Annotated in this window: 46 protein-coding genes and 3 pseudogenes; 40 read left to right on the top strand and 9 right to left on the bottom strand. The window is 47.6% G+C overall.

What is annotated here, in order from left to right; translation table 11 throughout:
- Window positions 1-19: 19 nt before the first annotated feature.
- Both BpJC4_RS10915 and BpJC4_RS10910 read right to left on the bottom strand, forming a co-directional pair.
- Window positions 20-472 carry a DUF2621 family protein gene (locus BpJC4_RS10915; RefSeq protein WP_151680851.1) on the bottom strand — a complete coding sequence of 151 codons (453 nt, stop codon included), beginning with the start codon at window positions 470-472 and terminating at the stop codon, window positions 20-22.
- A 126-nt stretch (window positions 473-598) separates the two neighbouring features.
- On the bottom strand, window positions 599-1,183 hold the full coding sequence (locus BpJC4_RS10910) for a lysophospholipid acyltransferase family protein (RefSeq protein ID WP_151680852.1): 585 nt from the start codon (window positions 1,181-1,183) through the stop codon (window positions 599-601).
- 216 nt (window positions 1,184-1,399) lie between these two features.
- On the opposite strand from BpJC4_RS10910, the gene dacB reads away from it, so the two are divergent.
- The 21 genes and pseudogenes from dacB to def all read left to right on the top strand — a co-directional run bounded on the left by dacB (window position 1,400) and on the right by def (window position 26,355).
- Window positions 1,400-2,875, top strand: a complete 1,476-nt coding sequence (dacB, locus tag BpJC4_RS10905) for a D-alanyl-D-alanine carboxypeptidase/D-alanyl-D-alanine endopeptidase (protein ID WP_151680853.1) — start codon at window positions 1,400-1,402, stop codon at window positions 2,873-2,875.
- 12 nt (window positions 2,876-2,887) lie between these two features.
- Window positions 2,888-3,808, top strand: a complete 921-nt coding sequence (locus BpJC4_RS10900; RefSeq protein WP_151680854.1) for a S66 peptidase family protein — start codon at window positions 2,888-2,890, stop codon at window positions 3,806-3,808.
- 171 nt (window positions 3,809-3,979) lie between these two features.
- Window positions 3,980-5,368 (top strand): branched-chain amino acid transporter BcaP, encoded by a 1,389-nt coding sequence (gene bcaP / locus BpJC4_RS10895; RefSeq protein WP_151680855.1) that lies wholly within the window; start codon window positions 3,980-3,982, stop codon window positions 5,366-5,368.
- A 105-nt stretch (window positions 5,369-5,473) separates the two neighbouring features.
- Window positions 5,474-5,683 (top strand): hypothetical protein, encoded by a 210-nt coding sequence (locus BpJC4_RS10890; protein ID WP_151680856.1) that lies wholly within the window; start codon window positions 5,474-5,476, stop codon window positions 5,681-5,683.
- A 113-nt stretch (window positions 5,684-5,796) separates the two neighbouring features.
- Window positions 5,797-6,549, top strand: coding sequence for an SDR family NAD(P)-dependent oxidoreductase (locus BpJC4_RS10885; RefSeq protein WP_151680857.1), 753 nt, complete (start codon window positions 5,797-5,799; stop codon window positions 6,547-6,549).
- Between the two features lie 152 nt (window positions 6,550-6,701).
- Entirely contained in the window at window positions 6,702-6,905 is a 204-nt protein-coding gene (locus BpJC4_RS10880; RefSeq protein ID WP_151680858.1) for a cold-shock protein, read from the top strand.
- An 879-nt stretch (window positions 6,906-7,784) separates the two neighbouring features.
- Window positions 7,785-8,825 carry an N-acetyl-gamma-glutamyl-phosphate reductase gene (gene argC, locus BpJC4_RS10875; RefSeq protein WP_151697894.1) on the top strand — a complete coding sequence of 347 codons (1,041 nt, stop codon included), beginning with the start codon at window positions 7,785-7,787 and terminating at the stop codon, window positions 8,823-8,825.
- Window positions 8,826-8,872: 47 nt separating this feature from the next.
- Window positions 8,873-10,114 carry a bifunctional glutamate N-acetyltransferase/amino-acid acetyltransferase ArgJ gene (gene argJ / locus BpJC4_RS10870; protein ID WP_151680860.1) on the top strand — a complete coding sequence of 414 codons (1,242 nt, stop codon included), beginning with the start codon at window positions 8,873-8,875 and terminating at the stop codon, window positions 10,112-10,114.
- Between the two features lie 64 nt (window positions 10,115-10,178).
- A complete protein-coding gene (argB, locus tag BpJC4_RS10865) occupies window positions 10,179-10,967 on the top strand; it encodes an acetylglutamate kinase (protein ID WP_151697893.1) in 789 nt (262 codons plus the stop codon).
- The gene (gene argD / locus BpJC4_RS10860; RefSeq protein ID WP_151680862.1) at window positions 10,960-12,141 is read left to right on the top strand and encodes an acetylornithine transaminase; all 1,182 of its coding nucleotides are present in this window, start codon (window positions 10,960-10,962) and stop codon (window positions 12,139-12,141) included. The genes argB and argD overlap by 8 nt, the downstream gene beginning before the upstream one ends.
- Before the next feature lie 48 nt (window positions 12,142-12,189).
- Window positions 12,190-13,269, top strand: a complete 1,080-nt coding sequence (locus BpJC4_RS10855) for a carbamoyl phosphate synthase small subunit (RefSeq protein ID WP_151680863.1) — start codon at window positions 12,190-12,192, stop codon at window positions 13,267-13,269.
- Window positions 13,256-16,459 carry a carbamoyl-phosphate synthase (glutamine-hydrolyzing) large subunit gene (gene carB / locus BpJC4_RS10850; RefSeq protein ID WP_151697892.1) on the top strand — a complete coding sequence of 1,068 codons (3,204 nt, stop codon included), beginning with the start codon at window positions 13,256-13,258 and terminating at the stop codon, window positions 16,457-16,459. Before BpJC4_RS10855 ends, carB begins: the two co-directional genes overlap by 14 nt.
- Before the next feature lie 19 nt (window positions 16,460-16,478).
- Window positions 16,479-17,429 (top strand): ornithine carbamoyltransferase, encoded by a 951-nt coding sequence (gene argF / locus BpJC4_RS10845; RefSeq protein ID WP_151680865.1) that lies wholly within the window; start codon window positions 16,479-16,481, stop codon window positions 17,427-17,429.
- A 74-nt stretch (window positions 17,430-17,503) separates the two neighbouring features.
- On the top strand, window positions 17,504-18,718 hold the full coding sequence (locus tag BpJC4_RS10840; RefSeq protein WP_151697891.1) for an argininosuccinate synthase: 1,215 nt from the start codon (window positions 17,504-17,506) through the stop codon (window positions 18,716-18,718).
- A 161-nt stretch (window positions 18,719-18,879) separates the two neighbouring features.
- Window positions 18,880-20,262, top strand: coding sequence for an argininosuccinate lyase (gene argH, locus BpJC4_RS10835; RefSeq protein WP_151697890.1), 1,383 nt, complete (start codon window positions 18,880-18,882; stop codon window positions 20,260-20,262).
- A 219-nt stretch (window positions 20,263-20,481) separates the two neighbouring features.
- Window positions 20,482-21,666: an LL-diaminopimelate aminotransferase gene (locus BpJC4_RS10830; RefSeq protein ID WP_151697889.1), complete on the top strand. Its 1,185-nt coding sequence runs from the start codon at window positions 20,482-20,484 to the stop codon at window positions 21,664-21,666.
- Between the two features lie 185 nt (window positions 21,667-21,851).
- A complete protein-coding gene (locus BpJC4_RS10825; RefSeq protein ID WP_172967424.1) occupies window positions 21,852-22,079 on the top strand; it encodes a FeoA family protein in 228 nt (75 codons plus the stop codon).
- Window positions 22,079-24,072: pseudogene (gene feoB / locus BpJC4_RS10820) on the top strand (ferrous iron transport protein B). Before BpJC4_RS10825 ends, feoB begins: the two are co-directional and overlap by 1 nt.
- A gap of 18 nt (window positions 24,073-24,090) precedes the next feature.
- Window positions 24,091-24,279 carry a FeoB-associated Cys-rich membrane protein gene (locus BpJC4_RS10815; RefSeq protein WP_151680871.1) on the top strand — a complete coding sequence of 63 codons (189 nt, stop codon included), beginning with the start codon at window positions 24,091-24,093 and terminating at the stop codon, window positions 24,277-24,279.
- A 129-nt stretch (window positions 24,280-24,408) separates the two neighbouring features.
- Window positions 24,409-25,617: an MFS transporter gene (locus BpJC4_RS10810; RefSeq protein WP_151680872.1), complete on the top strand. Its 1,209-nt coding sequence runs from the start codon at window positions 24,409-24,411 to the stop codon at window positions 25,615-25,617.
- 156 nt (window positions 25,618-25,773) lie between these two features.
- Window positions 25,774-26,355, top strand: coding sequence for a peptide deformylase (def, locus tag BpJC4_RS10805; protein ID WP_151697888.1), 582 nt, complete (start codon window positions 25,774-25,776; stop codon window positions 26,353-26,355).
- Window positions 26,356-26,405: 50 nt separating this feature from the next.
- Here the strand turns inward: def and BpJC4_RS10800 are convergent, their stop codons facing one another.
- Window positions 26,406-26,726: a MerR family transcriptional regulator gene (locus tag BpJC4_RS10800; RefSeq protein ID WP_151680874.1), complete on the bottom strand. Its 321-nt coding sequence runs from the start codon at window positions 26,724-26,726 to the stop codon at window positions 26,406-26,408.
- Window positions 26,727-26,967: 241 nt separating this feature from the next.
- On the opposite strand from BpJC4_RS10800, the gene BpJC4_RS10795 reads away from it, so the two are divergent.
- The 6 genes and pseudogenes from BpJC4_RS10795 to BpJC4_RS10770 all read left to right on the top strand — a co-directional run bounded on the left by BpJC4_RS10795 (window position 26,968) and on the right by BpJC4_RS10770 (window position 32,967).
- Complete coding sequence (locus BpJC4_RS10795) at window positions 26,968-27,132, top strand: Fur-regulated basic protein FbpA (RefSeq protein ID WP_151697887.1); 165 nt, start codon at window positions 26,968-26,970, stop codon at window positions 27,130-27,132.
- A gap of 133 nt (window positions 27,133-27,265) precedes the next feature.
- Window positions 27,266-28,075 (top strand): YitT family protein, encoded by an 810-nt coding sequence (locus BpJC4_RS10790; RefSeq protein ID WP_151680875.1) that lies wholly within the window; start codon window positions 27,266-27,268, stop codon window positions 28,073-28,075.
- A 79-nt stretch (window positions 28,076-28,154) separates the two neighbouring features.
- On the top strand, window positions 28,155-28,985 hold the full coding sequence (locus BpJC4_RS10785; protein ID WP_253693699.1) for a C39 family peptidase: 831 nt from the start codon (window positions 28,155-28,157) through the stop codon (window positions 28,983-28,985).
- Between the two features lie 150 nt (window positions 28,986-29,135).
- Window positions 29,136-30,832 (top strand): annotated as a pseudogene (locus tag BpJC4_RS17130) (DUF6044 family protein).
- A 107-nt stretch (window positions 30,833-30,939) separates the two neighbouring features.
- Window positions 30,940-31,629, top strand: coding sequence for a ribose-5-phosphate isomerase RpiA (gene rpiA / locus BpJC4_RS10775; protein WP_151680876.1), 690 nt, complete (start codon window positions 30,940-30,942; stop codon window positions 31,627-31,629).
- 153 nt (window positions 31,630-31,782) lie between these two features.
- Window positions 31,783-32,967, top strand: a complete 1,185-nt coding sequence (locus BpJC4_RS10770; protein WP_151680877.1) for a DHH family phosphoesterase — start codon at window positions 31,783-31,785, stop codon at window positions 32,965-32,967.
- 61 nt (window positions 32,968-33,028) lie between these two features.
- Here the strand turns inward: BpJC4_RS10770 and BpJC4_RS16605 are convergent.
- Window positions 33,029-33,694: pseudogene (locus tag BpJC4_RS16605) on the bottom strand (transposase); the annotation flags it as partial.
- 567 nt (window positions 33,695-34,261) lie between these two features.
- Here BpJC4_RS16605 and BpJC4_RS10760 point away from each other — a divergent pair.
- The 5 genes from BpJC4_RS10760 (at window position 34,262) to BpJC4_RS10740 (ending at window position 39,306) form a co-directional block, all read left to right on the top strand.
- Complete coding sequence (locus BpJC4_RS10760; protein ID WP_151680879.1) at window positions 34,262-35,455, top strand: branched-chain amino acid ABC transporter substrate-binding protein; 1,194 nt, start codon at window positions 34,262-34,264, stop codon at window positions 35,453-35,455.
- Between the two features lie 63 nt (window positions 35,456-35,518).
- Window positions 35,519-36,505: a branched-chain amino acid ABC transporter permease gene (locus BpJC4_RS10755; protein ID WP_151680880.1), complete on the top strand. Its 987-nt coding sequence runs from the start codon at window positions 35,519-35,521 to the stop codon at window positions 36,503-36,505.
- A 9-nt stretch (window positions 36,506-36,514) separates the two neighbouring features.
- Entirely contained in the window at window positions 36,515-37,795 is a 1,281-nt protein-coding gene (locus BpJC4_RS10750; protein ID WP_151680881.1) for an ABC transporter permease subunit, read from the top strand.
- A gap of 13 nt (window positions 37,796-37,808) precedes the next feature.
- The gene (locus BpJC4_RS10745) at window positions 37,809-38,585 is read left to right on the top strand and encodes an ABC transporter ATP-binding protein (protein ID WP_151680882.1); all 777 of its coding nucleotides are present in this window, start codon (window positions 37,809-37,811) and stop codon (window positions 38,583-38,585) included.
- A gap of 16 nt (window positions 38,586-38,601) precedes the next feature.
- A complete protein-coding gene (locus BpJC4_RS10740) occupies window positions 38,602-39,306 on the top strand; it encodes an ABC transporter ATP-binding protein (RefSeq protein WP_151680883.1) in 705 nt (234 codons plus the stop codon).
- Between the two features lie 134 nt (window positions 39,307-39,440).
- Here BpJC4_RS10740 and BpJC4_RS10735 read toward each other — a convergent pair whose 3' ends face one another.
- The gene (locus BpJC4_RS10735) at window positions 39,441-40,622 is read right to left on the bottom strand and encodes an NAD(P)/FAD-dependent oxidoreductase (RefSeq protein WP_151680884.1); all 1,182 of its coding nucleotides are present in this window, start codon (window positions 40,620-40,622) and stop codon (window positions 39,441-39,443) included.
- A 33-nt stretch (window positions 40,623-40,655) separates the two neighbouring features.
- Window positions 40,656-41,108: a helical membrane plugin domain-containing protein gene (locus BpJC4_RS10730; RefSeq protein WP_151680885.1), complete on the bottom strand. Its 453-nt coding sequence runs from the start codon at window positions 41,106-41,108 to the stop codon at window positions 40,656-40,658.
- A 334-nt stretch (window positions 41,109-41,442) separates the two neighbouring features.
- On the opposite strand from BpJC4_RS10730, the gene BpJC4_RS10725 reads away from it, so the two are divergent.
- The 3 genes from BpJC4_RS10725 to BpJC4_RS10715 all read left to right on the top strand — a co-directional run bounded on the left by BpJC4_RS10725 (window position 41,443) and on the right by BpJC4_RS10715 (window position 45,089).
- On the top strand, window positions 41,443-42,438 hold the full coding sequence (locus tag BpJC4_RS10725; RefSeq protein ID WP_151680886.1) for a helix-turn-helix transcriptional regulator: 996 nt from the start codon (window positions 41,443-41,445) through the stop codon (window positions 42,436-42,438).
- Between the two features lie 308 nt (window positions 42,439-42,746).
- Window positions 42,747-43,841 (top strand): glutamate 5-kinase, encoded by a 1,095-nt coding sequence (gene proB, locus BpJC4_RS10720; protein WP_151680887.1) that lies wholly within the window; start codon window positions 42,747-42,749, stop codon window positions 43,839-43,841.
- Window positions 43,842-45,089, top strand: a complete 1,248-nt coding sequence (locus tag BpJC4_RS10715) for a glutamate-5-semialdehyde dehydrogenase (protein ID WP_151680888.1) — start codon at window positions 43,842-43,844, stop codon at window positions 45,087-45,089.
- A 259-nt stretch (window positions 45,090-45,348) separates the two neighbouring features.
- Here BpJC4_RS10715 and BpJC4_RS10710 read toward each other — a convergent pair whose 3' ends face one another.
- Complete coding sequence (locus BpJC4_RS10710; RefSeq protein WP_371862156.1) at window positions 45,349-46,395, bottom strand: permease; 1,047 nt, start codon at window positions 46,393-46,395, stop codon at window positions 45,349-45,351.
- A 336-nt stretch (window positions 46,396-46,731) separates the two neighbouring features.
- On the opposite strand from BpJC4_RS10710, the gene selD reads away from it, so the two are divergent.
- The 5 genes from selD to BpJC4_RS16160 all read left to right on the top strand — a co-directional run bounded on the left by selD (window position 46,732) and on the right by BpJC4_RS16160 (window position 51,482).
- A complete protein-coding gene (gene selD / locus BpJC4_RS10705; protein WP_151680890.1) occupies window positions 46,732-47,781 on the top strand; it encodes a selenide, water dikinase SelD in 1,050 nt (349 codons plus the stop codon).
- Between the two features lie 29 nt (window positions 47,782-47,810).
- Window positions 47,811-48,857, top strand: a complete 1,047-nt coding sequence (mnmH, locus tag BpJC4_RS10700) for a tRNA 2-selenouridine(34) synthase MnmH (protein WP_151680891.1) — start codon at window positions 47,811-47,813, stop codon at window positions 48,855-48,857.
- Between the two features lie 81 nt (window positions 48,858-48,938).
- A complete protein-coding gene (locus tag BpJC4_RS10695) occupies window positions 48,939-50,153 on the top strand; it encodes an MFS transporter (RefSeq protein WP_151697895.1) in 1,215 nt (404 codons plus the stop codon).
- Between the two features lie 286 nt (window positions 50,154-50,439).
- Window positions 50,440-51,156: a metallophosphoesterase family protein gene (locus BpJC4_RS10690; protein ID WP_151680892.1), complete on the top strand. Its 717-nt coding sequence runs from the start codon at window positions 50,440-50,442 to the stop codon at window positions 51,154-51,156.
- A 188-nt stretch (window positions 51,157-51,344) separates the two neighbouring features.
- The gene (locus BpJC4_RS16160; protein ID WP_172967423.1) at window positions 51,345-51,482 is read left to right on the top strand and encodes a hypothetical protein; all 138 of its coding nucleotides are present in this window, start codon (window positions 51,345-51,347) and stop codon (window positions 51,480-51,482) included.
- A gap of 60 nt (window positions 51,483-51,542) precedes the next feature.
- On the opposite strand, the gene BpJC4_RS10685 is transcribed toward BpJC4_RS16160, so the two are convergent.
- Complete coding sequence (locus BpJC4_RS10685; protein ID WP_151697884.1) at window positions 51,543-51,965, bottom strand: acyl-CoA thioesterase; 423 nt, start codon at window positions 51,963-51,965, stop codon at window positions 51,543-51,545.
- 106 nt (window positions 51,966-52,071) lie between these two features.
- Window positions 52,072-52,523, bottom strand: a 452-nt coding sequence (locus BpJC4_RS10680; RefSeq protein ID WP_253693701.1) for a hypothetical protein, incomplete at its 5' end; no start/stop codon positions are given.

Genomic DNA, 52,523 nt, shown 5'->3' with positions numbered 1-52,523 from the left:
TCTCCCTCCTACTCGATTCTCACAGGCTTTTTTTCAGTTTTTCTTGATGAAACAAATGCTCATGACGGCTGTAGTTAATGTCCATTTGCTGCAATTTTTTTCGCAAAAATTTATGGTCCCTTTTTGGTGTGGCCAGGATATAACCGCGGATCACGATGTCCAATGTCATCTTTTCCGCTTTTTCGGCGAGCGCCACTTCCCCGATTTTGCTGGCGATTTTTTGTCGTGCGGCGTCCCGAAACAATTCGGGCACAGGCCTGACGAGTTCTTCCAACAGTTCCTTATATTCAGTGGTCCAGAGATGGAGCGTCCGTTTGATGTAATCATTCTGTTGATCCAAAATCGATTTGCCGTCTTCTTTTGGAAGTTTTTTCAAAAATTTCTGGAACATAAAATAGCCGCCGACCGCAAAAAGGAAAACAAGGAAGCAGCTCCACAATACAATAAAGGCCGAAAACCAGCCGTTCAGCATGGCACTCCCCCCAGATCCAATCATTTTACTCTTATTATATGAAAAGGGCACCTGAATTCTCAAGATTTATCACAATTCCAAAAAGGTAGAAAAAACCTTTCCGCTATTTTGCGGAAAGGTTTTTTCTCACTTTTTCTCCAGTTGGTCAAATGTCTCCTGAAGCAGCACAAGCGTTTTTTCAATATCTTCTTTCGTCGTTTTTTTGCTGTCATGAAGCAAAATCGGGCTGCCGAAGCGGACAAGTTTCGGTTTTCTTTTCAACACTTCTTTAAATGTTTTCGGCCCTTTATAAACCGCCGGCACAAGCGGGACATTTGCTTTCAGCGCGATGGTGACGGCGCCCCGTTTTAACGAAACATGTTCGCTCGATCTTGTTCCGGAAGGGAAAATGCCGACGATCTCCCCTTCTTTTAAAATTTTCATCGGAATTTTCAACGAGCTCGGCCCCGGATTTTCTCGGTTGACTGGAAAAGCATGGAGTTTTGTCAACAGCCATTTTACCCATTTTTTAGAGAATAGTTCCTGCTTTGCCATATAATGGATTTCATATGGCCAGAGTGCAAGCGCAAGGAAAATGATATCGAGCCACGACCGGTGGGTACAAACGACAACAAATGGGGCAGCTGGTATCTTTTCTTTGTTTTCTTTCTTCATTTTGCCGCCTAGGAGCAACAAAATGAAGGAAACGATATAATATCCAAATCTGTACATCCGTTTCACCCCCAAAAGCATTTTATACTAAACAAGTGCTTCGATTCTACTGATTTTGGAAAAATATTTGGCACAGATCTTTCCGGCACCCTTAAACGAGCGGATTGCCCCCCGGCTGGGCGGCTCAGCAGGAAATCGAACAGATCTTTTTGGAAAGCATCTGCGCAAGAAGGAATAAGATAAGAAAAGGTGGAAATAGATCGGAGGGGAAATTTATTGTATAAAAGATGGGTAGTGATATGGACGATGGTATTGTTATGTATTCCGGGGGGCAGCCCCAATTCCGCAGCGGGCCAGGCCGTACCGAAAAAAAACGGGATCAATGAAAAGATCGCCGCCATTCTCCAAACCGGCCCGATGAAAGGCGGGGTTGCCGGCATCAGCGTCCGTTCGGCTGGGACGGGGAAAATCCTTTATGAGCATAACGGCAACATGAGGCTGCGACCTGCATCCAATATGAAACTATTGACGGCAGCTGCCGCCCTTGAAGCGCTCGGTGGGGGATACAGGTTCCAGACCAGCTTGTACCGGGACAGCGTTGTCCGAAATGGAGAGCTCCATGGCAATTTATACATAAAGGGAGGCGGGGATCCTTCTTTGTTGAAGTCCGATTTTGATGCTTGGGCTGCCCAATTAAAACAAAAAGGGATCTCGTGCATTAACGGTGCATTGATCGGTGATGATTCGCGCTATGACGATGTACGGTATTCCGTTGACCTGCCGTGGAGTGATGAAGATGAATATTACGGCGCACAAATATCGGCTTTGACCGTATCGCCGGACAAAGATTACGATGCAGGTACCGTCATCTTTACGTTTACGCCTGGTGAGAAACCCGGCCAAAAAGCATCGCTTAAACTGGCGCCAAAAAACCGTTACGTCACCGTGGAAAACCGGGTAAAGACAGTGCCGGCCGGGGAACAGGGCGAAGATGACATTGTAATTGAAAGGAAACACGGCTCGAACCATTTTACGGCAAGCGGAACGATTACGGCAAATACGGAAAACGTCCGGCAATGGAAAGCGGTTTGGGATCCGTCTTTATTTGCGCTCTCGCTGTTTAAAACATCTTTGGAAGAAAACGGCATATCCGTTTTCGGCGGGATCAAAAGAGGAAGGCTGCCTAAACATGCCCGGCTTGTCCTTACCCATGATTCGCCGCCGCTTTCCAGCCTGCTCGTCCCGTTTATGAAACTGAGCAATAATACGATTGCCGAAATGCTTGTAAAAGAAATGGGAAAAGTGGAAAAGGGGGAAGGAAGCTGGAAAAAAGGCCTTGACGTTGTCCGGGAAACCGCGGCAAAACTTGGGGCCGATCCGGATGTCATGCTGATCCGCGACGGCTCGGGCATTTCCCATGCCGATTTGGTCCCTGTAAACGAATTGGCGAAATTATTGTATCATGTACAGAAAAAAGATTGGTTTCAAACGTATTTGCATGCGCTGCCCGTGGCAGGGGCGGAAGGAAGGATGGAAGGCGGTACGCTCCGGGGCCGTTTCAATGATACACCGGCAAGTGGCATGGTGTTTGCGAAAACAGGCTCGATTACTAGCGTCAGTTCGCTTTCCGGTTATTTGCAAACAAAAACAGGAAAACAATTGGTCTTTTCCATTATCATCAATAATGTGCTCGATGAGGAAGCGGTGCACGAAGCGGAAGAGCAAATCGTGCTCCAGTTGATGAGTGAGTAAGGGGGGCTAGCGATGAGGAAAGGGAAAGCATTGACGTGCGGCGCAACAGTCGGGCTGGTGGCGCCCGCGAGCCCGGTTTTGCCGGAGAAATTGCAGGCTGCGGTTGTAAAATTGCATCAGCTCGGTTTCCAGGTTAAATTAGGGGAAAGCTGTGGGAATGAATACGGAGGATACATGGCCGGTACGCCGCTGGAACGGGCGGCAGACATCAACAATATGTTTGCGGACGAAGAAGTGGATGCGATTCTTTGCCTGCGCGGCGGATACGGGTCACCGCAAATTTTACCATATCTGGATTACGAGATGATCAAAAAACATCCGAAACTGTTTACCGGCTACAGCGATATTACGGCCATCCATACCGCTTTCCTGCAAAAGTGCGGGCTTGCCACCATCCACGGCCCGATGGCGGCAGTCGAATTCATTCGAAACGACGATAAATCCGTCCAATCATTTTTGCGGATGGCTATGGCAGGCAGCACATCATATTCGGGGCTGAAAAATGCGGAAGTATGGGGGGGAGGGAAGGTTACGGCGCCGCTTGTTGGTGGGAATTTATCATTAATTTGCACGCTGATGGGCACGCCCTATGAACTCGATACGAAAGGGAAAATTCTTTTTCTTGAAGAAGTCCATGAGGAACCTTATGCCGTAGACAGGATGCTGACACAGCTTTTTCTTTCCGGAAAACTGGATGATGCGGCCGGGTTTGTCCTCGGACAATGGACGGATTGTGAAGCGAAGGAACATACAAACAGTTTTACGGTACAGGACGTGCTCAAACATTTTTTTTGCGGGCTGGATAAACCGGTTCTGGCCAATATATGGTCAGGCCACTGCACACCGAATGTTGCGCTGCCGCTCGGCATCCCGGTAACCGTTGATACTTTTCATATGCGTTTGGAATTTAATGAAAAAATCGTGGAAGAATGAGCGTTCCCAAAATGGAAACGCTTTATTGTTGACAAAATAATGAAAATAACATTATTTTTTAATATTATTGCACTATAAAGATTGACATTTACATGATTCGACAATATACTACTAATTGTGCTTAAATTCTATTTTCAGACAATATAAAATAAAATATCAAAGGTGAAGAATATGAACAATATTTTACTTAGGAAGAAATCAATTTCGGATATGCTTGAGACTAGCAAATCTCATGCATTAAAACGTTCGCTCGGGGCACTGGACTTGACATTTCTAGGGATCGGCGCTATTATCGGGACGGGAATTTTCGTGTTGACAGGCGTGGTTGCCGCAGAAACGGCCGGTCCTGCCCTTATTATTTCGTTTATATTATCTGGGATCGCGTGCGCGCTAGCTGCGCTTTGTTACGCCGAGTTTTCATCCAGCGTCCCGATCGCCGGGAGTGTTTACACCTATACGTACGCGACAATGGGGGAAGTATTTGCGTTTTTGATCGGCTGGGACTTAATGCTTGAATACCTGCTTGCCGTTTCATCTGTTGCAACCGGCTGGTCCGCTTATTTCCAATCGTTTATCAGCGGCTTCGGCATCCATATTCCGAAAATTCTATCATCACCACCAGGAAGCGGGCACGGCGGAATCGTTGATTTGCCGGCAATTCTCATCATCCTGTTGATCACCGCTTTGTTGTCACACGGTGTACAGGACAGCGCAAGGTTTAATAATTTGATGGTCATGATTAAATTGGCTGTCGTGTTCATTTTTATTGCGACCGGGATTGGCTATGTGAAGCCGGCAAATTGGACGCCGTTTATGCCGTTCGGGTTCCACGGCGTGATCACCGGCGCGGCAACCGTGTTTTTCGCTTATCTCGGCTTCGATGCGGTCGCTACTGCTTCTGAAGAAGTAAGAAATCCGCAGCGCAATGTGCCGATCGGGATTATCTCATCACTTGCCGTTTGTACATTTTTATACATTCTCGTATCTTTGGTTTTAACTGGCATTGTTCCGTTTAAACTGCTTGATGTCAATAACCCTGTTGCATTTGCCCTTGAATATATCGGGCAGGGGAAATTAGCCGGCATCATTTCTATAGGGGCGCTGGCGGGCATTACAACGGTGCTGCTCGTCATGCTGTACGGCCAGGTGCGAATTACGTTTTCGATGAGCAGGGACGGCCTGCTGCCAAAAACATTTTCTCACGTTCATCCGAAATATAAAACGCCGTTTGCCAATACTTGGTTGACAGGAATTGTTGCGGCTGTCATCGGCGGATTTGTAGATTTAACGACGCTCGCCCATTTGGTCAATATCGGGACGCTCGCGGCATTTACGCTGATTTCGATTGCCGTCATCATCATGCGGAAAACGCACCCGGATTTAAAACGCGCCTTTAAAGTGCCTTTTGTGCCGGTGCTGCCGATCATCAGCGCAGCTTGCTGCCTGTATTTAATGGTCAGCCTTCCTGCGCTGACATGGAAATTTTTCTTCGCATGGATTGTCTTCGGCGCAGCTGTATATTTATTTTACAGCAGAAAACACAGCCAATTGAGCAAATAGCGCTCTGCAGGATGCTGCCCGTTTTGGCGCATGTAGGCCTTTATACAAACATTTTCCCGGGTTCTCCATATCTTATTAGCATCAATGCGAAAAGGAGGGAACATATTGGCGGAATCCAGACAGTATTACGGAGGCTACCCAGGAGCCTATATGCCGTACGGATATCCTCAACAATACCATACCGGCTATCCGTATGGGCATCATTACGGCTACCACCATGGGCACTATCATCACTACCCGCATACGCACGGCTATTACGGCCACGGCGGCTACGGGCAGTATTCGGGCGGCTACGGCTACCGGGAAGAAAAATAAACAAGCGCAAAAGGATGCCTCGTCTAAAAAGGCATCCTTTTTTACGGGCAATTCATTTTGCGGTAATAGCCCGGCTGGAATATAATGAAAGCATCTTAAAAGGAGGGTTTCTCATGGCGGACTTTCAAAACCAGATTGTTGTGGTGACGGGAGCGGGAAGCGGCATCGGCAAGGCGGCGGCGGAAGCTTTTGCCGAAAAAGGCGCATCCGTTGTCGTCGCTGAACTGAATCCGGAAACCGGGGAAGAAACGGCCTGTTCCATCCGGGAAAAAGGTGGAAAGGCTTCTTTTATTGAAACGGATGTACGGAAACCTAATCATATCATCCGCTTGTTTCAGGAAACTGAAAAGCAATTCGGCAGCGTGCATGTTTTAATCAACAACGCAGGCATTTCGAGGTGGAAGGATCCGCTTGAGCTCGACGTCGCGGAGTGGGAAGACGTAATACATACGAACTTGCGGAGCGTATTCTTGTGTTCCCGTGAAGCCGCAAAATATATGAAAAAGCAGGGAACTGGAGGGGCCATTGTCAACATTGCCTCAACCCGCGCTTTTATGTCGGAGCCGTATACAGAAGCATACGCAGCGTCAAAAGGCGGCATCGTTGCATTGACGCATGCGCTTGCCATTTCTTTCGGCCGATACCGGATCCGCGTCAATTCGATTAGCCCGGGGTGGATAGAAACAAAACATTACGACCAGCTGTCCGAAACCGATCATGCCCAGCATCCGGCCGGGAGAGTGGGACGCCCGCGGGATATTGCAAAAGGCTGCCTATATTTGGCAGACAGGGAAAACGGTTTTATTACAGGCCAAAATCTCACCATTGACGGCGGGATGACGGTCAAAATGATTTATGAAGAATAATTTCCCTTGACGGATTGCCTAATAACTGATAAAATAAAAAAGAATTATTTTTGTTCGGTATAGTAAGGAAGGAAAAAGTTTTAAAACTGACCGCCTGAAATCACTTGAGCAAGGATAGTATTTTTGTGTTGAACACACTAGGAGGAAATAAAATGGAACAAGGTAAAGTAAAATGGTTTAACTCGGAGAAAGGCTACGGATTTATCGAGCGCGAAGGCGGCAGCGATGTATTTGTCCACTTCTCGGCGATTCAGGGCGAAGGTTTTAAAACTTTGGAAGAAGGTCAATCTGTTTCTTTTGAAATCGAAGAAGGTGCACGCGGCCCTCAGGCTGCAAACGTCCAAAAATTGGCATAAGGCTGAGTTGAGCGAAACCCGTTGGGAGAACCCTTTTCCCGGCGGGTTTCTTTTTTATTGGGATGCTAAATATCCGCCGCATTTTTCCCGCCAGTCCCATCCATTTATGGGCATTTAAAAGAATGCACCTTTGAATCTCTAGTTTTTCGCTCCGGGAATGGTGAACAAATTATGGCATTTTCCGCGCGCTTATTTCCTTCTTTTATTTGCTCTTATTTGACGGTCGGCGGCGTGCAGTGCATTTGTTTTTTGTGTCAAAACATCCTCTTCAGCCCCTATTCTTGGTATTTCGACAGCGATTCCTTGTCCCAATACCCACGGGAAACCGGGATCAACCTTCCAAAACCTATCCGGCCCCATGTTTGAGGCGCCCGCAAAAAAGAAATCTGATTATACATAATAAGAGAGCGTTATTGTTGCAAAATATGGCTGCGATATCAAGACAACTTTTTTGAAAAGATGTGTTGAAAGGGACATCCGCATTTTTGATGAGGAGGGTGGCCCCCACTTGAACAATTTTTGAGTTTGCCGATTATACGATGCGCACACCGATTGAAAAGAAGGATGCATTTAATGAAATTTTAAAAATGCCGCATGAATCGGAAATATGGATTTTGCCTACAGCGGAAAAATCTTCTCAGTATATGCGCGAAATTCAGGAACCGAAAACGGCCACCTTATTTTCTTTTTGATCAAAATTGAAAGACACTATCCGGTGCGGCCGGACTTTATTGTGGCGGACAAAGGCGGTTGCGGGGCTCCGGAGAAATTTACGGTAAATGGAAGATTAAAAAATTTATATTTTTTATTTTTTTAGTATTGTATATTCATACACTTTAAATTATAATAATACACATACATATCAATAGGGAGATGAATATGTTGAAAATAGGGATTGTCGGGGCAAACGGGTACAGCGGCGCGGAACTGATCAGACTGCTTGCCCGCCATCCCAAAGCAGAACTGGAGATGTTGATATCGCATCGTACAAAAGGGACGATGCTGACAGCGCAATATCCGCATTTTCAGCATATTGCCGAAGCGGAATTGGAAGACATGGCTCCGGATGAAATTTTAAACCGGGTCGATGTACTATTTTTCGCGACGCCGTCCGGTGTGGCAAAAGACTGGATTCCGTGCTTCCTTGAAAAAGGATTAAAATGCATTGACCTGTCCGGGGATTTCAGGCTTGATAACGGGGAGGCGTACAGGCGCTGGTATAGGCGGGAACCCGCTGCACAGAACTATTTGGACAAAGCGGTGTACGGCCTTTCCGAAATGAATGCGTTCCGGATAAAATACGCCCAGCTCATCGCCAATCCGGGCTGCTTCCCGACGGCGGCGCTGTTGGGGGTTCTGCCGGCAATTAGCGGTGGCCTGATTGACCCGTCTTTCATTGCCATTGACGGCAAGACCGGCGTTTCCGGGGCGGGCAGGAATCCTTCCCTCGGGAATTTATTCGCCGAGGTGAATGAAAATACCGGCGCATACAAAGTCGGCATCCACCAGCACACTCCGGAAATTGAAAGGTTTATAAAAGAATTTGGCGAGCAGGAGGCGAAGGTCACCTTTATCCCACATCTCGTTCCGATGACAAGGGGCATTCTTTGCACGATCTATGCGCCCCTGGCAAAAAAAGTCACAACGGAAGAGGTCCGTCAATACTATAAGGAAGTGTATAAAGGCCGGAAATTTGTCAGGATCAAACCGGCCGGCTCTTTTCCTTCAACAAAGGAAGTTTATGCTTCAAACTATTGTGACATCGGCGTTTACGCGGATGAACGGACAGGAAGGCTGACGATCATTTCTGCCATTGACAATCTTGTAAAAGGCGCGAGCGGGCAGGCTGTCCAGAATATGAACCTGCTGTTCGGCCTCGCGGAACATGAAGGGCTTGATGCCGTTCCAGTTTATCCGTAAGAATACGAATCTAAAATGAACATACAGCTAAAACATGGAGGATGGCAATGAATCAATTATATGAAAAGGCAAGCGCAGCATCTTACAGCAAAACAGACGGAAATATTATGAGTCCACTAGGCTTTATTGCAGGCGGGCTGCACTGCGGGATTAAAAGAAAGCGCCCGGATCTGGCTTGGCTTTATTCTGAAGTGCCTGCAAAAGCGGCTGCGGTTTACACAACGAACCATTTTCAGGCAGCGCCGATAAAAGTAACAAAAGAGAGCCTTGCAAAAAGCCAAATGCTGCAGGGGATGATCATCAACTCGGGAAATGCGAACTCTTTTACCGGGAATGAAGGCCTTGCGCATGCGTACATGATGCGCAAATGGTTTGCCGGGCATATCGGTGTGGAAGAAGACCTCATCGGTGTGGCCTCGACAGGTGTGATCGGTGAACTGTTGCCAATTGAAAAAATTGAAGCTGGCATCTCAAACATACCGATTGGGAAAAACGAAACGGGCGGGGATTTTTTTGAAAAAGCGATTTTAACAACCGACACATTCCAAAAACGTGCCTGCGCTGTGGTTGAAATCGACGGGAAAACTGTTACGGTTGCCGGCGCAGCAAAGGGATCGGGCATGATCCATCCGAATATGGCAACAATGCTTGCCTTTATCACAACAGATGCGGAAGTCGAGTCGGAAACATTGCAAACCGTTTTAAAACAAATGGTCAACGAGACATTCAATATGATTACCGTAGACGGGGATACGAGCACAAACGACATGGTTGTCATGATGGCAAACGGGATGGCGGAAAATCAACCGCTTTCCGCACAACATCCGGAATGGCACAAGTTTATGGATGCATTCTCGTATGTGTGCACGCAATTGGCAAAGCAGATTGCAAGGGACGGGGAAGGCGCCACAAAATTGGTGGAAGTATTTGTCTCTGGCGCCGAAACAAAAAACGCTGCGCAGACGGTCGCCAAAACGGTCATCGGCTCGAACCTTGTGAAAACGGCCATTTTCGGTGCCGATGCCAACTGGGGAAGGATTATTAACGCGATCGGCTACAGCGGCGTCAACGTGGATGAAAACATGCTGACGGTTAAACTCGGCGGGTTTACAGTTGTCGAAAACGGTATGCCGGGTTCTTATTTGGATGAAGAAGCACACAAGTATTTGGCCGGAAATGAAGAGATCCATATTGATGTAGATCTTGGGTCCGGAAGCCATTCGGCGATCGCATGGGGATGCGATCTGACATACGATTATGTGAAAATCAATGCAACATACCGTTCTTAAGTTTTTTGCGCGCTAAGGTGAATAATTATACAATTCTATAATTAATTATAAGGGGTTGGCCATATTGCCATACGTTGTCATCAAATGCGGCGGCAGCATTTTAAATCAACTGCCTGATGCATTTTTTGAAAATATTTTACAAATAAAACAACAATATCAGCTTGATCCGATCATCGTGCACGGCGGGGGGCCGGCGATTTCGGCGGCGCTCGAAAAAATGCGAATCAAAACGCGGTTTATTAACGGCATGCGCGTGACGACGGAGCCGGTGTTAAACGTTGTAGAAATGGTCCTCTCCGGCTCCATCAATAAATCGATTACTCGCAAACTTTCTTCAATGGGTGCTAAAGCGATCGGCATTAGCGGCACTGACTGCGGCCTGTTAACTGCAAAGAAGCTTGATTACGATAAGCTTGGGTTTGTAGGGGAAATCGAGTCGGTCAACAGTCATGTGCTCCAAGCATTGTTGGGACAACAGTTTATCCCGGTTATTTCCCCGCTCGCTTTAAGTAAAAACGGCCAGCGCCTGAACATCAACGCAGATTTGGCGGCAGCGGCAATTGCCAAAAAAATGAATGCGGCATTATGGATGGTGACGGATGTCCCGAGCGTGATGCACGAGGGGAAAGTGCTGCCCCATCTGACGCCGGAACAAGTCGAAATGTTGATACGAAAGAAAGCCGTCACCGGGGGGATGATCCCGAAAGTCCGGGCTGCAGCCGAATGCATCCAATCCGGGGTGAAGGAAGTCGTCATTGTCAATGGCATGGAAGAAAACAGCCTGCTGCGCCTTGCCGGGGGCGGAAAAATGGGAACGAAATTTACAGGAAACGGGGTTTTGATCGATGGTTAAACAATCAGCAATCAAAGTAAAACATGCGCTGATGGAAACATACAGACGGACGCCGGTGAAGCTTATAAAAGGAAAAGGCTGCTTTGCCTGGGACGAAAACGGAAAAAAATATCTTGATTTTACATCGGGCATTGCCGTCTGCAACCTCGGCCATGTGCCAGAAAAAGTAAAAGAAAAAGTGGGCAAACAGCTTGATCAAATCTGGCACACTTCCAACCTGTTTGAAATCGAAGCGCAGGAAAAACTTGCCGAAAAGCTCACCGAATTAAGCACATTTGACCGGGCATTTTTCTCTAACAGCGGCGCGGAAGCAAATGAAGCGGCCATTAAGCTTGCCCGCCTTTATGCGAACAAGCGCAAAAAAAGCGGACCAATTGTAACGTTTCAGCATTCCTTCCACGGCCGGACGCTCGGGACATTGTCGGCAACGGGGCAGGAAAAAATCCAGAAAGGATTTGATCCGCTGCTTCCAGGGTTTGCCTATTTGCCGTACAATGATCCCGCCGCTTTATCGGAGGTGGATACCATCAAACCGATTGCGGTGATGCTCGAACTCGTCCAGGGCGAAGGCGGCGTAATCCCGGCGAAACAAGTATGGGTGGACGCGCTGATCAGTACATGCAAAAAGAACGGGATTCTGGTCATTGTCGATGAAGTGCAGACGGGCATGGGCAGGACCGGCACGCTTTTCGCTTATGAACAGTACGGTTTCGAGCCGGATATTATGACACTTGCAAAAGGTTTGGGTTCTGGTTTCCCGATCGGCGCAATGCTTGCCAAAGAAGAAGTGGCGGAAAGCTTTACACCGGGCACGCACGGCAGCACATTCGGTGGGAATCCGCTTGCCACAACGGCCGGGCTCGCTACGCTTGAAACATTTATCGAAGAAAAAGTAATTGAAAACGCCCAAAAACAAAGCAAATACTTATGGGCGAAACTAGAGACCTTTAAGGCGCAATTTTCCTTTATTAAAGATGTCCGCGGCAAAGGGCTGATGGTCGGCATTGAAACGGAAATTGAAGCTGCGGAAATCATCAGGGCGGCGTTAAAAGAAGATTTGCTTGTGCTGTCTGCCGGTCCTCATGTTGTCCGCCTTTTGCCGCCGCTTATTGTGTCGGAAGAAGAAATAGACCTTTTTGCCGAAAAAATGCAAACCGTTTTTTCGCATTTTTAAACAAACAGCATCCATCCAACGGCTTTTAGATAAGGGAGGACAGAAATCGTGGTAAGAGGTTATCTTATTCTCGAAACGGGAGAAATTTTTGAAGGAAACTTGGCGGGCAGCCATTTTGAAACGGCCGGAGAAGTCGTGTTCAATACCGGTATGACGGGTTACCAGGAAATGATGACGGATCCGTCGTATGCAGGACAGATTTTAGTATTCTGCTATCCTTTGATCGGCAATTACGGCGTTAACGCGGATGACCATGAGAGCATGAGGGTTTCGGCGCGCGGGATTGTTACGGGTGAAATCTGCGGGGGGCCGAGCTTTTATAAATCGGAGTCAACGGCGTTGTCATTTTTGGAAAAATCAGGCGTTCCCTGCCTGACGGATGTGGATACGCGCGCGCTTGTCAAAACGATCCGCAGGCAAGGAACCGTACGGGGGATCATTACGACAGATCCAAATGCTGAAGTGCCTTGCTGGGACGGGGATGAATTTCTCGTTGCAAAGGTGTCAACGGATCGGCCGGAAACTCACGGCAGCGGCCTTTTGCATATCGCGCTTATGGATTTCGGATATAAAAAATCGATCCTCCAGTATTTGCTCGACCGCCATTGCAAAGTAACGGTCGTCCCTTTCGATTTTAGCGCGAAACAAATGGAGGAAATCGATCCTGACGGCGTTGTTTTCTCAAACGGCCCGGGCGACCCGGTAAGGCTTTTGGAGTGGCTGCCGGAAATTAAAAAAATCAGCGCCGCTTATCCGGTGCTCGGCATTTGCCTCGGACACCAGCTGCTTGCGCTTGCCTACGGGGCGAAAACGAAGAAGCTGCCGTTCGGCCACAGGGGCGGAAACCATCCTGTGAAAGATTTGCGGACCGGAAAAGTGTTTATGACGGCGCAAAACCACGGCTATGTCGTCGATGAAGCATCGCTTTCCAGCTCGGAAATGGAACTGGTATTTAAAAATGTCAATGACGGCACGGTAGAAGGCTGCGCCCATCCGCACCTGCCGATTGCGACTGTTCAGTTCCATCCGGAAGCGCACCCGGGTCCGCAGGACAGCGAATACATTTTTGAGCAGTTTTTACAGCAAGTACAACAAAGAGCGGGAGTTATGTCTTATGCCATTAAATAAATCGATCAAGAAAGTGCTTGTGATCGGGTCTGGCCCGATTGTGATCGGCCAGGCCGCGGAATTTGATTATGCCGGTACGCAAAGCTGCCTTGCCCTGAAAGAAGAAGGGATTGAGATCGTGCTCGTGAACAGCAATCCGGCCACCATCATGACAGATGAAGAAATCGCAGACAGAATTTATTTTGACCCGCTGACCGTCGAATCTCTCGAACAAATTTTGCAAAAAGAACGCCCGGACGGCATCATCGGCACATTGGGCGGGCAGACCGGGCTGAACCTCGCCGTGCAGCTGTATGAAGCGGGCATTTTGGAAAAATACGGCGTGAAACTGCTCGGCACCCCTGTCGAATCGATTCAAAAAGGGGAAGACCGCGAAAAATTCCGCCAGTTGATGATCGATATCGGCGAACCAATTCCGCAGTCCAAAATCGTAGAAAATACGGAAGATGGTTTTGCATTTGCGAAAAAAATCGGCTACCCCGTCATCATCCGCCCGGCTTACACGCTCGGCGGCTCGGGCGGGGGATTTGCTTCCAATGATGAAGAGCTCCTCGAAGTTTTGCAGCGCGGGCTTGATTTAAGCCCGATCCACCAGGTACTGCTTGAAAAAAGCATTAAAGGATGGAAAGAAATCGAATACGAAGTTGTACGCGATGCCAATGATACATGCCTTATCGTTTGCAATATGGAAAATATTGATCCGGTCGGGATTCACACGGGCGACTCGATCGTTGTTGCGCCGTCGCAGACATTATCAGATGTGCAGTACCAAATGCTACGGAACGCCTCTTTAAAGGTAATCCGCGCGCTCGGCGTGATCGGCGGGTGCAACATCCAGTTCGCCCTTGATCCCCATTCTGATCAGTACTATATTATCGAAGTCAACCCGCGCGTGAGCCGTTCGTCGGCCCTTGCTTCAAAAGCGACCGGCTACCCGATTGCGCGCGTTGCTACAAAATGCGCGATAGGCTACCATTTGGATGAAATTTTAAACCCTGTGACAGGCAGTACGTTTGCGTCGTTCGAGCCTGCCCTCGATTACGTCGTCGTGAAAATCCCGCGTTTTCCGTTCGACAAGTTTACGGAAGCGGAACGGAAGCTCGGCACGCAAATGAAGGCAACCGGCGAAGCAATGGCCATCGACCGCACGTTTGAAGGAGCGCTCAATAAAGGTATCCGTTCGTTGGAACTGGGCTTGAATGGACTGCATCACCCTGCGCTCGAAGGCAAAACAGCGGAAGAACTGGTCCCGTATTTAACCGAAGCGACGGACCTCCGTCTGTTTGCAGTGGCGGAAGCAATACGGAAAGGCATGGATCTTGCTGCAATCGGAAATTATACGGAAATTGACCGCTGGTTTCTCGAAAAAATGAAAAACATCGTTGATCACGAAGAAGCATTAAAACATTATACGATAGAAAATGTGCCGGACCATTTGCTTGCCGCAGCCAAAAAAATGAATATCAGTGACGAAAGGCTGGCGGTGCTGTTCGGCTGCAGCGAAAAAATGGTACGCGGCAAACGGAAACAACTGGGGCTGAAGCCGGTTTACAAACTTGTCGACACTTGCGCGGCCGAATTTGAAGCCGTAACGCCGTACTATTACTCGACTTGGGGCGGCGCGGACGAAGTGAAAGTGTCGGACCGCAAAAAAGTGCTGATCATCGGTTCCGGGCCGATCCGCATCGGGCAGGGGATCGAGTTCGATTACTGCTCCGTCCATGCGGTCATGGCACTGAAAAAACTCGGTTATGAAACGATTGTCGTGAATAACAACCCGGAAACGGTCAGCACCGATTTTTCGATGGCCGATAAATTATATTTTGAACCGCTACGCCCGGAAGATTTGCTGCATATCATTGAAAAAGAGAAGGTGGAAGGCGTATTTACACAATTCGGCGGGCAGACGGCGATCAATGTGGCCGCAAGCCTTGAAGCAGAAGGCGTGCCGCTGTTCGGAACAGACGTCGATGCAATTGACCGGCTTGAAGACCGCAGCTTGTTTTACCAATTGCTCGATGAACTGAGTATTCCGCATATTAAAGGGCATATCGCCTATGATGCCGAGGAGATGAAAGCGGCGGCAAAAGACCTACAGTTTCCGGTGCTGGTCCGCCCGTCTTATGTCATCGGCGGCCAGTCTATGTTCATTTTTTACCATGAGAACGAACTGGATGCTTACGCCGAATCGCTGCAGTATACGAGCGAAAAAAGCTGGCCGCTTTTGATCGACCAGTATTTGCCGGGGGTTGAATGCGAACTCGACTGCATCACCGACGGGAAAAACGTTTTGATCCCGGGCATATTTGAACATATCGAAAAAGCTGGTGTGCACTCTGGTGACAGCATGGCGGTCTACCCTCCGCAAAACTTGAGCAGGACGGTACAGGAAACGCTTGTGGAATATGCGGAAAAAATTTGCATAAGCGGGCACATCAAGGGCATTGCCAATATCCAGTATTTAATTCACGGCGGCACGGTTTATGTGCTGGAAGTCAATCCGCGTGCATCAAGGACGGTTCCGGTTTTAAGCAAAGTCACCGGCATTCCGATGGTTGACCTGGCAATTGCCGCGCAGACCGGAAAACCGCTTGCTGTAAGCGGCCTGGCGGAAGCACCGGAACTTACTGCCGTGAAAGCGCCGGTATTTTCATTTACGAAACTGAAAGATGTCGACCCTGTTTTGGGGCCGGAAATGAAATCGACCGGCGAGGTACTTGGCCTTGCCGGCTCATACGGCGAAGCGCTGCAGAAAACGCTTCTTTCTGTCCGCTATCCGCAGTTCGAGCCGCATGAAAAAGCGCAATATGTATTCTGCTCGGTGACAGAGCGCGAAAAAGAAGCGTCGTTCGCTGTCTTAAAAGTTTTGGCAGGACGCGGCTATAAACTGGCTGCAACGGAACATACCGCCGAATTCTTGCGTAAATACGGCGTTGATGCGAAAAAAGTGGATTTGGAGGAAGCGGCCGCATTTTTTGAAAACGAGGAGATTGCAGCGGCAGTTATTATCCCGACGAAAGGGCGCGACAACAAACGGGGCGGAAGCATGCTGCGCGAGACGGCGATGCGCTTCCATATTCCGCTCTTTACATGCCTTGACACATTGGAAGTGGTCGTAAACCTGGCAACCGGCAAAAAACCGGAGGCCGCGGCGATCAATGATTTTCACCGCATCAAAGTAGAAGTATAGCGAGAAGGGAAGAAAAGAAATGGCAACGACTACCGGAACGAAGAAAAAAGATTTTTTAACGATCGGCCAGCTGTCAACGGAAGAAATCCATGATTGGCTGAAGGAAGCCCTCGCTTTAAAAAAAGCGCATAAAGCAGGGAAAGATACCCCTTATTTAAAAGGGAAAGTGCTCGGCATGATTTTTGAAAAATCTTCGACGCGCACCCGTGTATCTTTTGAAGCCGGCATGCTCCAGCTCGGCGGGTATGCCTTGTTTTTAAGTTCTAAAGATATCCAGCTCGGGCGCGGGGAAACGATCCATGATACGGCAAAAGTTTTATCCCGCTATGTCGACGCCCTGATGATTCGCACGTTCGGGCACGAAACGGTGGAAGAGTTTGCAAAATATGCAGATGTCCCGGTGATCAACGGGCTGACAGACTTGCACCATCCGACCCAGGTGCTCGCAGATCTATTGACGATCTATGAATATAAAGGAAAACTTGCAGGGCTGAAAATCTGCTATTTGGGGGACGGCAACAACAATATGTGCCATTCCCTGCTTGAAGGGGCTGTGAAAACGGATATTGATATTTCGGTCGCTTCTCCAGAAGGGTATTTCCCGGATCCGGACATCCTTGCCGCCGCCAAAAATGAAGCCGGACAAAAAGGCGTCAAAGTGGAGATCGGAACAAACCCGGAAGAGATGATTCAAAATGCGGATGTCGTCATTACGGATGTTTGGGCGAGCATGGGCCAGGAAGGGGAAGCAAAAAAGCGCCTGGAAGATTTGAAAGGCTACCAGGTCAATGAATCATTATGCAAACTGGCAAAAGATGATTTTCTCTTCCTCCACTGCCTGCCCGCCCACCGCGGAGAAGAAGTAGCGGAAGGTATTATCGACGGCCCGCATTCGATAGTTTTTGACGAGGCGGAAAACCGTCTGCATGTCCATAAAGCCATTTTAAAAAAATTACTGGAAAATTATTGAGCGTTCGTTTATAATGAGTGTATAAAAATTCAAATATAATATTATTTATGCAAAAAAGGCAGGGAGAAACTATAATGGCGAAGGAAAAAATTGTATTAGCATATTCAGGCGGTTTGGATACATCCGTATCGATTAAATGGATCCAGGAAAAATACGGGTATGATGTGATCGCCCTTGGGATAGATGTCGGGGAAGGCAAGGATTTAAACGCCATCCGCCATAAAGCATTGAATGTCGGTGCGGTTAAAGCCGTGATCATAGATGGTAAAGAAATGCTCGCAAAAGATTATATTTTGCCGGCTTTAAAGGCGAATGCCTTATATGAAGGGAAATATCCGCTGTCTTCGGCGATCAGTCGCCCGCTTATTTCAAAGCTGCTTGTCGATGTGGCGGAGCAGGAAGGCGCGGTTGCCGTCGCGCACGGTTGCACCGGGAAAGGAAATGACCAGGTCCGTTTCGAAGTGTCCGTCCAGGCGTTAAATCCAAAGTTGAAAGTCGTTGCGCCTGTCCGTGAATGGAGCATGACGCGCGATGAGGAAATCGCCTATGCAGAGAAAAACAATATTCCGATCCCGGTTGATTTAGACAACCCGTTTTCGATTGACGCCAACATTTGGGGAAGGGCATGTGAAGCAGGCGTGCTCGAAAACCCGTGGAACGAAGCGCCGGAAGCGGCTTTTGAATGGACAGCGCCGATTGAAATGACGCCGGATGAGCCGGAATACATCGAGATATCATTTGAAAAAGGCGTGCCGGTTGCATTAAACGGCGAAGCGATGGGGCTTGTTAAAATGATCGAACAGCTGAACCTGATTGCAGGCAAGCATGGCATCGGCCGAATCGACCATATTGAAAACCGCCTCGTCGGGATCAAATCGCGCGAGGTGTATGAAAATCCGGCTGCAGTTGTACTGATCAACGCCCATAAAGAACTGGAATTTTTGACATTACCGCGTGAAGTGACGCAATTCAAAGCAACTGTAGAACAGCATATGGCGAAAATCATTTACGAAGGGCTCTGGTACTCGCCTTTGAAAGCGGCTCTCGATGCATTTGTCGAAGAAACGCAAAAGACGGTAACGGGGACGGTCCGCATTAAACTGTTTAAAGGTACCCATACCGTTGTCGCCCGCAAATCGCCGTTCAGCCTGTACAACGAAGAACTTGCCACTTATTTGAAAGGAGACTCGTTTGACCATAATGCTGCGGTCGGTTTCATCAAACTTTGGGGCCTGCCGACAAAAGTATTTGCCGAAATCCAGGCAAACGGAAAAGTGTTGAACAAATAAGCTAAAATTTATGGCCGGTGGACTATAAAATTAGCGGAAAAAAGAGAGCGGATTCCGTAGTCAACCACTGAACTGAATCCGGTATAAGTATGATAAGGCTGTGGCGGTCTGCCGCGCAGCCTTTAATTTTTTTACTATCATCACGGCAGGAGGAAAAAACATTGTCAAAGTTATGGGGCGGACGTTTTACGAAAGAAACGAACAAGCTGGTGGAGGAATACACCGCGTCCATCGCATACGATCAGCGGCTCGCGTTTGAAGATATAGAAGGCAGCCTTGCCCATGTCCAAATGCTCGGCGAATGCGGGATATTACCGAAAGAAGATGCGGAAAAAATAAAAGAAGGGCTTGAAAAAATTGCCGAAAAAATCAAAAATGGTGAAGTGGAATTTTCAGTTGACAACGAAGACATCCATATGAATATCGAAAAAATGTTGATTGACGAAATCGGCCCTGTCGGCGGCAAGCTGCACACCGGGCGGAGCCGCAACGACCAGGTCGCCACAGACATGCATTTGTATGTGCGGAAAACGACAAAAGAAATGATCAGTCTGATTACGCATGTCCAGGAAGCGCTGCTTGTGCAGGCGAAAGTCAATACGGAAACGATGATGCCGGGCTATACACATTTGCAGCGGGCGCAGCCGGTGCTGTTTGCCCACCATCTGCTAGCTTATTTTTGGATGCTTGAGCGCGATAAAGAAAGATTTGCCGACAGCCTGAAGCGGACGGACTGGCTGCCGCTCGGGGCGGGGGCGCTTGCCGGCACGACTTTCCCGATCGACCGGGAGCGGACGCGTGAACTGCTCGGATTTGGCCGGATATACCCGAATAGTTTGGATGCCGTCAGCGACCGCGATTTTGTGCTCGAATTTTTAGCCAATGCTTCAATTTTAATGGCCCATATTTCGCGGCTTTCGGAAGAAATGGTCATCTGGTCCAGCCAGGAATTCCAGTTTATTGAACTGGATGATTCATTTTGCACCGGGTCGAGCATCATGCCGCAAAAGAAAAATCCGGATGTGCCGGAACTGTTGCGCGGTAAAACGGGAAGGGTATTCGGCCACTTGCTCGGGCTTTTGACTGTATTAAAAGGGCTGCCGCTTGCTTACAACAAAGACATGCAGGAAGATAAAGAAGGCATTTTTGATACGGCTGATACGCTCGAGGGGGCGCTCAAGCTGCTTGCACTGATGATTGAAACGATGAAAGTCAATAAAGAGAAGATGTTCAAAGCCGTTTCAAACGATTACTCCAATGCAACCGATATCGCCGATTATTTGGCGAAAAAAGGGCTTCCGTTCCGTGAAGCCCATGCCGTCATCGGACAGATTGTGCTGTATGCGATCCAAAATGATAAATTTCTGCTCGATTTGACGCTCGATGAATATAAACGCTTCAGTCCGCTTTTTGAAAAAGATATTTTCGAAGTGCTGAAACCGGAACATGTTGTAAAAGCAAGAAACAGCACCGGGGGAACCGGGCATGAACAAGTGGCTGCGCAGCTTGTAATGGCGGAAAAACAATTGGAAAACGGTTTTTAAAATGCAGGTTGACGTTGGCGGCATTTTTATGAAAACCCGGCGGGCGTCTTGCCGGGACTTGCCGGATTCTCCATTTTCTTTTAAACTGTTATACAATAGACTGCACACGATGCGAAAAAGTTTGATATAATAAAATATTGTAAAGCGTTTTAATCTTTTGCATCATGAGTATAGGGCAGTACATACATCTTGCGAGTCAAAAAGTGGGAGGAAAAGGTCTTGGTTGAAATTGCAAGGCGCATGAACCAGTTGCCGACGTTGATTTTCAATGAACTCATTGCGTACAAAAAGAAAAAAGTAAAAGAAGGATGCCGGATGATCGATTTAAGCATCGGCAGCCCGGACCAACCGCCGCCAGCTTTTGTTATGGACGAAATCATCCGGAATGCAGGCGACCTGAACCAATACGGATATACGATTTCGGGGATTGAAGCGTTCTACAAGGCTGCAGCCGGCTATTATGAACGTTTCGGGGTGAAACTTGATCCGGAAACGGAAATCATCCAATTAATGGGATCACAGGACGGGATTGTCCATCTTCCGCTCGTCTTTTGCAATCCGGGTGATATCATCCTTGTCCCGGATCCTGGCTATACGGCATATGAATCGGGGTTGAAACTGGTGGAAGCAGTGCCTTACCCGATGCCGCTTCTTGAAGAAAACGGATTTATGCCGGACTTGTCGAAAATACCGGAAGACATCGCCCGCAAAGCGAAAATGATGATTTTGAATTTTCCAGGCAACCCGATTCCGGTTTTGGCAAAAAAATCGTTTTTTGAAGAAGTCGTCCGGTTTGCGAAAAAATACGATATCGTAGTGGCACATGATTTTGCCTACTGTGAACTCGTCTTTAACGGGAAAAAGCCGGTTAGCTTCCTTTCCGTCGAAGGGGCAAAAGAGGTCGGTGTTGAATTCAACTCCTTATCAAAAAGCTTCAATATGGCGGGTGCCCGCATCGGCTTTTTGGCCGGAAACCGTGAAGTGATCCGCCTGTTTTCGCAATTGAAGTCACATATGGATTACGGCATTTTTGAACCGATCCAAAGGGCTGCGACCGCTGCTTTAACAAACGGCAGGGAATTTGCACGGGAAAATGCAGCTCTTTATGAAAAGAGAAGGGATTTGTTTGTTTCCCGCACGGCGGAGATCGGGTGGAAGCTCCGGCCATCGGATGCGACGATGTTTTTATGGGCAAAAATTCCGGAAGGCAAACAATCTGTTGCGTTTACTTACGAACTGATGGACCGGGCAGGGGTGGTCGTTACGCCCGGCATTGCGTTCGGCAGCCACGGTGAAGGATATGTCAGAATTGCGCTCGTCCATGAGGAACATACATTGAAGGAAGCTGTCCGGAGAATCGAAGAAAGCGGTGTGCTGTTACAACAAAAAGCGGGACTCTTTTAAGGGCCCCGCTTTTATTTGTCAATGAACATTATGTGAAATATATCACATAATTATTTTAAAATTTTCATGAAAACTTTAAAATGAGATAGACGCCGCAGCATAAATCGGTTATCATATTTTATGTAGGAATGATAATCATTATCAATAAAAATACCTCTATTCTTGGTTGCCAGGGAGGAGCAGTGATGGTCTTAACAGAACTGAAGCCTGGAGAAAAAGGCATCATTACAGATTTGTCCCATATTGACGAAAATATCCAAAGGCGTCTTCTTGATTTAGGTGTGCTGGAAGGCCGTGAAGTTTGTTATAAATGCGCATTGCCGTTCGGGGGGCCGTGCCTGCTTGAAGTTTGCGGGCAGTGCATCGGCATCCGCAAAAAAGAAGCAATGCGGATTCAAGTGGAGTGTTCATAATGCAGGTCGCTTTATTTGGCAATCCGAATACAGGGAAGACATCGCTTTTTAATGAACTGACGGGATCTTATGAATATGTCGGGAACTGGACGGGGGTCACCGTTGAGAAAAAGGTTGGGCGGCTGAAGAAAAATCTTGGCCTGTTAATCGATTTGCCCGGCATTTATGCATTGAACCCGCTTTCCAAAGATGAAGCGGTAGCTTCCAATTTTTTAATTGAAGAAGAATTTACATCCATTTTAAATATTGTCGATGCCTCCCAGCTTGCGAGAAATCTGCATTTGACCATCCAATTGATGGAATACGGAAAACCCGTCCTGATCGGCCTGAATATGATCGATGTGGCGAAATCGCGCGGCATGAAGGTAGATGAAAAATCCCTTTCGAAAGGGCTCGGCGTTCCGGTTGTGCCGATTATAGCCCGGACGGGAAAAGGGTGCGGGGAGATCTCGGAGCGGATGAGAGAAAAGCCTGTTGCGCCTGACTTCCGCATTGATTACGGGGATGTGATAGAGGAAGCGGCAACCCGCATTATGGGGATACTTCCGGATTATAAATCCTTGAATAAACGCTGGCTCGCCCTCCAATTTTTGGAAGGGAACGAAGTCATCCGTTCTATCTCTGCATTCCGTCCGTTGAAAACAGAACTTTTGGCTTATTGCACGGAAGTTGAAAACCGGCTACGGGAGAAAAATCCGCATGCTTCGTTGAAACAGGAAATGTTTAAAAAACGTCAGCAGTTTATTGATCGGCTGATCGGAACGGCCGTTGAACAAACAGGTTCAGAAAGAAAAACGTTGACGGAGAAAATTGATGCGGTGGTCACCAATAAATTTCTCGGCGTCCCGATTTTTATTGGCACGATGTATTTGATGTTCTGCATCACGTTTAACTGGCTTGGGACTCCGTTATCCGATTTGCTCGACAAGTTCTTTTCGGGGCCGCTGACCGATTGGATCGAAGCCGGTTTAACGAAAGCCGGCGCAACCCAGTTTATCCGTGACGTCGTCCTGAACGGGATTGTCGCGGGCGTAGGCGGCGTGCTTGTTTTTGTGCCACAAATTTTCGTATTGTTTTTCTTTATATCGCTAATTGAGGATTCCGGGTATATGGCGCGGGTCGCAATGGTGATGGACCGGGTGATGGAAGCAGTCGGCCTGAACGGGAGAGCCTTTATTCCGCTGATTATCGGTTTTGGCTGCAATGTTCCCGGCGTGATGGCGTCAAGGACGATCGAACAGCCGAAAGAAAGGCTGCTGACGACGCTCCTGACGCCGCTCATGTCGTGCTCGGCACGCCTTTCCGTATATAGTTTGTTTGTTTCGGCGTTTTTTCACAAATACCAGGCTTTAGTCGTCCTGTCGCTGTATTTGCTCGGTATCGTCATTGCATTGGTGCTTGCCAAGTGTTTTCAATGGTAATGAAGACAGAAGGTTCCGTGTTTATCATTGAACTGCCGCCGTACCGTGTGCCGAATGCACGGAGCCTTTTCAGGGGCACATGGGACAAAGGAAAAGGCTTTGTCCGCAAAGCGGGGACTTTGATTTTCGGCGGGACGGTTGTCATCTGGCTGATTTCCTATACGGGGCCGGGCGGATTGGACGTTCCCGTTGATAAAAGTTTTATGGCGCTGATCTGCAAGTATCTCGCGCCGCTCTTTCAACCGCTCGGTTTTGGGACATGGCAGGCGGCTGCGGCACTTCTGACCGGTTTCATGGCAAAAGAAGTCGTTGTATCGACGATGAATGTGCTGTATTTTGTCCCAAGCGGCGCGTCATTGGCAGAAGTGATCCAACACGCGTTTACACCGCTTACGGCTTACAGTTTTATGGTGTTTATACTATTATATATTCCTTGCCTTTCGACAGTGGCCATGGTCCATAAAGAAACCGGTTCGGGGAAAGTGACGCTTTTTTCGATCGGTTATGCGCTGACCGTTGCTTATGTAGTCTCGTTTATCATTTACCAGGGCGGCCGTTTACTCGGCTTCTAGAGACGGAGGGATGTTCACATGTTCAGTATCCTATTAGGAATCGCCATATTTGCTTATGCAGCATTTACGTTGATCCGATTTATGAAAAAAAGCAGGGAAGGGCAGTGCGCATCCTGTGCTCTGAAAGACAGCTGCGGAAAGGCAAACTGCTGTATTTCACACGGAGAGGCTCAGGATGCAAAAGCGAAAATGACGGTAAAAGGGTAAAAAAAGGCCCCGCAGGCATTTACGCGGGACCGTTTTTTTATGCAATCTATTTCGCATCACGAAGGAGTTTCGTGTACAATAAGGGCAGGCCACTTAATTTAAATAAATTGGATGATGGGGGGGAGTCACATGAAAGGAACAGATGTAAACGGTATCCAACAAAAATTTGAATACGGAAAAGAAAAAATTTGGTCACGAGATTTTGTCCTCATTCTTTTTGCGAATTTTTTTGTTTTTCTTGGTTTTCAAATGACTTTGCCGACAATTCCGCTTTTCGTTGAACATCTTGGCGGAAATGATCAATTGATCGGGTTTGTGGTCGGCATTTTTACATTTTCGGCGCTATTGTTAAGGCCATTCGCCGGCCATGCCCTGGAATCAAGGGGAAGAAGGTTTGTATACCTGTTGGGGCTTGCCATTTTTGTCATATCCGTCGGGTCTTATTCGGTTGCCGCAAGCATTCTTTTTTTATTATTGATGCGGGTGGTCCAGGGGGTCGGCTGGGGTTTTTCTACAACAGCCTCCGGAACGATCGCCACTGATATTATCCCGATGCGCAGGCGCGGGGAGGGTATGGGCTATTTTGGTTTATCTGGGAATCTCGCGCTTGCCTTTGGCCCGTCACTAGGCTTGTTTATTGCAGACAGGCTTCCTTTCCGGAATTTGTTTCTCATTTGTGCCGCTTTGGGCCTGGCCGCTTTTTTGCTGGCGACTAGAATCCACTATAAAAAAGCGGAAAAGCATGGAGCGGAAAAAAGTGGGCGCAAAAGATTTGATTTTTACGAAAAAACGGCGCTACAGCCGTCGCTCCTGTTGTTTTTTATTACTGTCACTTTTGGTGGCATTGCGTCATTCCTGCCGCTTTATACTGCCGAAAAGCATATTTCCGGTATCCAATGGTATTTTCTGGTCTACGCGCTTGCTTTAATGCTGACGAGGACATTTGCCGGGAAATTGTATGACAGGAAAGGGCATAAAGCTGTATTTGTTCCGTCAACACTGCTAATTGTTGCTGCAATGCTGTTATTGTCGTGGCTCCCGAATCCATTCGTATTATTTTCTGCAGCATTTTTATACGGATTCGGTTTTGGTTCCGTCCAGCCTGCGCTTCAAGCCTGGGCCATTGAAAAGGCGCCGCACAACCGTAAAGGAATGGCCAATGCGACCTTTTTCTCCTTTTTTGACCTCGGAATTGGATTCGGGGCGATGATGTTCGGCCAAATCGGGCATCTGTTCGGTTATCATGCCATCTATATGACAGCTGCTTGTTCTGTAGTGGTTTCAATTGTCCTGTATCTATTTTTCTATTCGAAAGAAAAAGGCACGCAAACGGTCTGACTTGGCGCCATTCCATCCGCGTTTTTAGATTTTTTCTCCGCCATATGATAAGATAAACATGTTCCGGTATTTACCACACCGGATCCCATCAATGCAAAGGGCGAATGTACCCGATGCTGCCGTTAAAAAGAATTTCAGGAAAAAGGCAGATGAGTTATGAGCAAATTCAATGATGATTATATGATCACAATGGATGACATTGTAAGGGAAGGTGACCCGATTTTAAGGAAAGTGGTCGATGAAGTGCAGATGCCGCCGACTGAGGAAGACAAGGCGGAATTGCGCTGCATGCTGCAGTTTTTAAAAAACAGTCAAAACCCGGAAATCGCCGCCAAATACAACCTGCGCGCGGGCGTCGGGCTTTCAGCAAATCAAATCGGGTTGAATAAGCGCATGTTCGCGGTGTACATTTCAGATGAAGACGGGGAAATGGAATACACCTTATTTAATCCGAAAATCATCAGCCATTCGGTTTCGATGATCTATCTTCCGCAAGGGGAAGGGTGCCTGTCTGTGGACCGGAAAGTGGAAGGCTTTGTCCCCCGGCACGAAAGGATCAAAGTGAAAGCTTACGATATGGACGGGAATGAAGTTCTGGTCAAATTAAAAGGCTTCCCAGCTATTGTTTTCCAGCATGAAATCGACCATTTGAACGGGATCATGTTTTACGACCATATCAATAAAGAGAATCCATTTGCGCTTCCCACAAATGTGGATATCAGGAGCTTGTATGAGTAAGCGACATACAAAGCGGCAGCCTGCACAGCTGCCGCTTTGTTTAAATCCTGTTATTCCCTTGTATGGAAATAAGCATTCAGCTGGCCGCGGATCACCTTTTCGCGCATTGTCCGTTCATTGTATTTTTTCTGTTTAATGTATTCTTTGCGGATTTCTGCAGTTTGGATGCCTTCTTCCCGTTTGTTTGCGATGTCCATCAGCCGTTCGACATCGGAAAATGAATATTTTCGGATTCCCCGGTTCGTCCGCTCGGGAAAAATCAGTTTTCTCTCTTCATAGTAACGGATCCTTCTTTCGCTTAAACCTGTCAATTCACAAACTGTACCGATCGAGATGACTTTTTTATCGAGGTATGATTCGTTTGAAGCCACTATGTACCCTCCCTTTGTAAGGTGTTTTTATTAATATATAACAAAAAATCTAATTGTTCCATACTTATGTTAGGAAATCTAACAAGAAATCCCGATCTTCCCTTTGCTGATGGAAGAATACATCACAGAAGAAAACGCCTGCAATCTATTCCGATCTCCATCTCACGCATTATTGGCGGCAAAACGTTTAAAATAAACAGGTCGGGGGTAGAAATGTATTGTTTCTCAGGAGGGTTGACAGATGGAAATGATGACGTATTCCGATATGGAAGAAAGGAAAAATGATTATATTGAAAAACTTTTAGAAAAAGGGATTTATAAAGTCGGAAAATACCAACTGTATGAGCTGCCGCTGTTGGAATTACAAAAAATTTACCACAATTCGTTTGAAAATAACATCCGCTAGAACAATTGCCGCTCCCTACCCCTCCCTTCACCGCTTCTGTCCGGCCATTTTTTCTTCTTTTGGAGTTGAGTTTTCATTTATTTACCAATATAATGATTCAAGATCATATGTTTTCGATAGAAGGAGAAAAAGGATGAAAAATTTTTTGATCGTGGTGGCGGGATCTGTCATTGTCGGCACGGCGTACAATCTTTTTTTCATTCCGCACAAAATATTAAGCAGTGGTTTAAGCGGGATTGCGATCCTGCTCGGCCTGATCACCCCCGTCAACACCGGGGTGTTAAATTTTGTGCTGAACCTGCCGTTGCTTGTTTTGTCCGTTTTTAAACTCGGGAAAAAGTTTACGTTGTTGACGGTTTCTTCGGTTATTTCTTTATCTTTAAGCCTGTATTTGCTCCCGGTTGTAAAAATATCTTCTGAACCGATTTTGTCTTCTTTATTCGGCGGCATTTTTACCGGCCTTGGCATCGGCCTGATTTTCAGGGCTTCCGGGTCCTCGGGCGGGTTTGATATTATTGCCATGTTTCTCGCAAAGAAAAAAGATTTTCCGCTCGGCGCCATCCTGTCGGCTTTAAACGGCGTGGTCGTCATCGCATCCGGGTTCGTGTTCGGCTGGGATGCCGCCTTTAATACGCTTGTGGCGATATTTGCATGCGGAAAAGTGATCGATGCCATCCATACGAGACATATTAAATTGACGCTGATGATCATAACATCTAAAGGCGAAGAAATGAAAACGAGACTGCTTGAAAAAGTGTACCGCGGGATTACAATGATGGATGGAAAAGGGGCATATTCCGGCGATTCCCGAAAAATATTGCTGATGGTCATTACGCGCTATGAGCTGACGGAAGTGAAAAATTTGGTCCGCGAAACCGATCCGGGGGCATTCGTCAATATTTTGGAAACCGCCGAAGTGGTCGGGTCTTTCCACCGGAATTGATTTTAAACTTTTCTTAAGGAATGGGGCGTAAACTGATATTGCTGGCATTCGCGATTTTGAAAGGTGGGTGGAGGGGCAAATGTATAAATTGCCGCGCCTTATTTTTGCAGCACTCATATTGATTATTTTATTGTTGGTTTTTAACCAATATTATTCGAGTAAAAATACCGCAAAAAACAGTATAAAAAGCGAATCGAGCCAAAGTGCTTCAAAAAATAGCAAGCAGAAAACAGAAAAGCAAAATTCATCCGGCAGCAAGAAAACATCAGGCAAAACGACCGAGCAAAAAGAAAAAACGAACAACTCGGAAGAAAAGAAAAATTCAAGATCCGGGAGAATATTGCTTGATGTGCCGCTCATTAACCAGATGGATGCGCCGCGCCTGTACAACGGGTGTGAAATTACAAGCCTTGCCATGCTTTTGCAGGATAACGGCTACAACGTGACGAAAAATGAATTGGCGAACGAGGTGAAGCGTGTGCCGCTTACATATGAAAACGGCAAGCATGGCAATCCAAATGTCGGTTTTGTCGGCAATATGGAAAACGGGCCGGGGCTTGGCGTGTATCACGGGCCGGTTTTTGACCTTGCCAAAAAATATGCCGGCAGCAAAGCGCATGATTTCACGGGACAGCCTTTTTCAAAAGTCATTCAAAATATTGCGGAAGGGCATCCGGTATGGGTCATCATCAATACATATTTTGCGCCGGTTTCGAATTTCCAGACTTGGGACACGCCCCAGGGCAAAATTAAAATTACATACAGCGAACACAGTGTTGTTATTACTGGGTACGACGACGACCATATTTTTGTAAATGATCCGTATGGCACAAAAAATAAAGAACTGGATCGAAACACTTTTGTAAAAGCATGGGAGCAAATGGGAAGCCAGGCGATTGTGATCCGTTGAACATTTTGCATGGAGATGTCCCAAAGCCCTTTTAAATAAGAAACCCGCCGGGATAAAACCATTTTCCCGGCGGATTTTCGCGATTTTCTAAAACAATTTCAGTTTTTGCATAATGGCGGAAATTTCCGGTTATATTATGGACAGGTTCAAATGAGGAGAGAGGGATCTGCCGATTTGCGTATTTTACAAAGTGAGACCGGCCTTTTGGCTGTTTGTTTTGCTGTCATCATTCTATATTTGTCGCCGCTTTACATTTTAGGGGGCGATGCCCATATCCGCGTGCATGATAACCTCGATTCTAATATTGCCTGATATAAAGTACTGGCCGAAAGCGGAAAAATGTTTAGACCGCTTGATGCGAGGATTCCCCAGGTGATGAACTGGATCCCGCGCAATGCGTTCGCGTCTGAATTCAGCCTGATTGTCTGGCTTTACGCCCTGTTTCCTCCGATGACCGCCTATGCCATTAGCCAGACGATCACAAGAATTTTTGCCTTTATCGGCATGTACGCGTTGTTAAAAACGCATTTTTTGCGCGACAGTGCGTACCAGCCGGTTTGTGCCGGATGCGCGCTCGCTTTTTCGCTTACGCCGTTTTGGCCGTCCGGCATGCTGAGCACGCTCGGCATGCCGCTTGCATTATGGGCTTTTCTTAATATCCGCGCAGGCAAAAACATCACGTGGAAAGAACGCCTCATCCTGACACTGATTCCGTTTTACAGCAGTATCGTCCTCGGCTTTTTCTTTTTCTTATCCGCAATGTTTCTGCTGTGGTTTTGGGGCGGAATCAGGGGAAAGGGCTGGAATTTCCGCTTTTTTGCCGCTATTCTTTACATGTCCGCCATTTTTTGGCGGTTGAGTATCGGCTTGTCTATTCATTTTTGTTTGCGGCTGTTCCGAACAGCCGCGATGAATATATCCATGCGCGCCTTTCGTTTTGGCATTCCGTCAGGCTTTCATTTAAAAATTATGTGCTCGGGCATACCCATGTCCTTACGGTGCATGGCTTTATCATTTTACCTTTTACGCTGCTTGCGTTTTGGATTGTTTTAAAAAATAAGCTCTGGAAAAGGGAAAGCACATTTGTAAGCTTGTTTATCCTTAATTTTTTGCTGTCGGTCTGGTATGAGTTTTGGTTTTATAAAGGTTGGCTGCCGTTAACCGAAAAAGTCCATTTTCTCAATACGTTTAACTTCGCACGTTTTCATTTTTTTCGCCCGCTTGTCATTTATGTACTGTTCGGCCTTAGCTTAAAAATTTTAGTGCAGCATTGGGGATTCTGGAAAAAAACGGCCGCTGCCTTTATCGCAGGGCAGATCATCATTCTTTTTATCTCTAATGATGAATTGGTGTACCATTCGAAACCGACGCCCAACCAGTTTTATGCCGAAACGCTATTCCAAAAGATTGATGACTATATCGGTAGGCCGAAAGCAAGTTATCGCGTGGCAAGCATCGGCCTCCACCCGGCAATCGCACAGTATAACGGTTTTTACACGCTTGATTCATACAATAACTTCTACCCGCTTTCCTATAAACACAAGTTCAGAAATATTATTGCGCGCGAACTGGAAAAAAACCGGGCAATTAAACAGTATTTTGATGAATGGAGCGGGCGCTGCTATATGTTTACGGATGAACTCGGCAAACATTATATGTTCCAAAAAAATTCCGGGGAAAAGCTTTCCCATTTGCAGCTCGATACGACCGCTTTTAAAAAAATGGGCGGGGAATTCATCTTTTCGGCGGTGCCGATCGAAATGCCCGCGGAAAATCGGCTACAATTTTTGCGTGCATTTTCGGACAAGGACACGGTGTGGAAAATATATGTCTACAAAGCCATGTAAAATATTGGCACATTATAAAATAAATCCCATTATTGCAACTTCCTGCGCTTTCCTTTATTATTCACCTGGTCTGTAATACAATCAAGGTAAAGGCAGGTGGAGAAAGGATGAACGAAAAAAAAACAGCCGGGGAAAAAGCGGCGGAATTCGTGGAAGATGGCATGACCATCGGGCTTGGAACCGGTTCAACCGTTTATTATACGATCAGAAAAATAGGGGAACGGGTGCAAAACGGCCTGAAAATTACGGGTGTTCCGACATCGCAGGCGACAGCGGTACTTGCCCGCGGATGCGGCATTCCGCTGGCCGACCTGAACGACACAGATACAATCGACTTGACCATTGACGGCGCGGATGAAGTCGATCCCGCCTTAAACGGCATTAAAGGTGGCGGGGGAGCTTTGCTGTTTGAAAAACTGGTGGCAAATGCATCGAAAAAAAATATATGGGTGGTCGATCACAGCAAGCAGGTCGAAAAACTCGGCGCTTACCCGCTGCCGGTCGAAGTCATCCCATTCGGTTGGAAACAAATCATGAAAATTTTTGAGGAAAAAGGCTTCAGGCCTGTTCTCCGCATGAAAAACGGGCAACCGTTCCAAACGGACGGCGGGCATTATATTGTCGATATCCGTGCCGGGCATGCCGGGGACATGGTAGCGCTCGGGAAATGGCTTGACGGGCTCACCGGCGTTGTCGAGCACGGCCTGTTTCTCGGCACATGCGACCTTGTTGTCGTCGGGGACGGCGAAAGCGTAAGCATGCGGGAAAAACCGCGGGAAACGGGTAACAGATCCTGATTTTTGGGTAAACGTAAAATGGAACAGAAAGGGAAACGCAAGTCCGATCCCTTTTCGGTTCCGTTTTCTCCGGCTGTTTCGCAGCAAGGCGCGTTTTCAGCCTGAACAACATGTTATCATATATGCTCAATCCAAAGTTCGGAGGAAGAACAGATGTATCGATTGTTAACGCATAACGACTTGGACGGCCTTGGCTGCGGCGTTTTGGCCAGGCTCGCATTCGGGAAAAACATCGAAATCCAGTACAATTCAGTGTCCGGGATCAATCCGCAGGTGGAAGCTTTTTTAAAGAAAGAGAAAAAAGAAGAGATGTTGTGGATCACCGATTTATCCGTCAATGAACAAAATGCGGAGTTGATTGATGCGTATGTCCTGCAGGGAGGGAAAGCGAAACTCATCGACCACCATAAAAGCGCGCTCCATTTAAATGCTTATGCATGGGCGTCCGTCCAGGTGGAGGAAGACGGAAAGCTGGCAAGCGCCACTTCATTATTTTACCGGTATTTGAAAGCCAAAGGGAAGCTCAGGCCGGACGACGCCGTGGATCAATTTGTCGAGCTCGTCAGGCAGATGGATACATGGGAATGGGAAAAAAACCAAAACGTCCAGGCAAAAAAATTAAATGACCTTTTTTATATGTATACGGTTGAAGAATTTGAAGAAATATTGTTACATAAGCTGACCCATAGTGGCTCATTTTCTTTTGACGATCTCGAGGAGAAAATTTTAGACCTGGAAGAGAAAAAAATTGCGCGGTACATTAACGGCAAGAAGCGGGAAGTTTACCAAGCCGTGATTGACGGCTATTATGCCGGCGTTGTCCATGCCGAATCGCACCATTCCGAACTTGGGAATGAGCTCGCGAAAGAATATCCGCATTTGGATTATATTGCGATTATAATGGTCGGGAAAAAAAGAATCAGCTTCAGGACGATCCATGACCATGTCGATGTATCGGAAATTGCGAAAAAATACGATGGTGGCGGTCACCGGAAAGCATCGGGCGCAATGCTGACGGCTGAGGCTTTCCGGCATTTCGTGGAGGAAACTTTTAAGTCCGAACCATTAAAGCGCGATTTCGCCCACAACCAAGCGAACATAAAAGGGCAGGAGGCCGGCTGCTTATACCAAAACCGGTGCGGGGAACCGTTCTTCGTATATAAAGACGTCCAAAAAGGCTGGGTCATTGAAGCAAAAGGGTTAAAACAGTCCCCGTCTTTTTCCGATTTTGAAGACGCAGAAAAATTTGTAAAGCGACAGTTCCAGGCCTGGCTTGTTCAGGATGATGTGTATATAGAGTACATGGAAAAAAAGCGCCGGATAGATAGCGGCGCATGAAGCGGGCTGAGGCTGTCCCAAAAGGCCCCTTCTTAAACAAGAAAAACCGTTGAGAAAATAATTTTCTCGACGGTTTTTCTTCTTTCTGAAACAGGCGGTTCTTTTCCGCCTGTTTCAGAAGATTGTGGGCGATGGCAACCAGCCCGAATTCGATATTTACTTTCTCAAGCCCCCGCAGAGAAAATCTGCGGAACGACCGATTGCCTTTGATATGACCGAACACGTTTTCTACCTCGATTTTCCTTCGAGCGTAGATTTGCTCGTCTTTTTCACGATATTCCCAGTTAGAAACATTTCGGATATCTTTTTTGTAAGCCCGCGTCTCTTCTTTTCTCATAGTATTGTAGGGAATCAATGCTTCGAACTCTTCCTCATGCGCATACAAATAGTTGGCTTCCCCGCCATAACCTGCATCCGCAATGATCCGTTTTGGCTTAGGCAGGCCGGATGCTTTCAGCTTCTCCAAATGCGGAACAAAGCATCTTGTATCAGTTGGCCTCTGGTGTATAGTGTATCCAAGAATAAACTGGTCTTCCGTTCCAATTTGGACATTGTAACCCGGTTTCAGCTGGCCGTTTTTCATATGATCTTCTTTCATCCGCATAAAGGTGGCATTATGATCTGTTTTGGAATAACTGTTCCGGTCTCCAAAAATTTCCAATCGGGCTTCATACTTTTTCAGCCGCGGTAAGTAGTCTTCTTTGAGTTTCTTGTAAATTTTTCGTTTCGACCGATAGACTGCCTTTTTCTCTTTCTTCAGTTCCTTGTCTTCTTCCTGCTCTGCGTCTGTTTCAGCTTCTTTGACTTTTGCTCCACCTTTTCGGCAATCTTCTCCAGCTGTTTTGCACTTACATGTTCAGCCGGAGCTTTCATTTCTTTCAATGTTTCCTCATCTAATTCAATCATTTCTTCGATGAGTTGAAATGTCTTTTGAAGGTTTTTTTATGGAAGGCTCTGTTAAATTTTATTGTTGATTATCGTTAATTTCTGATATCTGCGGGATTATCGGGCAAGAAGAGACCCCTTGTGCTAAGGCATCGAACAAGGAGGCTCGCGACGGTGTGCGGAAAGTGAGCGGATTTCGCGATCATCAACATTGGAACATAACACGTAAAGAAAATAATTTCAAATAAAAAAATTCAAAAAATAACGTGAGTAAAACTGACAACATTACTGATGATTTTATTGGCCATGTTTTATACTTTTGATAAGCATTTTAGCCTAGACAACGGAGGTGATTGTTTACATCGTTTGCCGGTTTTACAAAAAGAAAACAGAAGAATGGGGGAAAAGAATGAAGTCAAAAAAATTATGGTCATTCGGCTTGGCGGCCGTGCTCGCGGTAAGTTTGCTCGGGGCATGTTCGCAGTACAGCAGTAAGAGCAATGCGTCCGGCGGCAGTATGCAAGTGATTAAAATCGCCACACAGTCCCCGCTCTCGGGCGGAAGTGCAACATTGGGGGAAGCCATTAAGCTCGGGGCACAGTTAGCATTGGAAGAACAACAGGCAAAATTTAAAAAAATGGGCTTTAAGCTGCAGCTTGTCCCGTATGACGACCAGGGCGACCCGAAAAAAGGCGTGTCCAATGCCCAATTGATCGGGTCAGATGACCAGGTTTTCGGAGTAATTGGGCATTTGAATTCTGGCGTTTCCATTCCGGCTTCCGAAGTGTATGAAAAATATGCGATTCCGATGATTTCTCCTGCCAGCACGGCGACTGAAGTGACCGACCGCAATTTAAAAACGGTGAACAGGGTATGCGCCCGCGATGACTTCCAGGGTCCGGCCGGCGCCTCTTACGCCGTGAAAACGTTAAAAGCAAAGAAAATTTTTGTCATCCAGGACAAAACGGCATACGGGCAGGGGCTTGCCGATGCCTTTAAAGCTGCCGCCGAGAAGCTTGGGGCAAAAATTGTCGGTTATGAAAGCATCACGGTCGGGGAAAAAGATTTTAACGGGGTGCTCAATTCCGTTTCATCGGCAAAGCCGGATCTTGTTTATTTTGGCGGTTTGTACGCTGAAGGCGGCTTGATTGTGAAACAAGCTAGGGCGAAAGGCATTGACGTGCCGATCATGGGCGGAGACGGCCTTGATTCTTCCACATATGTAGATATTGCGGGGGGTGCCGTAAAAAATACGTATTTGACATCAGTCGCTGGAGATGTCTCGAAAACATCGGAAGGGAAAAAATTCGCAGAAAATTACAAAAACAAATTCAGGAAAAATGTTGAATCTTATTCCGCTTATGCGTATGATGCGATGGGCGTCATGCTGAAAGGTCTGGAAAACGCCATTAAAGCTAATGGCGGAAAAATCCCAACCCGCGAGCAGGTCAGAGACGCCGTCCGCGCCATTAAAGATTACAAAGGTGTTGTCACGGAAGTCGACTTCGATTCAAAAGGCGACAACAAATACGCAAAAGTATTTATTTATAAGTTCAATAAAGCGGCTTACCCTGCCGAACAGGAAGGCGAAATCAGCAAATAAAAACAGACGGAAGGGCGTGCAGCGGGAGCCCTTCCGCTCATTCAAATGAAAGGACGTGGGGAAATGCTGACGGATTTGATCGGTACATTGCCGCAGGTGCTTATAGACGGCCTTACACTCGGTGCAATTTATGCCGTTGTCGCCATCGGGTACACGATGGTTTACGGCATTTTGGAACTAATTAATTTTGCCCATGGTGAAATTTTCATGACAGGGGCTTTTATCGGCACATCCCTGCTCTTTTTGTTTACCGGCCAGGGATGGATCCATACTCTGCCGGCAATCTTGATCCTGCTTCTGGCCATCATTGCGGCAAGCATCTGCACGGGGGTTTTGGGGATCGGCATTGAGCGGGTGGCTTACAGGCCGCTTAGAAATGCGCCGAAACTGATCACGTTGATTACGGCGATCGGGATTTCTTTCCTGCTTCAGGACATTGTCCGCTTTATCGCCGAGTTGAAGAAAGGAACCTACATTATCAACGGGCCTAATCTTTTCAATGGGCAAATCCATATTAAAGCATCATCTTTATGGCCGGAATTTCATGACGCGACGCTGAAAAGCTCCTTCCTCGTCGTATTGCTCGTATCCATTGTGATGCTTGCGGTGCTCGACATCTTTGTCAACCGGACAAAATGGGGAATGGCGATGCGGGCGGTCGCCCAGGACCGGGAAACAGCCTCCTTGATGAGCGTAAATGTCAATAAAGTCATTGCCATTACGTTTTTTATCGGATCTGCACTCGGGGGAGCGACGGGCGTTCTGTTTGCCGTCCAGTACGGCACAATAGACCCTTATATCGGCTATACGCTTGGGATAAAAGCATTTACCGCAGCAGTGCTCGGCGGAATCGGAAACATACGCGGCTCCATGGCCGGGGGACTCATCCTCGGTTTGATTGAAATGTTTGCGGCCGCCAACCTTTCCGGGCTGACCGGCGGCGTATTCGGTTCCGAGTACAAAGATGTTTTTGCATTTATTCTGTTAATCATTGTGCTCATTTTTAAACCGGAAGGCTTATTCGGAAAAGCAGCCGCAGAGAAAGTGTAGGTGGAAAAAGTGGGAAAATATTGGATTGCATTTGTTGCAAACAAATCTTTATCCGGAGGGCTTTTTCTTTTATACGTTATCGTGACATCAATTGGGATTTATTTGTCGCAGAAATCAATTGTTTCGTTTTTGCTGCTGCTTGCTTCTTTGTTGATTCTATATTTTCTCCAATTCCCGGACAAAGTGAAATGGGCGGCTGCACTTGTCATTCTCGGGGTGGTTTTGCCGTTTGCCGCTAGCCATGGGCAGTCTTACCAATCCTATATGGATGTGGCGGTTATGGTAGGCATTTATGTTGCGATGGCGCTAGGGCTGAATATTGTGGTCGGGATGGCGGGGCTCCTGGATTTGGGTTTTATTGCCTTTTTTGCATTGGGCGCTTATACGTACGGGATTTTTACAACTTCCCAGGCATCGCATTTTATGCCGTTCGGGCACTATCCTTTATCGGGCGCCAGTTTTTGGATGTTTATTTTGATCGGCTGCCTTTTCGGCGCTTTATTCGGCGTGTTGCTTGGAATTCCGGTGCTGCGTGTGAAAGGGGATTACCTGGCGATGGTGACGCTCGGGTTCGGGGAAATTGTCCGGATTGTTTTCAATAATTTGGATAAGCCCATCAATATCACGAACGGGGCAATGGGCATTTCCTCTATTGCGCCGCCTGAACTTTTCGGCATCCGCTTTATCTATCCGAGCCAGTTTTATTATGTTGTGCTTGTGCTCCTTTTGATTGTGATCTATATGGTCCGCCGGCTGGAACGTTCTAAAATGGGGCGGGCATGGAAAGCGGTAAGGGAGAACGAAATTGCGGCGCAGGCGATGGGCATACCGCTTGTCAAAACGAAGCTTGCCGCATTTGCCATCGGCGCCTCTTTTTCCGGGGCGATGGGCGTAGTGTTTGCGGCAAAACAAGCATTTGTCGATCCGACCAGTTTTACGTATTTGGAGTCCACCACGATCCTCGTCATGGTGCTTTTAGGGGGGATGGGAAGCGTCCCAGGTGTCATTTTAGGGGCATCCATCATTACGATTTTAAATCTGCAGGTGCTGACGGAAGTCACAAACTGGCTCAACCAATTGAGCATGAGCGGGGTGTTGAAAATTCCGGATGCCTTGTCGCCTGCCAAAATGCAAAGGTTTATTTTCGGCCTTTTGTTGATTGTGTTCGCATTATACCGTTCAAAAGGCCTGTTGCCGGCAAAAAATATGCATTATGATCTTGAAAAGCTTGCCCGCAGGACGCACAGCATGGATGCTGTTCCGGCGGCAGGCGAAACGAATAAAGGTTAAGCGGGGGAGATATATGAATTTGCTTGAAATCAAAGGGCTGACGAAAAATTTCGGTGGCCTGGCCGCAGTCTCCAATGTTAATTTAAATGTCCCCAAAAATTCCATTACCGCTGTCATCGGTCCGAATGGTGCCGGCAAAACAACGCTTTTCAACATGGTCACAGGTGTCTATAAGCCGAGCGCAGGCGATATTTTATTAAACGGGGAACCGATTACCGGTCTTAAGCCGCACGCCGTCGCCAGAAAAGGGATTGCCCGGACATTTCAGAATATCCGCTTATTCGGCAGCCTGTCCGTGATGGAAAATGTTTTGATCGGCATGCATAGCCGTTTAAAAAGCAATTTTTTCGGAGCCGTCTTCCAGCTGCCGGGAACGCGGCGTGAAGAAGAAGCGGCGCAAATGGAGGCATTTGAACTGCTCCAGTATGTCGGGCTCGACGGCTTGCTGAATGAACCGGCCACGAATCTCCCGTACGGGGCGCAGCGGCGGCTTGAAATTGCCCGCGCCTTGGCCGTAAAACCGAAACTGCTGCTGCTCGATGAACCGGCGGCGGGCATGAATCCGAAAGAAACAAAGGAACTGACGGATTTAATCCGGAATATGTGCGGGGAAAAAGATTTGACGATTATCTTAATTGAACACGATATGAAGCTTGTGATGGAAATTTCGAACCATATTGCTGTGCTTGACCACGGAGAAAACATTGCCGAAGGGAAACCGGTTGAAATCAGAAACAATCCAAGAGTCATAGAAGCGTACCTCGGTAAAGGCGCATTGGCTTATGCATAAGGAAGGAGGGGAAGCCATGCCTTTGTTGGTACTGGAAAATGTGAAGGCAAACTACGGTGGGATTCAGGCATTAAAAGGAATCAGCATGGCGGTGACCGAAGGGGAGATCGTTACGCTGATCGGGAGCAACGGGGCCGGGAAATCCACGACATTGAAATCGATCAGCGGCCAGGTAAAAGTAAACGGCAGCATCACATACGGCGGTCAAAATATTGCCAACCTGCCGCCCCATCAAACGTCCCGATTGGGGATCGCGCATGTGCCGGAGGGCAGGAGGATTTTCCCGAAACTGACCGTAAAAGAAAATCTTTTGATCGGGGCTTTTGCAGTGAAGCAGAAAAGGACGATTGAAGAGAGAATGGAGCGTGTGTTTTCATATTTTCCGAAGTTGAAAGAAAGGCTCGACCAAAAAGGCGGGACGATGAGCGGGGGCGAACAGCAAATGCTAGCCATCGGCCGGGCCTTGATGGGTAGGCCGAAACTTCTGATGCTGGACGAACCTTCAATGGGGCTCGCGCCGATCGTTGTCGAACAAATTTTTGAGATTATTTCCGAACTCAATCAAGAAGGCATGACGATTTTGCTGGTCGAACAAAATGCGTACCAGGCGCTGCAAATAGCTGACCGCGGCTATGTCATCCAAACCGGGGAAATCGTCCTGGAAGGGGTGGGGAAAGAATTAATGGTGAATGAGCAAGTACAGGAAGCTTATCTTGCTTAAGGGGCAGTTTTAAATTTTATGATAATATCAAGGGCCCGTAGCGCTTAAAGTGAACGGGCAATTGCCGAGGTAAATTATCCGGAACAGAAATCTAAAAAAACAGGCGCACCTATAAGGGGGCGCCTGTTTGCGCATTAATACACAAGGCTGAACAAGCCGTTAATATGGGACAAGTAGCGAATATTGCTCGCTTCTTTCATTGCCGAAGCAGGGAAGCCTTTTAATTGCGTTTGGTTCTCCCCGATAAAGGCAATGGCATCTTTTCTACCGAGGCTTGCAAGCGTACCGGAGTTTACCGGCTGGAATACCCGCATTTTGCCGCCTTTTAAGTAGGCGTAAAGGTTATAGCCGATCAATTCGCCCATCTGCCACGACATTTGTGCTGTCGGCGGATAAGGGCGTGCGCCTTCAGACGGGAAGACAACTGCGCTGTCGCCGGCTACAAATACATCCGGATGAGATGTGGACTGCAAATATTCATTGACGGTCGCGCGTCCCCGGTTCACTTCAATGCCGGAATTGGCCACAACCCTGTTGCCCTGAACGCCGCCGGTCCAGACAAGCGTTTTCGTTTCGATTTTCTGGCCGTCTTTCAGTTCCACAACACCATCTTCATATTTCGTAACAGGAATGCCCGTCAGGAATTTGACGCCGCGCGCTTCGAGGCTCTTCGTTGCGCGTTCGATCAAGTTCGGCGCAAAGTTCGGTAAAATTGAAGGGGCGGCTTCTACGCAGATCAGCGAAATTTCGCTTGGGTCAATCGCATATTTTTTCGACCACACCGGCACTTTATCCGCCAGTTCGCCGACTAATTCGATCCCGGTCAGTCCGCCGCCGCCGACAACGAAGGTGGCATCCGCTTTATTTTTTGTTTTTGTATATTGTTCGAGGCAACTTTGGATATGGGCGTGGATGCGTTTTGCATTGTCAACCGATTTCAATAGGAAGCTGTTTTCTTCAAGTCCCGGAATGCCAAAGAAAGCCGTTTCACTGCCAAGCGCCACGACAAGGATGTCATAATTCAGCTTAAATCCGCTTCCTAAAGATACTTCTTTTGTGTCCGGTGAAATTTTGGTGACTTCATCGACCTGGACGTCAACATCTTTTCCTTTAAACAATTTTTTTAACGGAAGCGATACTCTTTTTTCGGAAACGCCGCCTGCGGCCAAACGGTGCAGCTCCGTAATAATTTGGTGGTCCGGCACCCGGTTGACGACGGTAATCGAAGCGTCGTCTTTCGTTAAATATTCGCGCGCTGACAATGCGGTTAACAATCCGCCGTAGCCAGCCCCTAAAACAACGATTTTTTTACTCATATGGATCCCCCGTTCTTTTCAATTCTGTTTATGTTATTGTTGTTGTTTGCTCCGTTCTTCCGTCACTTGTAGAAATGCCTGCAGAAAACGGAATAGCTTCTGGGCTTGCGGGTCTTTTAACAATCTCAACAGGCCGAAGAGGCCGATTGTATCGTTTGATTCATCCGCCCGGTCTTTCGCTTCGATTGCGGTTTGGGCGAGCCCTTTCGCTTTTTCGGCAACGGGATCCAAAAATCCTTGCACACCGCCTTTAAAATCGTTGATGAGCACTTTATCCGTCATTACGGACTGTGCAAAATCATAAACTTTGTTTAAAATCGTGACCAGCTCGGCCATTTTCGGCAGGCTTTCAACAAGCACGGTCAGGGATTCCTGGACTTCCGGTATCAATAACTGGTCCAGCAAATCTTTTTGTGCGCCCGCCGCTTCTTTGTTTGCTTCAAGTTGTTCTTCGATATTGGTTTTTTGGGTTGAAGTTTCTGCCATCTCCTATTTCTCCTTTACTGGTGGGATTCCCATTAAGGTTATGTACGTTCAAAGTGTTCCGATTGTTCCCTTATTAATCCCTCCGTCCTGTTTGTGAAATTTCTTCATGAATGCACGTTTTTTTATTCACAAAAACCGCTATGAAACCTGATACATGATTAGTATATCAAATTTTCACCATATATGAAGTAAATTTTGCTATCCTTTTAGAAAAATGTTTTCTTATGATACGAGTTCGGGATTTCGGAAAATTTTTCACTGAGAAGGGCCTTGCGGGATGCTTGCCGGTTTGTGCCCGTATCGGATAAAATGAGTTTAGAAGAAGGTGGGAAGCGTGAAAGATATTTCGTCAAAAATCCGGATGCTGAAAGTAAAAGAAATTTTGGAAAATGAAACCGATGAAGCGCACGAGTTTTCCCTTGACGAGATTTTGAAGCGGCTCAATGAAGCTTTCGGCGGGGACTTTTGGCAGGATAAAAAAGCGGTAAAACGGGATATTGAAGACCTAGCCCAAACCGGCTTCGATGTGATCGAAAATACAGGCAAGTACGGAAAAAAATACTACAGCCACCAGGTGCGGCGTTTTGAGCTGTTTGAGCTCCGGATGCTGATCGATGCGGTGTTATCCGCCAAATTTATAACAAAGGAAGAGTCGGAAAACCTCATTAAAAAAATTAAAACATTAACGAGCGTCCACCATGCGAAAAAACTGCCGAGCCAGGTATTTTTTGATCAGGCGGTCAAAGGCAACTACCAGCAGATCAAAATCGACATCGACCGGATCCATGAAGCGGTAACAAAATCGAAAAGAATTTATTTCCAATACGGGAAATACAACGTACATAAACAGTTTGAACTGCACCGGGACGGTGAATTTTACCCGGTTGAACCGTACGGGCTCATTTGGAGCAATGAATTTTATTACTGCATTGGCAGGTTTGAAGACGAACCGTTTTTCCGACATTACAGGGTTGACCGGATGCGCAATGTTTCGGTTTCGGATGAATCGTTTAAGCGCATGGATGTGAATTTATCCGAATACATTTATAAAACATTCCATATGTACGGCGGCGAGGACAATTGGATCCATATCCGCTTCGATAATGAATTGATCAATGTGATCATCGACCGGTTTGGCCTCGGTGTGGAAATTGAGCCGGTTTCAGACACGCATTTTGATTTGAAAACAAAAGCTTCCATCAGTGATGGGCTGATTCGCTGGATTTTGACGTGGGGGAGCATGGCGAAAGTGATCGCCCCCCTGCATCTTGCCGAAAAAATTAAGGAAGAAAGCAGGAAAATGGCAGCACTGTATGAACATGAAACTTAAAATTTCTTGCTTTTTATCCTGATCCATTGTAAGATAATTTAAAATACTGAACGTGAACGAAGGATTAGTAGGCGGATAACCTCTGCAATAGAGAGCAGGGTTCATAGGCTGAAAGGCGCTGCAGCAGGCGGCCCGCCGAACCTGCCTTCCGGGTCCCGGCAAAACCGGGCGCAATGTATTTGCGTTATCAAAGAAGAGCGGGGTGGCGTATGCTGCCCAAAAAAGGTGGTACCGCGAAAGGCTTTTTCGTCCTTTTAACAAGGGGCGGAAGGGCTTTTTTTATTGTTGTGAAGGAGAGAATGCTACAGATGGAAAAGAAGAGAGTCGTTGTAAAGATCGGCAGCAGTTCTTTAACGAATGCAGCCGGGGAAATTGACGAATCGAAGTTTGCCGACCATATTCATGCCCTCGCCGCCCTCAGGAAAGCCGGGCATGAAACCATCGTCGTGTCTTCCGGGGCTGTCGCCTGCGGGTTCAAGCTTTTAGGCTATCCGTCGCGTCCTGTTACCCTGAAAGGAAAACAGGCTGCCGCGGCAATCGGCCAAAGTGTGCTGATCCAGCGTTACAGGGAAGCGTTGGGGGAACACGGCATTACGCCGGCGCAAATTCTTTTGACACGCCAAGATTTTTCTAAAAAAGACCGTTACCATAATGCGTATTCGACGTTGACGGAGCTTTTGCACCGCGGCGTGATGCCGATCGTCAATGAAAATGATTCGGTATCTGTTACGGAGCTGACTTTCGGCGATAACGATATGCTGTCGGCGCTTGTCAGCGGGCTCATCCATGCCGAGCAGCTCGTCATCCTGACCGATATCAACGGCTTATACAGCGCCAACCCAAAAAACGATCCAAATGCTAGGCGATTTGATACGATTGAAAAAATTACCCCCGATATGATGCGGATGGCGGGGGGCGCCGGTACGAAAGTGGGGACCGGCGGCATGCTTTCAAAATTAAAAGCCGCCAATACCGCCCTTTCTCTCGGCGTCCGTGTTTTTATCGGCACGGGAAAAGGTGAAAACAAACTGCTTCGGATTCTAGAGGGGAAAGGGGACGGCACTTATATTGGCGGCGCCCGCCCGGCGGTGACCAGCCAGAAGCAATGGATCGCACTTTTTTCGGAAACGGCGGGGAAAATTTATATCGATCCGGGAGCGGAACAAGCGTTATTAAAAAATGGCAGCAGCCTGCTGGCAGCCGGGATCCAAAAAGTAACCGGCCTATTCCAAAAAGGCGATGTGGTTGAAGTGTACGGTTCAAACGGCCTGCTTGGAAAAGGGGAAGTACTGTACGGGGCGGAAGAACTTGAAGATTTACTAGAAAAACAAATGGGCCGTGCCACGGGCGAAGTGATTCACCGGGACAAATGGGTACCACTAACAAGAAAGGGGTTGGGATAAATGAGCGAAGCAATCGAAAAAGGGCAAAAAGCTAGAGAAATCAGCATTGCGCTTTCCGCAAAAACAACAGAAGAGAAAAACCGTGCACTTTTATCTATCGCATGGGCGCTTCTCGAAGACCAGGGTGAAATCATTGCCGAAAACAAAAAAGATTTAGAACGCGGGGATCGTGCCGGGCTTCCGGAAAATATTCTCGACCGGATGATGCTCAATGAAAAGCGAATCAAAGACATGTCGGAAGCGATCCGGTTACTCGCCGGCTTGAATGATCCGATCGGGGAAACGGTTGAAGAAATTGAAAAAGAAAACGGCTTAAAAATCGTAAAAAAGAAAGTGCCGCTCGGCGTCATCGGCATGATTTACGAAGCCCGGCCAAACGTGACGGCGGATGCCGCCACCCTGGCCATCAAAACGGGTAATGCCGTGATTTTAAGGGGCAGCTCATCTTCCATCTGTTCCAATCAAGCGCTCGTCCGCACCATTCACCGGGCTTTGGCAGAATCCGGTTTTCCGGAAGAAGCCGTGCAGCTCATAGAAGATACGAGCAGGGAAGCGGCAAAAGATTTATTCCATCTCCACGATTATTTGGATGTGCTCATCCCGAGGGGCGGCAAAAACCTGATTGACACGGTTGTCCGCGAGTCATCCGTACCTGTCATTGAAACCGGCGCCGGCAACTGCCACCTTTATATAGATGAAACGGCACAGCCGGAAATGGCCATCCGTATTGCAGTCAATGCAAAAATACAGCGCCCATCCGTCTGCAATGCGATTGAAACGATTCTCGTCCATGAAAATTGGTTCGCTCAAAATGGCAAAGCGCTGTTATCGGCATTGGCTGAGCACGGTGTTGAAATTTACGGTGATGGAAAAGTTACCGAAACCTGGCCCGATGCAAAAAAAGCAACGGAAGAAGACTGGTACTGTGAGTATCTGGCTTTAAAAATAAGCATGAAAACAGTGAAAAATACAGATGAAGCGGTCCAGCATATCAACCGGTACGGAACAAAACATTCAGAGGCGATTGTGACAGAAGACAAGGAGCAGGCGGCCCGTTTCATGGCGATGGTCGATGCTGCGTGCGTCTACCATAATGCTTCCACCCGTTTTACGGATGGATTTGAATTCGGGTACGGGGCGGAGATCGGCATCAGCACGCAAAAACTGCATGCGCGCGGGCCGATGGGGCTGGATGCCTTAACCTCCACAAAATATTGGATTTACGGCAGCGGGCAGATCCGGGAATAAAATCAAGGGGTTGTCCCAAACCTTAAAATAACTTAGATAAAACAATGATCGCTAATTTCTGAGACTTCTGCGGGAAAACCGAGCAAGAATGATTCCTCATGCTGAGGTATCGCACAAGGAGATTCGCGACGCGTGCGGAAAGCGGGTAAATTTCGCAATCATCAAAACGTCTTGATCATACAGCTTTGTAGCTTTGTTATTAAAGGGGTGCCCCTTGTCCGGTTACCGGTTTTGGGACAGCCCCTTTAATTTACCTGTATTAAAATAGCATGATGCCTGCCAGCCCGCCAAGGATGCCGATCACAACGCATGACGCAGCGACAAAGAAAAGCGTTTGTTTTGAAAAGGATTTGCCTACCATGATCAATGAAGGGAGGCTGATGGCCGGAAGCGTCACAAGCAGTGCAGCGGCCGGACCTGCGCCGAGCCCGAAAGACATCATCGTCTGCACAATCGGGATTTCAGCGGCAGTCGGGATGACAAACAGCATGCCTGAAATTGCAAATAATACCACACCGAGCATGCTGTTGGCATCTCCTTGGTTGATTTGTGGAAATAGCCAGAACCTGGCCGCGCTTAAGATAACGACCGACAACAAATAGGCCGGTACGAGATAAAGGAGCATCTGGCCGGCAGCTTTCCCCCATCTCGTTAATAAGGAACCTTCGTTTTGGTCTCCAACGGCAGCCAGTTTACTGATATCTACCGATTGCTCGCTTTTGGCAATCCTACCCGCCAAATAACTGACCCCGAATGTCAGTACAAGGCCGGCGAGGATGCGCAGCACGGTAAATTTCCATGGCAAAACAAACGCCATGAAAATGAGCGTGGCCGGATTTAGCATTGGATTTCCGATCCAAAAAGCCAATGCCGCCCCCGTCGATACTTGTTTTTTGCGCAGGCCCACAGCAAGCGGGGCGGCGCAGCACGTGCACATCATGCCGGGAATGGCGCTTGCGCCGGCAATCACTGTGCTTCCGAACGATGTTTTGCCGAGCACTTTAACAAGCCATTCGGTCGGCAGAAGCACTTGCATGAGCGAACCGAGCAAAATGCCGAGTACAGCCGCTTTCCAGATCGCCTGGAAGTACTGGATCACATATTGGAATGTCCCGTTCCAAGAAAATTGGGCAGATTTGCCCGGATCCCCGAGGATTGATGTGCCAATAGAATGTGTATGAGCGGCAAGCAAAGATTTTTGGTAGTATGGCCACCATTTCACATATAAAAGCCCTATAGCGGCAATCACGATAAACAAAACGGCGAGCCAAACCGCATTTTTGCCGGACTGCCGTTCAGGCTGCATAGAATTGTCTGCAACAGCCACATCATCATCTCCATTTCCATATAAAGTAAGAATTGATACTAAATCTACATTATAACATAACAACTTGAAAAAATATATGGCGGGTTTTTTACATCCCGTTTCCTGCTGCTGAAAGGAAAACAGCATCACCCGACATGCCGCCACAGGGATTCCTCATGTCTCTTTCCACAGAGCCCCGGGGATTTCACATTAACCTTGCTTACAGGGCAGGGGATTTAACCCACCGGTTTTGCCTGGAAAATGCATTTTATAGCGAAGTGGTCTATAATGGTACAAGGATTAGAGTTTCATGCAGAAAGGTTAGGTTGATGCAAAGTGGCACAATCGGAAAAAATAAAATTGACTTCGTTAACGACAAAAGGCGGGTGCGGCTGCAAAATCGGCCCGGCGGATTTGCAGCAGGTGATGCGGATGCTGCCGCCGGCAACACCGGATCCGAATTTGCTCGTCGGCCTTGACACAAGCGATGATGCGGGCGTTTATAAGCTGGCGGATGACTTGGCGATCGTGCAGACAGTCGACTTTTTCACGCCGATTGTTGATGACCCATATGCGTTCGGACAGGTGGCGGCGGCCAATGCGATCAGCGATATTTATGCGATGGGTGGAACACCATTAACCGCGCTTAATATTGTCGCATTTCCTATCCACACGTTGGATAGGCAAATTCTTGCCGATATTTTAAAAGGTGCCGGCGATAAATGCAAAGAAGCCGGCGTTACGCTCGTCGGTGGGCACTCGATCGATGACAAAGAACCGAAATTCGGGATGGCTGTGACAGGGAAGATCGACCCGGCAAATATCCGCACAAATGCCGGCGCAAAGCCGGGGGATAAGCTGATTTTAACAAAACCGATTGGCGTCGGGATCCTCACCACTTCTATTAAACGCGATTTATTAACGGAAGCAGAAATTGAACGCGTGACAAATGTGATGGCCACATTAAACAAAAAAGCGGCTGAAATTTCATGCAGATTTACTGTCCATGCCGGCACGGACGTAACCGGCTTCGGCCTTTTGGGACATGCAACCGAAATGGCGCAGGGGAGCAAAACAGGCCTCCGCATTTTTAAAGATCAGGTGCCGGTGCTGCCGCGTGTGCGTGAACTGGCGGAACAAGGGGTTGTGCCGGGTGGTACGAAAAATAACTTTGCTCATATTGAAAGTGTCGTCGAATTCCCGGAACACATGGACCAGATCGATAAATGGATTTTAAGCGACGCGGTCACATCAGGAGGCCTGCTGCTTTCGGTTGCAGGCTGCGAAGCGGAACAGCTGGTCGAAGAACTCGTAAAATCAGGCGTAGAAGCAAGCCTGATCGGCGAAGTAGTTGCTGAACATCCCGGCCGTATTCAAGTAATATAAAACAAGAGAAGCAGAAAGGCGGGAAATATTTGTTCCAGGATATTACAATCGACGAAGCCAGAAAATTAATGGAGAAAAAGCAACTGACATGGGTCGATGTCCGCTCCCCGTCCGAGTACCGCAATGCGACTATTCCGGGGAGCCTGAACATTCCTGTTTTTGATGATGAGGAACGGGCGGAAGTGGGGACGATTTATACACAGGTGGACACCCACGCCGCAAAAGAGCGCGGGCTTGAAATTTTTTCAAAAAAATTGCCGAATTTTATCCGTGCCTTCAGCAAAATTGGCGGGGAAAAAGCGGTATTCTGCTGGCGCGGCGGCATGCGGAGTAAAACGGCGGCAACCGTGCTGGATCTGATGGGGATCCATGCATACCGGCTTCAGGGAGGTTACCGGGCTTACCGCAAATGGGTAACCGGTCAGATTGAACATATGGATTTTCAACCGGAAACGTATGTTTTGGGCGGCTATACGGGCACCGGAAAAACGTATATGCTCCGGAAATTGGAGGAGGAAGGCTACCCTGTCCTCGATTTGGAAGGAATGGCCAACCACCGCGGCAGCATTTTCGGGGATATCGGCCTGAAACCCCACAACCAAAAAACATTTGACGCATTGCTAGTTGAAAGGATTTTGCAATTGGGCCGCCCGCCTTATGTCCTGATGGAAGCCGAAAGCAAAAGAATCGGGAAAATTGTGCTGCCTGAATTTTTGCTCGAAAACAAGGAGCGTGGCGTTAATATTATCATTGAACTGCCGGTTGCGGAACGCGTCCGCAATATTTTGGATGACTACCGGCCTTGGGAAAAACAGGAGGAATGCCTGGCCGCATTCGCGCGGATTAAAGAGCGCATCCACACCCCGGTTGCGAAGCAAATCGAAGAAGATTTGCGCCGTGGACGGTACAATGAAGCCGTAAAGCTCCTGCTGGAATATTATTACGATCCGAGATACGACCATTCCCTCGACATCTCGGGGAAAGACAGGGTCAAAACGATCCGTGCCGAACATACTGATGAAGCGCTCAAGCAGCTGAAAGAAATGTTGAAAGAAGCCGGCTTTTTATTGCGGTAAGCAATAAAGGCCGGATATTTACATATGTCTTGACAGGTGGTATATTACAAGTGTACGAGACACCATCAAAAGGGGAGTACAATATTGACACAAATTTCCAAGAAAAAATTACTGGCGCTCACCGGGACAAGCTGGCTGTTTGACGCGCTTGATATCGGCATATTGTCGTTTATTATCACTGCGCTTGCAAAAGACTGGCATTTGAATGCAGAGAGAATGGGTTGGATCGGAAGTGTGAATTCGATCGGCATGGCTGCCGGCGCTTTTTTATTCGGCGTTTTGGCGGACAGGTTCGGGCGCAAAAAAATTTTTATCATTACACTTTTGTTTTTCACCGTTGGAAGCGGCCTTTCCGCGTTTGCGCAGACGCTTACTGTGTTTTTGGTTTTCCGGCTTGTGATCGGAATGGGCCTCGGCGGGGAGCTTCCGGTTGCGTCCACGATTGTAAATGAAAGTGTGGATCCGGAAGAACGGGGCAGGATGGTTGTGCTGCTCGAAAGCTTTTGGGCTGCCGGCTGGCTCGCTGCCGCGGTGATATCCTATTTCGTCATTCCGCACTTCGGCTGGAGGGCGGCGCTTGTGATCACTGCCATCCCGGCATTGTATGCCCTTTACCTGCGGAGGGACCTTCCGGATTCGCCTGAGTTCCGTAAAGCCGGGCATCCAGTACAGGCATCCGTTTGGCAAAACGTTGCCAAAGTATGGTCGAAAGAATATGCGGCACGCACTTTCATGCTTTGGATCCTTTGGTTTGCCGTTGTATTCTCCTACTACGGCATGTTCCTCTGGCTTCCGAGTGTGATGGTGATGAAAGGCTTTTCGCTGATCCAAAGTTTCGGGTATGTGCTGATAATGACGCTTGCGCAGTTGCCGGGTTACTTTACGGCGGCATGGCTGATTGAAAAAACGGGGCGGAAATTCGTGCTTACCGCCTTTTTAATCGGAACGGCCGTCAGTGCCTACATGTTCGGGCAGGTCGATTCTGCGGCGATGCTTATTGTATCCGGCATGCTGCTGTCGTTTTTCGATCTCGGGGCGTGGGGCGCACTGTACGCGTATTCGCCGGAACAATATCCGGCAGCGATCCGTGCGACAGGAACCGGGATGGCGGCGGCTTTCGGAAGGATCGGCGGGATTCTCGGGCCGCTTTTGGCCGGCTCCCTCGTCGCCCGTGGCATTTCGATAACAGGCATTTTTACGATTTTCTGCCTGTCGATTGCTGTCGGAATTGCTTTCTTGGTCATACTCGGCAAAGAAACGAAACCTACACAATTGGCCGGCCGGCTGCAGCCTTAAAAAAGGGGTGCCACGAGCGTCAGTCATTGACGTCGGGACACCTTTTTTAAAAAAATCAGATGGTACATACATTGTTTTCAAAAGCCTAATTCCGCTTCATTCTATGCATTTATGCGCCGCCGCGTTCGGGAAACCAACTCATGGCAACATAGCAAAGGCGAACCAAAGTTTCAAAAATTGTTTAATAAAAGTAGGAAACGATTTCTTTCAAAGTTTTATTTTGGGTTGCTTTTAGTTCCACCATACATATCATCTGCAGCCGCAGGTGAGAAGGGAAGTGCACCATATGGGCAAAAGATTGCTTGCCGTAAGCGATATCCACGGCTGTTTCGATGAATTTGAAGCATTGCTTGAACTTTCAAACTATGATCCATCCAAAGACCGGCTGATTTTGCTGGGGGATTATGTGGACCGCGGCCCAAAAAGCAAAGAAGTGTTGTACAAAATCAAATCCCTTGTGGAAAAAGAACATGCGGTTGCATTAAAGGGAAACCACGACCAGATGTTTTGCGACTGGCTCAATGACTCGGAACTTTATCACGACATTTATATGCAAAACGGCGGAAAAGAAACGATCCGGTCTTTCCTTTCGGGGGAAGAAATGGAACCGGAAGCGGCACCTGAACGTTTGGCCGCCAACATACTTGCAAACCATGCTGAAATGATTGGTTTTTTGCAGGGGCTCCCGTATTACCATGAGGAAGAAGAATATATTTTTGTCCATGCCGGCATCAATCCGCTCCTTGACGACTGGAAAGAAACGGGCGCCCGGGATTTTCTTTGGATCAGGGAAGGATTTCTGGACCAAAAGCTTTCCATTCCGCAAACAGTCATCCACGGCCATACTCCTGCTGTTTTGCTGCACGGGTCATCGGATGTATACTTCGGTGACCATAAAATCTGCGTTGACGGCGCCTGTGCTTACGGCTACCAGTTGAATATGCTGGAAATAAATAATGAGGCTTTTCATGTATATCATGTCGGAAAAAACAGCGGGGCCTAAATGTGTAAAAGAATAAGCGCAAAATCCCACTGCTTTTTCTTATATTATCCCATTTTTTCGTTTCTAATCAAAAAGACTATACGCCCGTATACCTCCCGACATATTGTAAACTATCTATTTCATTACTGAAGTTGAAAAGATGGAACAGGCGGGATTACAGGCCGGTTTAGTTTGGCGCGGCAGTGCAGATGAAACGTGTTTTGGCAGATGCAGCGCTGCGCAAAAGGATCACGCAAAAAGGGCAGGAAACGATCCGTACCGTCTATTCGCCGCGAGCCATCGGCGACAAAATGAGAAACCGCCTTCAGGCACTCGGGTTGTTGTAAAAAAACAATTTAATTAAACAATCCCGAACGGCGGCGGTGAAGGGCTCATGCCAAAATGTTTCACTTTTGCTTTTTCATTTCTTCATATTTATGGAACCATTCCGGAAAAACTTTTGCAAACGAAACGGGGCGGAATGTATCTTTTTTGACGATGATATGGGTCGTGGTGCCTTCCGCGCAAATTTCGTTCTGTCCGTTTACAATTTTAAACCCGTAAACGGTCCGTGACCGCCCGTTTTCTTCCACCCACGTTAAAACGGATACTTGATCACCAAACCGGATTGATTTTTTATATGTAAAGTCAAGATGGTAAACGGGCGCGTAATATCCTGCCTTTTCCATATCGAGATAGTCGTAGCCGGCGTCTTCCACAAATTGCGAGCGCCCGAGTTCAAGCCATTTGATATAGTTGCCGTGGTAAATCACGCCCATCATATCGGTATCGGCGTAGGAGAGCTGGATATCTGTCTTGGCAATATGCATGTTCCATCACCCTTTTGTAAAATCTCAACTATACATTATAACCGATTTTTCCTGCGTTGGGGAAAAAAATAACCTGCGGATGTTTAACCCGCAGGAAAAATGTCCATCAGCAGTCACAGTCTCTGCCCGCCATGCCTGGGTAATAGCCTTGCATTGGTTGCATCATGCTAGGGCCCATTCCCATGCCTGAATATCCCGGAGTAAAGCCCGCCATCGTTCCTGGTGTGCCGTAGCCGCCCATTTGCCCCGGATACATCGGCATGCCCATATGGTGCCCGTATCCCGGCATACCGTAGAAACTTGGGGACATAGAGGTGCCCATGTATTGCCCTGGGTACATTTGCCCGGACGAAGGATATTGCTGCACCATTCCGCCTGTAGTGCCAATCGTTCCGCTTCCCATCGGCCCCATCATTCCTGTCTGGCCCATTGTGCCGTGGTGCATCATATCCATATCATCATCGTAATAGGGCTGGCCTCCGCCTGCATAGCTTCCAAAATGCCCCAGACCTGATGTTTGAGGATAATTTCCATATGTGTGTTCCATATAACCCACTC

The organism is Weizmannia acidilactici (assembly GCF_008974185.1).
Taxonomy (GTDB): Bacteria; Bacillota; Bacilli; order Bacillales; family Bacillaceae_C; genus Weizmannia; species Weizmannia acidilactici.
This window is presented reverse-complemented; position numbering and strand designations above follow the sequence as displayed.

What these genes read in the sequence shown, in the direction of transcription:
- BpJC4_RS10785 (WP_253693699.1), top strand. Translation starts at nt 28,155, where the DNA reads ATGTATAAATTGCCGCGCCTTATTTTTGCAGCACTCATATTGATTATT.
- argC (WP_151697894.1), top strand. Translation starts at nt 7,785, where the DNA reads ATGTTGAAAATAGGGATTGTCGGGGCAAACGGGTACAGCGGCGCGGAA.
- BpJC4_RS10690 (WP_151680892.1), top strand. Translation starts at nt 50,440, where the DNA reads ATGGGCAAAAGATTGCTTGCCGTAAGCGATATCCACGGCTGTTTCGAT.
- BpJC4_RS10755 (WP_151680880.1), top strand. Translation starts at nt 35,519, where the DNA reads ATGCTGACGGATTTGATCGGTACATTGCCGCAGGTGCTTATAGACGGC.
- BpJC4_RS10685 (WP_151697884.1), bottom strand. Translation starts at nt 51,965, where the DNA reads ATGCATATTGCCAAGACAGATATCCAGCTCTCCTACGCCGATACCGAT.
- bcaP (WP_151680855.1), top strand. Translation starts at nt 3,980, where the DNA reads ATGAACAATATTTTACTTAGGAAGAAATCAATTTCGGATATGCTTGAG.
- argD (WP_151680862.1), top strand. Translation starts at nt 10,960, where the DNA reads ATGGTTAAACAATCAGCAATCAAAGTAAAACATGCGCTGATGGAAACA.
- argJ (WP_151680860.1), top strand. Translation starts at nt 8,873, where the DNA reads ATGAATCAATTATATGAAAAGGCAAGCGCAGCATCTTACAGCAAAACA.
- BpJC4_RS10745 (WP_151680882.1), top strand. Translation starts at nt 37,809, where the DNA reads ATGAATTTGCTTGAAATCAAAGGGCTGACGAAAAATTTCGGTGGCCTG.
- BpJC4_RS10885 (WP_151680857.1), top strand. Translation starts at nt 5,797, where the DNA reads ATGGCGGACTTTCAAAACCAGATTGTTGTGGTGACGGGAGCGGGAAGC.
- BpJC4_RS10810 (WP_151680872.1), top strand. Translation starts at nt 24,409, where the DNA reads ATGAAAGGAACAGATGTAAACGGTATCCAACAAAAATTTGAATACGGA.
- BpJC4_RS10790 (WP_151680875.1), top strand. Translation starts at nt 27,266, where the DNA reads ATGAAAAATTTTTTGATCGTGGTGGCGGGATCTGTCATTGTCGGCACG.
- BpJC4_RS10880 (WP_151680858.1), top strand. Translation starts at nt 6,702, where the DNA reads ATGGAACAAGGTAAAGTAAAATGGTTTAACTCGGAGAAAGGCTACGGA.
- BpJC4_RS10715 (WP_151680888.1), top strand. Translation starts at nt 43,842, where the DNA reads ATGAGCGAAGCAATCGAAAAAGGGCAAAAAGCTAGAGAAATCAGCATT.
- argF (WP_151680865.1), top strand. Translation starts at nt 16,479, where the DNA reads ATGGCAACGACTACCGGAACGAAGAAAAAAGATTTTTTAACGATCGGC.
- BpJC4_RS10740 (WP_151680883.1), top strand. Translation starts at nt 38,602, where the DNA reads ATGCCTTTGTTGGTACTGGAAAATGTGAAGGCAAACTACGGTGGGATT.
- BpJC4_RS10770 (WP_151680877.1), top strand. Translation starts at nt 31,783, where the DNA reads ATGTATCGATTGTTAACGCATAACGACTTGGACGGCCTTGGCTGCGGC.
- BpJC4_RS10735 (WP_151680884.1), bottom strand. Translation starts at nt 40,622, where the DNA reads ATGAGTAAAAAAATCGTTGTTTTAGGGGCTGGCTACGGCGGATTGTTA.
- carB (WP_151697892.1), top strand. Translation starts at nt 13,256, where the DNA reads ATGCCATTAAATAAATCGATCAAGAAAGTGCTTGTGATCGGGTCTGGC.
- BpJC4_RS10840 (WP_151697891.1), top strand. Translation starts at nt 17,504, where the DNA reads ATGGCGAAGGAAAAAATTGTATTAGCATATTCAGGCGGTTTGGATACA.
- BpJC4_RS10915 (WP_151680851.1), bottom strand. Translation starts at nt 472, where the DNA reads ATGCTGAACGGCTGGTTTTCGGCCTTTATTGTATTGTGGAGCTGCTTC.
- proB (WP_151680887.1), top strand. Translation starts at nt 42,747, where the DNA reads ATGGAAAAGAAGAGAGTCGTTGTAAAGATCGGCAGCAGTTCTTTAACG.
- BpJC4_RS10815 (WP_151680871.1), top strand. Translation starts at nt 24,091, where the DNA reads ATGTTCAGTATCCTATTAGGAATCGCCATATTTGCTTATGCAGCATTT.
- BpJC4_RS10730 (WP_151680885.1), bottom strand. Translation starts at nt 41,108, where the DNA reads ATGGCAGAAACTTCAACCCAAAAAACCAATATCGAAGAACAACTTGAA.
- rpiA (WP_151680876.1), top strand. Translation starts at nt 30,940, where the DNA reads ATGAACGAAAAAAAAACAGCCGGGGAAAAAGCGGCGGAATTCGTGGAA.
- def (WP_151697888.1), top strand. Translation starts at nt 25,774, where the DNA reads ATGAGCAAATTCAATGATGATTATATGATCACAATGGATGACATTGTA.
- BpJC4_RS10910 (WP_151680852.1), bottom strand. Translation starts at nt 1,183, where the DNA reads ATGTACAGATTTGGATATTATATCGTTTCCTTCATTTTGTTGCTCCTA.
- BpJC4_RS10900 (WP_151680854.1), top strand. Translation starts at nt 2,888, where the DNA reads ATGAGGAAAGGGAAAGCATTGACGTGCGGCGCAACAGTCGGGCTGGTG.
- BpJC4_RS10795 (WP_151697887.1), top strand. Translation starts at nt 26,968, where the DNA reads ATGGAAATGATGACGTATTCCGATATGGAAGAAAGGAAAAATGATTAT.
- BpJC4_RS10825 (WP_172967424.1), top strand. Translation starts at nt 21,852, where the DNA reads ATGGTCTTAACAGAACTGAAGCCTGGAGAAAAAGGCATCATTACAGAT.
- BpJC4_RS10710 (WP_371862156.1), bottom strand. Translation starts at nt 46,395, where the DNA reads ATGCAGCCTGAACGGCAGTCCGGCAAAAATGCGGTTTGGCTCGCCGTT.
- BpJC4_RS10760 (WP_151680879.1), top strand. Translation starts at nt 34,262, where the DNA reads ATGAAGTCAAAAAAATTATGGTCATTCGGCTTGGCGGCCGTGCTCGCG.
- BpJC4_RS16160 (WP_172967423.1), top strand. Translation starts at nt 51,345, where the DNA reads ATGAAACGTGTTTTGGCAGATGCAGCGCTGCGCAAAAGGATCACGCAA.